Genomic DNA, 57,442 nt, shown 5'->3' on the forward strand with positions numbered 1-57,442 from the left:
GGCCGGTGCGCGAGAGCCGACGGGATTCCTCCACCAACCGTTCGCGCAGGGCCGTCCGGTTGGGCAGCCCCGTTACCCGATCGCGGTAGGAGAGCTCCTCGATACGCGCCTCGGCCTCCTTGAGATCATGGATATCGCGGGCGATGGTGGAATAGTGGCTCGGCTCCCCTCCCGGCTCGGGTGAATGCGCGATGATGACCTGGGAGAACGAATGGACCTCCCGGCCGCCCCGGACCCGGACATCGATCTCGCCCTGCCAGCGACCCTCACGCCTCGCCGTGGGCAGTGCCTCCTCGCGGAGGCGCCGGCGCGAGGGGTCGGGATGGATGGTGTCGATGCCGTGACCCACCGGGTCGAAGCCCAGCCCGGCCCGGGTCGCCGGATTGGCGTAGGTGATCCGGCCTTCGGGCTCCGCGATGGCCACGAAATCGGGGGTGGCCTCCAGGATCTCCAGCAGCCGGTAGTTCGACTGCAGCTGGTCGTAATGGTCCAGGGCGGCGCCGAGATCGGCGGCCAGTTCCTCCAGGAGGTTGACTCGCTCCGGCGTAAAGAAGTCCCGCTCCCGACCGTAGACCAGAAGGACACCGGCCACGGAGCCGCCCCGGCGAATGGGGAAGCCCCCGACGGAGGCCAGGCCATGGGCCCGGGCGGCCTCCTGCCACGGCGCCATGGTCGGCTCGGCCTGGATATCCGGGATGAGGACCGGTTGGTCTTCCCGCAGAACGCGCCCACCGGGACCGCGACCCTCGGACTGTTCGGGATCGGCCGTCACCCGGATGTTCCGGACGTAGTCGGCCGCCTCGCCGAAGGCAGCCACCGGCCGGAAATCGCCGTTCTCGCTGGGCAGCCCGATCCAGGCCAGGCCCAGTCCGCCGAGGCGGACGATGATGCGGCAGATCTCGCTATAGGCGTCATCCGGGACCGGATTGCGGATGAGCAGTCGGTTACTGGCACTGATGGCGTGATAGAGGTCCCGCTGGTGGCGGAGATCGGCCTCGGCCTGCGCCTGAGCCGTGATGTCCCGGAGGAAGGCGAAGAACCAGGGCGATTCCTGATGACGGAGTACGCCCACCGTGGCATCGAGGGTAATGGTGCGGCCGTCACGGTGGCGGGCGTTGATATGCCCCCGCTCCCCCATTCGCATGACCGCGGTCTCCTGCTGCGCCAGGGCATCCAGGTAGGCGCCGTGCTGCCGCGTCTGCTCCGGCAGGAGGAGGTCATCCAGGGGTGCGCCGACCATCTCCGATTCCCGGAAACCGAAGATCTCCTCGGCCGCGCGATTGAAGCGGCGAATACGCTGGTCCGGCCCGAGGATGATGACGGCATCCGGACCCTCTGCCATTAGTGAATGGCCGATCTCGCTGGTGACCTCGGGGGGTACGACCTCCGCTGTCATCGGATCCATTTCCCGGCTCATTGTCTGGACATGATTCGAACATAGCACCCCCGCACCCTGCCGGGCCAATGATTCCTCCCATCAGTGACCCCCACCGGAATGTGATGCGAGTCTCACGCGCCCGGATCCCCGCCTTCCACGCCGGTTTGTTGCTTTACAGTTGTGGCGTGGCGCCTTAAGATCGCGAAGTTATGTCGGCGCAGCTTCCGGGGCCCACGGACCCCGCCCATCTGGCCCGGAGTGGCCAGACCCTCTCCGGCACCCTGAAGGTGTCGGAGCTGGCCCGGCTCGCGGAATCGGTCCGCGAGCCGGGCGGGGAGGTGAGCTACGAGCTGCGCTTCGGGGAGGAAGAGGGCGTGCCGACCCTGCGGGGTCATGTCGCCGCGGACGTCACCCTGACCTGCCAGCGTTGCCTCGGGCCGCTGGCCGTCCATGTGGAGGCCGAGCCGCAGCTGGGTTTTGTCGACTCCGAGGCGGAGGAGGCGAACCTGCCGGAGGGCCTCGAGGGCGTGGTCCTGGAGGGTGGTGAAAACCTTCGGCCCGGCGACCTCATCGAGGATGAGGTCCTGCTGGGCCTGCCGCTCTTCCCCACCCACGACACAGGGACCTGTCCGCCGTGGGAGGATTCGGTGGAGCTCTCCCCGGCGGAAGAGAAGGACAATCCCTTCGCCGTCCTGGCCAGCCTGCGCGGCGGCAGCGGCGACGAAGACTAGCAAGACCGGAATTACAGCGACCCTTTCAGGAGTACGATCATGGCCGTTCAGCAGAACAAGAAGAGCCCCGCCAAGCGCGGAACCCGCCGTTCCCACGACGGTCTGCGCAAGGAGGCGCTCAGCGTCGACAGCACCACCGGCGAGACCCATCGCCGCCATCACGTCTCCCCGCAGGGTTTCTACCGCGGCCGCAAGGTCGTGGAGACCGACGACGAATAACGCCCGCGACCTGCCTCGACGACCGCGCGAATACATGGCGGATAACTGCACCATCGCCGTCGACGCCATGGGCGGCGACGAGGGGCCGGACGTAACCGTTCCCGCCTCGCTGGGACTGCTCGACGCCCACCCCCGGGCCGAACTCATCCTGGTGGGCGACGAGGATCGCCTTCGCGCCGCTGTGGAGAGCCGCGGCGGCGACCGCGGCGGCCGCCTCACCTATCGCCACGCCTCCCAGGTGGTGGAGATGGACGAGAGCGCCTCGCTGGCCATGCGCAACAAGAAGGATTCGTCCATGCGCGTGGCCATCAACCTGGTCAAGGAGGGGCAGGCCCAGGCCTGCGTCAGTGCCGGGAACACCGGCGCCCTCATGGCCACGGCGCGCTTCGTCCTCAAGACCCTGCCCGGCGTGGATCGCCCCGCCATCTGCACCACGCTCCCCACGGCGGAAGGCCATGTCCACGTCCTCGACCTGGGGGCCAACGTCGACAGCCGCAGCACCAATCTCTTCGAATTCGCCGTCATGGGTTCGGTACTGGCCGGCGCCGTGGACAGGCAGGAGCGGCCCAGCGTCGGCCTGCTCAACGTCGGTGAAGAGGACGTGAAGGGCAACGAGGTGGTCAAGGAGGCGGCGCGACTGCTGGGCGACAGCGATCTCGCCTATCACGGCTTCGTCGAGGGCAATGATGTCTTTCAGGGCACCACGGACGTGGTGGTCTGTGACGGCTTCGTCGGCAACGTCATGCTCAAGTCCACCGAGGGCGTAGCGCGACTCATCGCCGGGAATCTGCGGGCGGAATTCCGCCGCAATCCGCTGACCAAGCTGGTCGGGCTGATGGCCAGGCCCGTGCTCAACCGCTTCCGTTCCCGGATCGATCCGCGTCGCTTCAACGGTGCCAGCCTCGTGGGGCTGCAGGGTATCGTCATCAAGAGCCATGGCAACGCCGATACCTACGCCTTCGGGCAGGCCCTCCACGAGGCGATCCTGGAGGTGGACAAGGCGGTGCCGGACCGCATCGGGCAGGAGCTCGAGCGGGTACTTGTCGAGGGACGCACGGTTTGAACAGCGCACGCATTACCGGCACCGGGAGCTACCTGCCCGAGAAGGTCCTTACCAATGCCGACCTGGAACGCATGGTGGATACCACCGACGAGTGGATCACCGAGCGCACCGGTATCAAGGAGCGCCGGGTCGCCGCCGAGGACGAGACCACCTGTGATCTGGGTGAGGCCGCCTCCCGCCGCGCCATGGAGGCCGCCGGTGTCGACGCCGGCGAGATCGACCTCATCATCTTCGCGACCACGACGCCGGACCGGGTCTTCCCCAGCACCGCCTGCCTGCTCCAGGAGCGGCTGGGCATCCACGGCAGCCCCGCCTTCGACATCCAGGCGGTCTGCACCGGTTTCGTCTACGCCCTCAGCGTCGCCGACAAGTTCATCGCCGCCGGTGGCGTGCGCAACGCCCTGGTGGTGGGCGCCGAGACGCTCTCCCGGATCACCGACTGGACCGATCGCTCCACCTGCGTCCTCTTCGCCGACGGTGCCGGGGCGGTGGTGCTCTCGGCGGCGGAGGAGGGCGGAATCCTGTCCACCCATCTCCACGCCGACGGCGCCTTCAAGGACCTGCTCACCGTCCCGGCCGGGGTCTCCAGCGGCTACGACCAGGTCCGGTCCGGCGAGGCCTACATGCACATGAAGGGCAACGAGGTCTTCAAGGTCGCCGTGAACACCCTCGGCTCCATGGTGGACGAGACCCTGGCCTACAACGGACTGGCCAAGTCCGATGTGGACTGGCTCATCCCCCACCAGGCCAACATCCGCATCATCCAGGCCACCGCGCGCAAGCTGCGGCTGGGCATGGAGCGGGTAGTGGTCACCGTGGATCGCCACGGCAACACCTCCGCCGCCTCCATCCCGCTGGCGCTGGACGAGGCCGTGCGCGACGGCCGTATCCAGCGCGGCGAACGGCTGCTGCTGGAGGCCTTCGGTGGGGGCTTCACCTGGGGCGCCGCCCTCATCCAGTACTGACCCGCTCATCCAGGATTCAAGGATTTCCGATGACAACCGCATTCGTCTTTCCCGGTCAGGGCTCGCAGTCGGTGGGCATGCTCGCCGACCTGGCCGAGTCCGCCCCCGAGGTTCGCGCTACCTTCGATGAGGCCTCCGCTGCCCTGGGCGAGGACCTCTGGGCCCTTAGCCAGGAGGGGCCGGAAGAGGCCCTGAACCGAACCGACCGCACGCAGCCCGCCATGCTGGCCGCCGGCGTGGCCGTCTGGCGCGCCTGGCAGGCGCGTGGCGGCGGCCGACCGGTCGCCATGGCCGGCCACAGCCTGGGCGAGTATACGGCCCTGGTCTGCGCCGGCAGCCTCGCCTTCGACGAGGCGGTGCGCCTGGTGGCCGACCGCGGTTGCTTCATGCAGGAGGCGGTGCCGGCGGGCGAGGGCGCCATGGCGGCCATCCTCGGACTGGATGACGAGACCGTGATGGGCCTCTGCGGTGAGGCGGCGCAGGGCGACGTGGTCCAGGCGGTAAACTTCAACGCCCCCGGCCAGGTGGTCATCGCCGGTGATACGGCGGCCGTGGAGCGTGCGGTCGCGGCGGCCAGGGAGGCCGGTGCCAAGCGCGCCGTGACCCTCCCGGTCTCCGTGCCCTCCCACTGCAGCCGGATGCACCCGGCGGCCGAACGGCTCGCCGATCGTCTGGAGGGCGTTGCCCTGAACAGCCCCGAGATCCCGGTGATCCACAACGTGGATGCGGCGCCGGCCAACGACCCGGCGGCCATCCGGGATGCCCTGGTCCGGCAGGTCGAGAACCCGGTGCGCTGGGTCGCCAGCATTCAGCACATGGCCGCCGATGGCGCCACCGATTTCGTCGAGGCCGGCCCGGGCAAGGTCCTGGCCGGGCTCATCAAGCGTATCGACCGCAATGTGCGCCCCTGGGCGGTGGCCGATGCCGCCGGCTTGGAGGCGGCGCTGCAGGCAGAGGAGGGCAAGGCATGAATCTGGACAACGAGATCGCCCTGGTCACCGGGGCCAGCCGCGGCATCGGCCGCGCCATCGCGGAGCGGCTGGGGGCCGGCGGCGCCACCGTCATCGGTACCGCCACCTCGGACAAGGGGGCCGGCGCCATCGGTGATTACCTCAAGGAGGCCGGCATCAACGGCGGCGGCTACGCCCTGGACGTGACCGACCCGGCCTCCATCGACGAGGTCCTCAACCAGGTCACCGGGGCCTTCGGCGCCCCCACGATCCTGGTGAACAACGCCGGGATCACCCGCGACAATCTCCTCATGCGGATGAAGGACGAGGAGTGGGACGAGATCATGCGCACCAATCTCGACTCCGTCTTCCGCATGTCCCGGGGCTGCCTGCGCGCCATGATGAAGGCGCGCCACGGCCGGATCATCTCCATCAGTTCCGTGGTGGGGGCGGCCGGCAATGCCGGCCAGGCCAACTACGCCGCCGCCAAGGCCGGCGTGGTCGGCTTTACCAAGTCCCTGGCCCGCGAGGCGGCGCCCCGCGGTATCACGGTCAATGCGGTGGCACCGGGTTTCATCGACACCGACATGACCCGGGCCCTGGAAGAGGAACAGCGCCAGGCGCTGCTCGAGCAGATCCCGGCCGGCCGGCTGGGTGACCCTGCGGAGATCGCCGAGGCGGTGGCCTTCCTGGCCTCGCCCGGTGCCGGCTACATCACCGGCGAGACCATCCACGTCAACGGCGGGATGTACATGGGCTGAAGCGCCCTTGAAAGCGCGTTTTGTTCAGCAAGTTACAACCGAATTCTTGGATGCATTCCAGGTTTGTGGTTGCTCTGGCATAACCCCGGGCAATCCCCTACAATACGCCGCGGCGCCTGGCGGTGCCGCCCAGAACCAATCCGGAGGCAGAACGGACATGAGCACTGTGGAAGAACGAGTCAAGAAGATTGTGGTCGAGCAGCTGGGCGTGAAGGAGGACGAGGTCACCACCTCCGCCTCCTTTGTCGATGACCTCGGCGCCGACTCCCTGGATACCGTGGAGCTGGTCATGGCCCTCGAGGAGGAGTTCGAGACCGAGATCCCGGACGAGGATGCCGAGAAGATCACCACGGTCCAGCAGGCCGTCGACTACATCAATCAGCACAAGGAATAGCCCCGTTCTTCCGCGTAGCGGCCCGGGACCGTGCTGCCGGGCCTGCCCGAACCTGACAGCCTGGGGGAGACGGCGTTGACTAAACGACGCGTAGTGGTCACCGGTCTGGGTACCGTCTCGCCGGTCGGCCTGGACGTTAAGAGCTCGTGGGAGAATATCCTGGCGGGGCGTAGCGGCATCGGCCCCATCGAGCGTTTCGATGTAAGCAGCTTCCCGACCCGGATCGGCGGCCCGGTCCGCGATTTCGATGTCACCCGGTACATCTCCGCCAAGGATGCCAAGAAGATGGATGTCTTCATCCACTACGGCATCGCGGCGGCGGATGAGGCCCTGACCAATGCCGGTCTGGAGGTCACCGAGGAGAATGCCGAGCGCATCGGCGTCTCCGTGGGCTCGGGCATCGGCGGCATCGGCGGCATCGAGACCGGCTACGAGGGCTTCCTCAAGGGCGGGCCCCGGAAGATCTCGCCCTTCTTCGTCCCGCAGGCCATCATCAACATGGTGGCCGGGCACGTCTCCATCCGGCACGGGCTCAAGGGGCCGAATATCTCCCTGGTGACCGCCTGCGCCACTGGCACGCACAGTGTCGGCGAGGCGGGGCGCATCATCGAGTACGGGGATGCCGACGTGATGATCGCCGGCGGGGCCGAGATGGCCACCACGCCCACCGGGCTGGGCGGTTTCTGTGCCGCCCGGGCGCTCTCCACGCGCAATGACGAGCCCGAGCGGGCCAGTCGGCCGTGGGATGCGGACCGGGACGGCTTCGTCCTCAGTGACGGGGCCGGCGTCATGGTGCTGGAGGAGTACGAACACGCCCGGGCGCGGGGAGCCCCCATCCTCGCCGAGCTCGCGGGCTACGGCATGAGCGGTGATGCCCACCACATGACCGCCCCCTCCGAGGGCGGCGAGGGTGCCAGCCGCTGCATGCAGGCGGCTCTGCGCAATGCCGGGCTCAACGCCGAGGACGTGAACTACGTCAACGCCCATGGCACCTCCACGGATGCCGGCGACCTGGCGGAGACCCTGGCGGCCAAGCGGACCTTTGGGGACCGGGCCTACCAGGTACCCATGAGTTCCACCAAGTCCATGACCGGCCACCTCCTGGGGGCGGCCGGTGGCGTGGAGGCGGTCTACACCGTCCTCGCCGTCCGCGACCAGGTGGCGCCGCCGACCATCAACCTGGAGAACCCGGGCGAGGGCTGCGACTTGGACTATGTCCCGAATACGGCGCGGGAGATGCCCATCGAGGTGGGTCTGACCAACTCCTTCGGCTTCGGCGGCACCAACGCCACGCTCGCCTTCCGCCGCCTGCGCTAGGCCGCGCCCCCGCCACCATGCCGCGACCGCGCCAGCCGCTCATCCAGCGGCTCGACGGGACCCTGGATGGCGGGGGTATGGCCGCCCTCGCGCGGACCCGGCCGGAACGCTATCCCTTCCTGCTCCAGAGCGTCGCCTCGGGCACGGCCCAGGGTCGGTACGACCTGCTGCTCGCCTTCCCGGGGGAACGGCTGACCCTCTCGCGCGACTTCGAACTGCAGGGCCCCCACGCCGAGTCCCGTGATTTCCTGACGGCCCTGGACCGCTGGTTCCTGGAGGAACGGCGTCCCCGGCCGGAGGGGCTCCCCTTCGCCGGCGGCTGGTTCCTCTATCTCGGCTACGAACTGGCCGGCCAGGTGGAGCCGCGCCTGGCGCTGCCGGCGACCGAGGAGCCGCTGCCGGTGGCCACCGCCGTACGCGTCCCGGCGGCACTCATCCGCGACACCGCGACCGGGGCCCTCTGGTGGGCGACGGAGGATCCGGAGGCCGCACCGCTGTCCGCGGTGGAGGCCGATCTGGCGGACACTCCCGTCGCCGAAAGCCCCTTCCGCCTGGAGTCGCTGGAGGAGGATCCCCCCGACCGTTACCTGGAGGCGGTGGCCCGGGCCCGTCGCTACATCCGGGACGGGGACATCTTCCAGGCCAACCTGGCACGGACCTGGCGCGGGCGCCTGGGGGCGGAGACCGGGCCGGACACCCTCTATGCGCGACTCTCCCGGGCCAATCCCGGCCCCTTTGCCGGCCTCGCCCGGCTGGAGGAGGCCACGGTGATCAGCTCCTCGCCGGAGCGACTCCTGGCGATCCGCGACGATCGGGTCAGCATGCGCCCCATCGCCGGTACCCGTCCGCGCGGGGAGGGGGCCAGCGATGCCGCCCTGCGGGCCGAGCTGGAGTCCCACCCCAAGGAGCGGGCCGAACACATCATGCTCGTCGACCTCATCCGCAACGACCTCGGCCGGATCTGCCGGCCGGGGACCGTCTCCGTGGACGAACTCATGACCCTGGAGGAGTACGCCCATGTCCACCACATCGTCTCCGAGGTGGGCGGGGAACTGGGCCCGGGGTTCGGACCGGGGGAGGCCATCCGGGCCACCTTCCCGGGGGGGACCATCACCGGCTGCCCCAAGGTGCGCTGCATGGAGATCATCGCGGAACTGGAAGGCAGTGGCCGGGGCGCCTATACCGGTAGCATGGGGTACCTGGATGCCGGCGGTGACCTCGACCTCAACATCCTGATCCGGACACTGGTCCAGTACGGCGATCGCCTGACCCTGCGGGCGGGTGCCGGGATCGTCGCCGATTCCGAGCCGGAAGCCGAACTCGCGGAGACCCGCGCCAAGGCGCGCGGACTGCTGGCCGCCCTGGAGGGGGGCGAGGCATGAACTGCCTGCTGGATGGCCGGCCGGCCGAGGCGCTCCCCCTGGATGATCGGGGAGTCAGTTACGGGGATGCGCTCTTCGAGACCCTCCGAGTCGTGGGCGGCCGCGCGGAGGCCTGGAGCGACCACATGGCGCGCCTCTCCCGCGGCGCCACCCGCCTGGGGCTGCCGGCCCCGGATGTCGAGGCGCTGGCCGCCGATGCCGCGGCCCTCTTCGCGGATGGCGGCGACGGGATCCTGCGGCTCTGGTGGAGCCGGGGCTCCGGGGGCCGCGGCTACCGCCCGCCGGAGCCCGCGACGCCGCGGCGCATGGCCTGCCGCTTCCCGGCGGCGGAGAGGCCAGCGGCCGTGGCCACCGTGCGCCGGTGCACGACCCGGCTGGCCCGGCAGCCACTGCTGGCCGGGCTCAAGCACGCCAACCGGCTGGAGCAGGTCCTGGCCCGGGCCGAATGGGACGACCCGGCCATCCACGAGGGGCTGGTCTGTGACACCGACGGAGTCCTGGTGGAAGCGGTCCAGTCCAACCTCTTCTGGGTGCGGGAGGGTGTGCTGGAGACCCCGGATTTGTCGGAGTCCGGGGTCGCTGGCATTATCCGCAACCGGCTCCTGACCCTGGCCGAGGCCGGAGGTCTGATCACCCGGGTGGTCCGCCAACCGCCGGCGGCGTTGGCCGGCGCCTCCGAGGCCTTTCTGACCAACAGCGTCTTCCACCTCTGGCCCATCGCCCGCTTCGAGGGGCTGGAATGGCCGGCGCCGGGGCCGGTGGCCCGGGAACTGGCCGACCAACTGTCCAACGACCTGGAGCAGCGACCGTGACCATTAACCGCCTCCTCGGCTTCCTGCTGCTGGCCGCCTCGCTGGGTGGGGGCTGGTTCTGGATGGGGCTGGACGGTCTGGCCAATCAGACGCTGAACCTGGAGGAGGAGACCGTCATGGAGGTCTCCTCCGGCGCCTCGTTGAAGGGGATCGCGGCGGGCCTGGAGCAGCAGGGCGTCATCGATTCGGCCTGGCAGTTCGAATGGCTGGTCCGGCTGCGCGGCGACCCGCGCGCCATCGCCGTGGGGGAATACCCCCTGCAGCCCGACATGACCGTCGGGGAGCTGGCCAACCGGCTGGTCCACGGCGAGGTCAAGCAGTACGCCTGGACCCTGGTGGAGGGCTGGAACATCCGCCAGGTGCTGGCCTCCCTGCACCGCCACCCGGCGGTGAAGCACACCCTCCCGGAGGATGCCGACGGCCTCATGGAGTCCCTGGGGGAGCCGTCGACCCACCCGGAGGGCCGTTTCCTCCCGGACACCTACTTCTTTACCCGCGGAACCAGCGACCGCGCCCTGCTCAAGCGGGCCCGGGCGGCCATGCAGCGGGCCCTCGCCGAGGTCTGGGGGGAGCGCCAGCAGGACGGGCTGCCACTGGAATCCCCGGAGGAGGCGTTGATCCTCGCCTCCATCATTGAAAAGGAGACGGCGGTCCCGGAGGAGCGCCGCCGCATCGCCGGCGTCTTCACCCGGCGCCTGAAGCAGGGCATGCGCCTGCAGACCGATCCCACGGTCATCTACGGCCTGGGCACCGGGTTCGACGGCGACCTGACCCGCCGCCATCTCCGGTCCTCGGCCAACGACTACAATACCTATCGCCACGACGGCCTGCCGCCGACGCCCATCGCCATGCCGGGGCGCGCCTCCCTGGAGGCTGCGGTGGATCCCGCCCGGGGCGATGCGCTCTATTTCGTCAGCAAGGGGGACGGGAGCCATCACTTCTCGGCCACCCTGGAGGAACACAACCGCGCCGTGCGCCGATTCCAGCTGGGGGAGGGGGACTAGCCGACCATGGTCGAACGCGGCCGATTCATTACCGTCGAGGGCATCGAGGGGGCTGGCAAGAGCACCCAGATCGAGGCCATGCGCCACCTCCTGGCCGAGGAGAACGGCCTGGAGGTCATTACCACCCGGGAGCCGGGGGGCACCGAGATCGGTGAATCGGTCCGTTCGTTGCTGCTGGACGGCCCCGGTATGGCGGTGGATACCGAGCTGCTGCTGCTCTTTGCCGCCCGGGCCCAGCACCTGGCCGAGGTGATCCGGCCCGCCCTGGCCGCCGGCCAGTGGGTGATCTGCGACCGCTTCATCGACGCCACCTACGCCTATCAGGGCGGCGGGCGCGGGATCGCCCGCAGCCGGATCGCCGCCCTGGAGGGCTGGGTCCACGGCGACCTGCGCCCGGATCGGACCTTCCTCTTCGACCTCCCGGTGGAGGAGGGGCTGGAGCGCGCCGGCCGGCGCGGCTTTCTGGACCGCTTCGAGCGCGAGGAGGTGGAGTTCTTCGAACGCGTCCGCGCCACCTACCTGGATCGCGCCCGGGCCGAGCCCTACCGCGTCTGCCGCATCGACGCCTCCCGCCCGGAGACCGAGGTGGGTAATGCCACCGCCGGCCGCCTGCGGGAACTCCTGGACGAGGTCGGGCGGTGACGGCGCCCCTGCCGTGGCAGTCAGAGGCGTGGGCACGACTGACCCGCGCCCGACACGCCGGCAGGCTCCCCCATGCGCTGCTCTTCACCGGCCCGGAGGGTGTGGGCAAGGGCCATCTCGCCCGTTCTCTCATCGCGGCGACGCTGTGCGAGGCCGGCGGGGATACCGCCTGCGGCGAGTGCCGTAGCTGCCAGTTGCGCCTGGCGGAGAGCCACCCGGACCTGCTGACCCTCCAGCCGGCGAAGGAGGGCGGCGCCATCGGCGTGGAGGCGGTGCGTGAGGCGACTGCCTTCCTCCAGCTCCACGCCCACTACGGCCAGGGCCGCTGCATCCTGGTGGAGCCGGCGGAGGCGCTGACCACCAGCGCCGCCAACAGCCTCCTCAAGACCCTGGAGGAGCCGACCCCGGGGAGCCTGCTCGCCCTCGTGGCCAGCCGTCCCAACCGGTTGCCGACCACCGTGGTCAGCCGCTGCCAGCAGGTCCACCTGCCGCCGGTGACGGCCGAGGACGAGACCGCCCGGCGCTGGCTCGGCGAGGCGCTGGATGGGGCGCCGGGCGAGGGCCAGGACCCGGCGGAACTCCTCGCCCTGGCCGCCGGCGCGCCCCTGCGCGCCCGCGAACTGGCCGGCGAGGCAGCCACGGTGGATTTTGCCGAATGGCAGGCCCTGGCCACCGGCGAGGCCGACCCGGTGGCCGTCGCGGGGCGCTGGCAACGCGAGCCGGGCACCGCGCTGACCGCCGTGGTCGCCTGGACCGAGGAGCTGATCCGGGTCGCCGCCGGTGCCGAAGAGTCGCTGCGACAACCGGGGCACCGGGGCGCCTTGCGGAGCCTGGCCCAGGGCGTAGACTGGAGGCGACTACTGGAATTCCACGCCACCGCCGTGAGCACCCTGGACGGTCTCACCCGGCGCAACCTCAACGCCGAGCTCGCCCTGGAGGGGGTGCTGGTGGCGTGGACGGAGGCCACACGCAGACCCAGGAGATAGGCATGGATGCCACCCGCGAACGGATCCTCCATCTGGATCTCTCCAACCGCACCGAACTCTACGCCGCCTACCTGCCCTTCATCCGGGGCGGCGGCCTCTTCGTTCCCACCCGCGCGGACCACCCCCTGGGCGAAGAGCTCTTCCTGGTGGTCCAGCTCCCGGACGAGCCCGAGGCCCTGCCGGTCACGGGCCGCGTGATCTGGCGCACGCCACCGGGCGCTGCCGGCCATCGGCCCGCCGGGATCGGCCTCCAGCTCCAGGGCGACGACCACGGCACGATCCGCGCCCGCATCGAGGACCTGCTCGCCGGCGCCCTGGCATCCGACCGTCCCACCCATACCCTGTAGGGGTGGGCCAGGGGGGCGGCCCCTTTGCTATAATTCCCGACCTCTGAAGGCCGAAAAGACCGGAGCCATGACCGAACCGACCCTCGTCGATTCCCACTGCCACCTGGATCGCCTGGAGGGCGCCGATCAGCCCGGCGCCGTGGCACAGTACCTGGCCGATGCCCGGGAGAACGGGATCGGCCACGTCCTCTGCGTCTCCATCGACATGGGCAATGTCCACGACGTCCTGGCCATCGCCCGGGAGCACGAGGGGGTCTCCGCCTCCGCCGGGGTCCACCCCAACGAGGAGCCGGATCCCGCAACCGAGCCGGATGCGGCCACCCTGCGCGACCTGGCCCTGGATCCGGTGGTGGTCGCCGTGGGCGAGACCGGCCTGGACTACTTTCGTAGCGGCGAGGACGAGGACATGGAGTGGCAGCGGGAGCGCTTCCGCCGCCACATCGGCGTCGCCCGGGAGGTGGGCAAACCGCTCATCATCCACACCCGCGCCGCCGCCGAGGACACCCTGACCATCCTGCGGGAGGAGCGGGCGGAGGAGTGCGGGGCGGTGATGCACTGCTTCGCCGAAGACCGCGATGTCGCCCGCCGCGCCCTGGACATGGGCTTCTACATCTCCCTGGCCGGGATCGTCACCTTCAAGAACGCCGTGGAGCTCAAGGAGGTGGCGAAGATGGTCCCGGAGGACCGCCTGCTGGTGGAGACCGATGCCCCCTACCTGGCACCGGTGCCCAACCGCGGCAAGCCCAACCGGCCCGCCTGGGTGCGCCACACCGCCGAGCACGTCGCCGAGCTGCGCGGCACCTCCCTGGAGGCCCTGGCCGCAACCACCACGGCGAACTTCCACCGCCTCTTCCCGCGCGCCGAGGCCGCGGCCTGACGGTTATCGGGTTTAATATTCAGTGAGTTACAAAAAACTCTTGATGTAGATTCAAAGCTCGGCGGCGACCCTGTCCACCGTCTCCAGGGCCCGGCCAATGGTGGCGGAGGCCGTGTGGAAGTGGGGCGAGAAGCGGATCCCGCCGCCGCGGTGGGCGCAGAGGACGCCGCGGTCCATGAGCCCCTGCCAGAGGGCCGCATTGTCCACGCCGGTATGGCGGAAGGTCACGATACCGGCCATGCGCGCCGGGTCGGTAAGGAGCTCCAGGTCGGGGTGGGCGGTGGCGCGCTCGGCCACCTCGCCGGCGCGCTGGCGCACCAGGGCCTCCACCCGCTCCATGCCCACCTCTTCGAACACGGACAGGCTCGCCGAGAGGGCGTGGATCCCGAGCATGTTGGGGCTGCCGGGCTCGAAGCGCCGCGCCGAGGCCGCCGGCTCCCACTCCTTGCGATCGAAGTCGCCGACGTGCTCGACCATGTGCCAGCCCCACTGGTGGAGGGTCAGCTGCTGGCGCAGCTCCGGGCGGCAGTAGAAGAGTCCGATCCCCTCCGGGGAGAGCAGCCACTTGTGGGCATCAGCGGCGATGAAGTCGGCATCGATGGCCTCCACGTCCATGGCCAGCGCCCCCAGGCTCTGGATGGCGTCCACCCCGAAGAAGCTCCCGTGGGCCCGGCAGGCCCTCCCCAGCCGGCCCAGGTCCAGGGCGAGCCCGCTGGCGTACTGGACCGACGAGATGGCCAGCAGTCGCACCCCGCCCTCGGCCAGCACGGCCTCCAGGGCTGCCTCCGGATCGTCCCGGCCGGCCAGCTCCACCTGGACCAGCTCCACGCCCCGATCGGCCAGCGCCTCCCAGACCACCCGGTTGGAGGGGAATTCCTCGGCGGAGGTCACCACCCGGTCGCCGGGCTGCCAGTCCAGGCCGGCGGCCACCAGGGAGAGCCCCTCGGAGGTATTCTTCACCAGGGCAACGTCGTCCGCCGAGGGGGCCCCGATGAAGGCGGCCAGCCGTCGGCGCAGGCCGGCCTCGGTCTCCAGCCACTGCAGGTAGCGGCGGGAGCCCTGCCGGGCGTTCTCGGCGGCGAAATCGGCCACGGCATCCCGGGTCCGGGCCGGCCAGGGGCCGATGGCGGCGTGGTTGAGGTGGACCAGTTCGGGGTCCAGCGGGAACTCGCGATCCGGGTCGATGGCCAGGCGTTCCAGCACGACGTCTCTCCTGTCGGGGGCTTTACGGCCATTCTACCAGTGCGAGCCGGATGACCATGGCCCCGTTGAACGGGTGGGATCGTCGCCTCCATGATAGATTGATGGGCTAGGCTGATGGCAGCAACCAGGAGGGAAGGACCATGAGCGATCAGGAACAGACCACCCCCAGCGACGACCCGGCCCTGGAGGGCGTGCGCGCCGCCGCCGAGGAGGCGGTGAACGCCGGCGAGGGGTCCGAGGGCCTGGAGGAGCGAGTCCGCGACGCGGTCCGCGAGGCCATTGGCAACGGGGCCGTCACCGCCGACCGGGTCCGGGAGCTCGTTGCCGCCGCCATGAGCGGCGTCGATGCCGGCCTGGTCGAGGAAGGCAGCCGCGGCAGCGCCGCCGTGCGCGAGGCCCTGGGCCGCCTGGAATCCACCGCCGCAGGAGCCGGGGAGCGCCTGCGGCTGGCCGCGGAAGAGAGCGGCGGCCGACTGCGCGAGTTCGGCGAGGGGCGGCTGGAGTGGAGCCGCCGGGAGCTGGGCAGTCTCGCCGGGATGTTCACCGACGCCGCCGCCGAAGCGGTCCGCGGGGCCGGAGAGACCTTCGGCGGGATCCTCCGCGACCTCACCGGCCACGCCCGCACCGGCGTAAAGGATACCGCGGCCGAGGTGGGCGAGACCGCCGGGGGGCTCAAGGAGGATCTCGAGACCGTGGCCCGGTCGGCGGCGGAGAAGGGCCGCCTCTCGGCGGCTACTGCCACGGCCCGCGTCCAGGCCGTCGTGGCCGGCACCCTCGGCGGTATCACCGAGGGCCTGGAAGGGAAGGGGCGCTGACCGGTGTTCTGGGAGGCCATGGGAGCGGCCCGGGACCTGGGCCGACTCCACGACATCGCGTCGGTCCTCATCCGCTACGGTATGGGGGACGTCGTCCGACGGCTGGGGCTCTCCCGCATCCTGGAACGGGCGGGACATGCCCTGCACTGGAAGGATCCGGAGGCCATGGCCCACATGGCCCCGCCCCAGCGCCTGCGCCGCGCCCTGGAGGATCTGGGCCCCACCTTCATCAAGCTCGGCCAGGTCCTCTCCACCCGGGTGGACCTGCTGCCGCCGGAGTACCTGGAGGCCCTGGAGGGATTGGTGGACGACGTGCCCGCCGTCCCCTTCGAGGAGATCCGTCCGCAGCTGGAAGCGGATCTGGGGGCGCCGCCGGAAGAGGTCTTCGCCTGGATCGACACCGAACCCTTGGCCAGCGCCTCCATCGCCCAGGTCCACCGCGCCCGCACCCAGGAGGGGGGCGAGGTCATCCTCAAGATCCGCCGCCCCGAGATCGAGGAGACGGTAGAGGCGGATCTGCGACTGCTCTCCCGGCTCGCCGACATGGCCGAGTCGGAGCTCCCCGAGGCGCGCCGCTACCGGCCTCGGGAGGTGATCCGCCAGTTCAGCCGCTCCCTCAAGCGCGAACTGGACTTCGCGCGGGAGGCGCGCAATGCCGACCGGGTGCGGGAGAACTTCCACCGCGAGGAGGAGCTGGTCATCCCCACCGTCCACTGGGAGTGGACCGGGGAGCGCCTCAACGTCCAGGACTTCATCGACGGCATCCCCGGCCGGGACATGGCGGGGGTCGACGAGGCCGGTCTGGATCGGCGGCTACTGGCGCGGCGCGGCGCCCACGCCGTCCTGCACATGACCCTGGTGGACGGCTTTTTCCACGCCGACCCCCACGGCGGCAACGTCTTCTTCCTGAGGGACAATCGCCTGGCCCTCATCGACTTCGGCATGATGGGGAGCCTCTCCCAGGACCGGCGCCAGCAGGTGGGCGATCTGCTCATGGCGCTGGTGAACCGGGACACCGAGGCGACCGTGGATACCCTGCTGGAGTGGACCGCCGGCCCGCCATCGGACCCGGAACGGCTGGCCGTCGAGGTGGACGCCTTCCTGGACACCTACCACGGGCTGCCCCTCAAGGAGCTCCACTTCGCCGAGATGGTCACCGACCTCATGGCCCTCATCCGGGAGCACGAGCTGGTCCTGCCGCCGGACCTCTCCCTGCTCTTCAAGTCCTTCCTGAGCCTGGACGGGCTGGGGCGGCGGCTGGATGACTCCTTCGATATCGTCGGTGAAGCGCGTCCCTTCCTGCGCCGGCTCATGGCCCGACGCTACCGGCCGGAGACGGTCTGGCGCAACGCCCGCAACCGCCTGGGCGCCACCATGGACCTCCTCAACGGCCTGCCCCGGGACCTGCGGCGCCTCATGCGCCTGGCCCGTCGCGGCGCGTTGCAGGTCAACGTCGACCTCACCCGGCTGATCCAGTTCGGCCACCAGATGGACCGGGCCGCCAGCCGCCTGGCCGTGGGGCTGGTGACGGCGGCGCTCATCATCAGCACCGCCATCGTCGTGGCCTTCCTCAAGGACGGCCCCACCCTCCTGGGACTCCCGGTCTTTACCACCCTGGGCTTCGGCGGCGCCGTGGCCGGGATGCTCTGGCTGGCGCTCTCCATCCGCCACGGTAGCCACCGGGACTGAAAGCCGGTTCGGAAGGGGAGGCGGTCAGCGCTCGGCGTCACCCCAGGCGGGGTTGTCGCTGCCGAACAGCGCATCCATGGCGAGGACGTCGTTCTCGTCCAGGTCGCCCACGGCGGCCTGGAGGGCGAGCAGGCTCTCCAGGTAGCCGTACTTCGCATCCGCCAGATCGCGCTGGCTGGCGTAGTAGCGCTGCTCGGCGTCCAGCAGCTCCACCTGGCTGTTGAGGCCGTTGCGGTAGCCCTGGCGGGTGGCGTCCCGCGCGGTGCGGGCCGATTCCACGGCCTGGGCCACCGCCTCCAGGCTGGAGCGGGCGGAGCGGGCGTTGAGATACCCTCGACGCGCCTCCAGGCTGGCACTGCGTCGCGCCTGCTCCAGATTCTGTTCCGCCTCGCGGACGGCGGCGCGGGCCTCGTCTTCCTTCGCCTTTAGGCTCCCTCCGGTAAAAACTGGCATGGATAGCTCCACCCCATAGGCGGTGTCCTGACTGTAGTCACCCGAATCGTAGACACCTCCCTCGATATCGGTGTACGACGCCACAAAATTCACCGTGGGCCAGCGCTCGCCTTGAATGCTCATTACATTCGCCTCCTGCAATTCCACCGCCTCCCGGGCCTGGGCCACCACCGGGGAACGCTCCAGGGCCCGCTGTTCCCAGGCGCCCGGTTCAGCGGGAGTGAGCTCCCGCGCCGGCGGGATCCCGTTCAGCCCGGCCAGGCCATCGGGCATCTCGCCCAGGAGGATGGCCAGCTCCTGACGGGAGACCTCCAGCTCGTTCTCCGCCTGGATGAGGGTGGCCCGGGCCTGGTCCCGGCGGGCCAGGGCCTCGTCCACCTCGGTCCGGGCGCTGATCCCCACCGCCTGCCCCTGGCGGGCGGCGGCCAGACGGCGCTCCATGGCGTCCATCTCCGCCCGGGCGGCCTCCAGGGACTCCTGGGCGGCGAGAACGCCGAAGTACCGGCCGGCCACGCGCAGGATGGCCTCCTGTTCCGCCTGGTTGTAGGCCTCGGTGACGCGCGCCGCTTCCGCCTTGCCCGCCTGGAAGGCGCCGATGGCCGTCAGGCTGAACAGCGGCTGCTGAAGGGTTACCTGGTACTGGGTCTCGCGGTAGTCGCCGTCGCTGATAGAGGAGGTCTCCCGCCCATTGAAGACCGACGTCCTTTCCTGCTCCGAGTCCCGTTGCTTGTAGGAGGCGTTGAGATTCACCGAGGGCATCAACTGCCCCCGTCCCTGGGTGATCCGCTCCTCACCGCCTTCCCGGGCGGCGCGGGCGGCGGCCAGCTGGGGATCGGACTCCAGGGCCTGGCGGTAGGCGTCCATGAGGCCCATGGGGGATTGGGCCGCGGCCGGCGTAGCAAACGCGGTAGCGATGAGCGCGGCCAGGGTCGAGCGGCGCAGGGTCTTGCCAGTCATCATGGGACGGTTCCTTTTCGGGTTCATGCGTTCGAATTCATTCGGATGTCGGGTAATGGGACTGCCAGCGCTGCAATCCGTTCTCCAGGAGCGAGTAGACGGCGGGTACCACCACCAGGGTCAGCAGCGTGGCGGTGATCATCCCGCCGATGACGGCGATGGCCAGCGGCCCGTTGGTATCGGCCCCGGCCCCCAGGCCCAGCGCCGCCGGGAGGAGGGCGAGGATCACCGTCAGCGAGGTCATGAGCACCGGCCGCAGCCGGATGGGGCAGGCCTCGCGCAGCGCTTCGTCGATGCCCTTGCCCTCCGCCCGCGCCTGGTTGGTGAGATCCACCAGGAGGATGGAGTTCTTGGCCACCAGGCCCAGCAACAGCAGCAGGCCGATCATGGAGAAGATGTTCAGGGTGTTGCCGGTGACCCACAGGGCGATGACGCCCCCGATCATGGCCAGCGGCTGGGCCACCATGATGATGAAGGGCTGCAGGAAGCTGTTGAACTGGCTCGACAGCACCATGTAGAGCAGGGCGATGGCCATGAGGAAGGCGAAGCCCATGTAGCCGGCGGTCTTCTCGAACTCCTCCGCCTCGCCCATGAGGGTCACGGAATAACCCGCTGGCAGGGTCTTCGCAGCGGCTTCCTCCACTTGCTGGGCCGCCTCCGCCAGGGGGAGGTCGGGGTCGCCGTAGAACTTGGCGCCGTACTGGAGATCCACGCGGGTGATCACGGCCGGGCCCAGGATCTCGCGGAAGTCGGCCACGGTATCCAGTCGTACCGGCTCGCCGCCGCTGCCGCGGACGTAGATCCGGCGCAGGTCCGCCGGGGTGGCCAGCTCGCCGTCGGCCGCCTTGAGACGGACGTCGTAGCGCTCGCCATCACTGGGGACATCGTTGTAGCGGCCCACGTCCAGGCCGCCGGCCAGGGTGTTCACCGCCATGGCCACATCGGCGGCGCTGATCCCGAGCTGGGCCGCCCGGCCGCGGTCGAGCTCCACGTCCACCTGGGGCAGGTCGAGCTCCAGCTCCCGGTCCAGCCGGCCCATGCCGTCGATGGCCTCCAGCCGCTCCTGGAGCTCCCCGGAGAGGCGGCCCACCTCGTCCAGGTCGTTGCCGCGCACGGCGAACTGCAGGGGATCGCCGCGCTGGCCGCCGATCATAGGCTGCTTGCGGGCAAAGGCGCGGACCCCGGGGATCTCCCTGAGCTCCCGGTTTACCTCGGCGACGATGGCCTGCTGGGAGCGCTCGCGCTCGGCCCGATCCACCAGGCGGACGAAGGCCAGACCCTGGTTCACCTGGCCCTGGTCCCCCAGGCCGATGGCGGCAAAGTAGCCGTAGACGTCGTCCCGCGCCGCGAGGATGGACTCCACCTCGCGCAGCTTCTCGTCGGTGTAGTCGATGTTCGAGCCCAGCGGCGCCCGCAGGATGATCATGAAGGCGCCCTGGTCCTCCTCGGGGGTGAAGGTCTTGCCCACGTCGGCGAAGAACCAGGTGGATCCCCCGACCATGGCCGCCACCAGGGCGATGACCTTCCAGCGATGGCCCAGGGCGGCGCCCAGCAGACCGCGATAGAGGCGCTCCAGGGCCTGGAAGGCGTTCTCGAACAGGTGCCAGAGGCGGTTGTGGCGCGGCTCCACGCTGAGAAAGCGGGAGCAGAGCATGGGGGTGAGGGTCATGGAGACGAACCAGGAGACCAGCACCCCGAAGGTGACCACCACGGCGAAGGACTCGAAGAAGCGGCCGATGATCCCGCCCATGAAGATCACCGGGGCGAAGATGGCCACCAGGGTCAGGGTGGCCGCGAGGACGGCGAAGACCACCTGGTTGGTGCCGGCGATGGCCGCCCGGATGGGGTGCGGCTCCAGCTGCTCGCGGTGGCGGTAGATGTTCTCCAGCACCACGATGGCGTCGTCCACCACCACGCCCACCAGGAGGAGGAGGGCGAGGAGGGTAAGATTGTTGAAGGTGTAGTCGGCGAAGTACATCACCGCAATGGCACCCAGCAGCGATACCGGGATGGCCACCGCGATGATGGCCGTGGAGCGCAGGCTCTTGAGGAACAGCAGCACCACGATGGCGGCCAGCAGGGTGCCGAGGACGACGTGCTCCTCCAGGGCGTGGATCATCTCCATGATGTAGAGGGAGTCGTCCGAGGAGACGGTGAGCTTCATCCCGGCGGGGAGCTGGGGGACGATCTCCTCGTCCAGGCGGCGCTTGACCTCGTCGGTGATGGCCACGGTGTTGGCGCCGGCGATCTTCACCACGCCCAGGCCCACGGTGGACTCGCCGCGGTAGCGGGCCAGCTCCCGGTAGTCCTCCAGGCCGTCCTCCACCTCGGCGAAGTCGGAGAGACGGATATTGCCGCCCTCGCGGCTCGCCACCACCATCTTCGCCAGTTCGTCCGGGTCGTGGTACTCCATGTCGAGCTTGAGCAGGCTCTCCGAGCGCTCCGAGACCAGGAAGCCGCCGGGGAACTGGACGTGCTCGGTATCGAAGGCGTTCACCACCTCCGGGACGGTGACATCCAGCGCCGCCATGCGGTCCAGGTCCAGGTTGACCCGGATGGTGCGGTCGCGCCGGCCGCCCAGGCGGACCCGCCCGACGCCGTTGATGGTCTCCAGCTGCTTCTTGATGACGGTATTGGCGTAGCGATTGAGCTGCTGCTGGGTCCGGTCGCCCTGGAGGGAGAGCCACATCACCGGGGAGGCGCCGGTCTCCACCTTGCCCACCACCGGCGGTTCGGCATCCTCCGGCAGCTGGTCCAGGACCTGGTTGACCTTGGACTGGACCTCGTTGAAGGCGACGTCCACGTCCTTGGAGAGGTCGAACTGTATGGTGACCACGGAGACGCCCGGGGAGGAGCTGGACTCGATGCGGTCGATCCCCGGTACGCTGTTGACCTGGGTCTCGATGACGTTGGTCACCGAGGAGTCCACCACGCCGGGATTGCCGCCGGGGAGGGTGGTGGTCACCGAGACCACCGGGAAGTCGATATCGGGGAACTGATCCACCCCCATGCGCTCGTAGGCCACCAGCCCGAAGAGGACCAGCACCAGGGAGAGCATCAGCGCCAGCACGTGGCGCCGGATGGATAGCTCCGGCAGGGTCATCCGTCGTCACCCCCGCGCAGCCGCACGGCGGCCCCGTCGGAGAGATAGTCGGCCCCGTCCCGGGCGATGGTGGTGCCGGCGGCCAGCCCCTCCCGGATCACCACCTGCCCGTCGAAGCGGAAGCCGGTCTCCACGACCTTCTCGACGGCCTGGCCATCCTCGAGGGCGTAGACCACCTCGCCGGCCGGACGCTGGACCACGCTGGTCTCGTCCACCACCACGGCCGAGGGGAGGTGGTCGCGGACGATATTGCCGACTACGCCGGCCCCGTCCCGCCAGTTGCCGGGATTGTCGAAGTCCACCAGGGCATCGAAGGCGCGGCTGGCGTCACCGACGCGCTCGCGCAGGGCGGTCACCCGGGCCTCCACGACCTCCTCCGGCGCGGAGGGCAGCCAGAGCCGCACGCCCATGCCGGGCTCTACCCGGGCGGCGGCGGTCTCCGGGAGGGGAAGCTCGGCCCGCAGCCCCTCGGGGGCGACCAGTTCGAACAGCGGCTCCCCCACACCGGGATAATCCCCGGGGGAGATGTGGCGCTCCACGACGCGCCCCTCCACCGGCGCCCGGATCCGGGTCAGCCGCAGGTCGCGCTGGGCCTGCTCAAGCCGCGCCTCGGCCCCGGCCAGCCGGGCCCGGATCTCGTCCAGGGCGGTGGTGGCGGCATCCAGTTCGGACTCCGAGACGTACTGCTCCTCGGCCTGGGCGCGCAGCCGCTCTACCTGTCGCTGCTGGTTGCGCTGCTGGGCCCGGAGTCGGTCCACCTCCGAGCGCGCCGCATCCCGCGCCAATCGGAAGGGCTCGGCATCCAGGGTGGCCAGGAGTTCCCCCTGGCGCACCGGCTCCCCCGCATCCACCTCCAGTCCGACGACGCGCCCGGCCACCTCGGCGCGCAGGGTGGGCGCCGTCCGTGCGCGGATCCGGCCGATGGTGTGTTCCGTGATGTCGACGGCCTGTTCGCGAGCCTTGTCGGCCTGGACCAGCATGGCCCGGTCGCTGGCCATCGCCTCGCGGCCCTCCTCGCCCGATTCGCCGCCGCAGCCGCTCAGGGCCAGCAGGAGGGAGAGGGCCAGTCCGGGGATGACCGGTCGGGCGCAGGGGGAGGGTGGGCATCTTCTCATGCGTCTTTGCGCCTCACGCGGGATGGCGGAGGATACCCTGGAGCAGGATATCCACCAGGGCATCGCTGTAACGCTCCGGCTGGCCCTTCACGGTGCCATCCGTGCTCTCCTCCAGGACCTCGCGGTTCATGAAGAAGAAGAGGTCGGCACCGACCAGGGCGGAGACCAGAACCCCCGGATCGAAGTCCTGGCGGAAGACGCCTCCCGCCTGACTATCCTCGATGATGGAGACCACGTACCGGAAGTGGCTTGCCAGGACGTTCTCGGCCAGTTCACGGCCCCGCGGATTGTCCCGATCCTGGATCTCGCGCAGCACCAGCCGGCTGAGGTCCTCGCGCTCGAACAGGTGCTTGAGGTGCTGCCGCGCAAAACGGCGCAGCCGTTCCTCCACGGCATCGCCCTCGGAATCCAGCTCCTGGCGCAGCGCCTCCAGCCCCTCGCGGCAGGCGTTCTCCAGGACCGCCTGGTAGAGAACCTCCTTGCTCCGGAAATGGTAGAGGATATTCGCCTTGCTGGTACCGGCCGCCTCGGCAATGGCGCTCAACGAGACCCCGTCAAAGCCATTGGTGGCAAAAAGGTGCTCAGCGGTCTCCAGGATCGCGACGATGCCCTGACCGCGCCGGACCGTCTCCGACTCCGTACCCATCTTTTACCCCCTGCATCACGCACTGTCAGAAAGCCAGTCAGTCAATAATTTATCAGTTTTTTATAAACCAGATTGTGAAGAGTTTCACCAACCAAGGACTGGCGCCAACTGACCAACTGGTTAAAAGCATTCTGGATCGTCGCCGACGGCGAGGCAAGGCGCCATGGGCTGTCACGACGCGCCAATCCCGGGTCCGGACCGTAGGGGCCGTGCGGGAGCTATTGCCGGCTACCGGGCCCGGAACCGCACAGGGATCCGTACGGGGATCCAGACCGGCAGTCCCGGCGGCCGGTTCCTGGGTCGGAAAGGCGCTGAAACGCCTCCGACAGTCCTCACCGGAAGCCTCACCGGAAGCGGCTTCGAGGCTCCGGCGCCGGCGAGCGCAACCGAGGCCGGGCCGGAGTCGCAAGAGCCGAGGGGCCGGCCATCCAGCAGGGAGGCCCGAACGGGGCTCGGGGACTGCCCCACTCACCCCGCCATACTTCGCATAATGTATATTATGTTAAGTCGTGGATCGAGGTGGTCGGCACGTAACCCGAGCAATCTGTCCCGGTCGCCCCCGCTGTGCCACAATGCGGCCATTCCGATTGATCGAGGTGGCGGTCCCATGGCGGCACGATTGCGGCAGATTTCCGTTCTGGCCCTGGTCGGCGTCGGCATCGTGATGCTGCTGGCCGGCTGTGCCCGGGAGGTCTACGTGGAGCCCGCCGAGACCATCGAGGTCCGCCAGGCCGGGGACGAACGGCTGACCTGCGGCGAGCTGGACCGCCGTATCGGCAACCTCTACGGACGCGCTATGGAGTTCGCTCCCGATGGCTTCCACGAGGATCGGGGAAATGCCGTCGCCGGGAGTGTCGGGACCTTCGCCTTCAGCCCGGCCTATCTGTACGTACTGCGTAACGAGGTCGTCGACAAACCCAGGGAACGGGAGCGTTTCGACGCAGTGACCTCGCGCATCGAGTGGCTCCAGCGGCTCAAGGCGCGCAAGCACTGCTTCGAGTACTGATCGAGCCGGAAGCAGGACCTCGCGAACAACCATCAGAAGCCAACCATCAGAAGCCACGAGGGGGAAACGTGAGCCGCGACGCCATCACGCCGCTTCGCTACCGGGTCGTTCCCTTGCGGCCCTCGGCCCACGAGTTCGCGGTGGAGCTCACCATCCCCGAGCCGGCGGCAGACGGTCAGCGCCTGATCCTGCCGGCCTGGATTCCCGGTAGTTACCTGGTCCGCGACTTCGCCCGCCACATCGTGGAGATCGCGGCGGAGGACGGTGACGGCGTGCCGGTCCGGCTGGACAAGGAGGACAAGCAGACCTGGCGCGCCGCCCCGGCCAAGGGTCCCCTGGTCCTCCGCACGGTGGTTCACGCCCACGACCCCTCGGTGCGCAGCGCCTGGCTGGACCGGCGCCGCGGCTTCTTCAACGGCACCTCCCTCTTCCTGGAGCCGGAGGGTCACGACCATCGCCCCTGCGAACTGGATCTGGAGCCGCCGGCCGAGGGCTCGGTGGACGGCGAATGGACGGTGGCCACCGCCCTCACCCCCGCCGGTGCGGCCGAGGGCGGATTCGGCCGCTATCGCGCCGCCGATTACGCCACCCTCATCGACAGCCCGGTGGCCATGGCCCCCCTGGCCCGCGTCGGCTTCGAGGTGGCGGGCATCCCGCACACCATCGCCATCAGCGGCCACCACCGGGCCGACCTGCCGCGGCTGGCCGAGGATGTGCGCGCGATCTGCGAGGAGCAGGTGGCGGTCTTCGGCGAATTGCCGGTTACCGAGCGCTACGTCTTCTACCTCCACGTGGTCGGCGACGGTTACGGCGGCCTGGAGCACGCCGACAGCACCGCCCTGGTCGCCAGGCGCGACCACCTCCCCCGCCCCGGCGGGGACGTCGATGCCGACGGCTACGCCGAGCTGCTGGGGCTGTTCAGCCACGAATACTTCCACCTCTGGAACGTGAAACGGATCCGGCCGGCCGCCTTCACGCCCTACGACCTGCGCGGCGAGGTCCACACCACCCTCCTCTGGGCCTTCGAGGGGATCACCTCCTATTACGACGACCGCGCGCTGGTGACCGCCGGCCGCATCGATCGGGAGGCCTATCTCGAGCGACTGGGTCGGGTCATTACCCGGGTCATGCGCGGCAGCGGCCGCCACCGGCAGTCGGTGGCGGACTCCAGCTTCGACGCCTGGACCCGCTTCTACCAGCAGGACGCCAACGCGCCCAACGCCATCGTCAGCTACTACGCCAAGGGGGCCCTGGTGGCCCTGGCCCTGGACCTGCTGCTGCGGCGCGATGCGGGCACCCGGCTGGACGATGTCATGCGCCGGCTCTGGAGCGAGTACGGCCGCCCCGGGATCGGCGTCCCTGAGGAGGGGGTCCGGGAGGCAGCCGAGGCCGTCTCGGGGCTCGACCTGGGGGACTTCTTCGCGCGCTACGTCCACGGCACCGAGGACCCGCCCCTGGCGGAGTTGCTGGCCGCCACGGGCGTGGCCCTGCGGACCCGGCCCCGCGGCGGGCGCGATGACCGCGGCGGCACCCCGCCCGGCGACTCCCCGGCACCGGCATGGACCGGCGCGGTGATAGCCGATGAACAGGGGCGCGCCCGGGTCCGGACCGTTCATGCCGGCAGCCCGGCGGAGGTGGCCGGCCTCTCCCCCGGGGACGAACTGGTGGCCGTGGCCGGTCTGCGCGCCACGGCCGCCGGCCTGGACGAGATCCTGCGGCGCTACCCGGCGGGCGAGGCGCTCCCCGTCCACGCCCTGCGCGGTGACGAACTGATCACGACGACCCTGCGACCCGCGGAGCCGCCGGGTGATACCTGTTACCTGGAGTTTCAGCCGGAGGCCGGGGAGGCCGAGAAGCAGCGGCAGGAGGAATGGCTTGGCCACCCCTGATGCCACCAACGAGGTCGCCGGCGTTGTCCTCTGCGGCGGGCGCGGCCAGCGCATGGGCGGACGGGACAAGGGGCTCGTGGCCCTGGATGGCCGCCCCCTGGCCGAGTGGGCCGCCCGCGCCCTGGCCCCGCAGGTGGCTCGGCTCTGCATCAACGCCAACCGGAACCGGGAGGCCTATGGTGAACTGGGCTGGCCCCTCTGTCCCGATACCGTGGCCAATTTCCCCGGGCCGCTGGCCGGTTTCCTGGCCGGCCTGGGTCAGCTCGTGGAACAGCCCGGAACCTGGCTGGCCACCGTCCCCGGCGATACCCCTCGCCCCCCCGCCGACCTGGTGGAGCGCCTCCTGACAGCGGCCCGGGAGGCCGGCGCCCCGGCCGCCCTGGCGCATGCCGGCGGGCGTCGCCAGCCGGTCTTTGCCCTCCTCCACCGCGACCTGCGCCCCTGGCTGGAGGCGGCCCTGGCGGCCGGCAATCCCGCCACCGGCGCCTGGCTGGACGAAGTCGGCGCCGTGGAGGTGCCCTTCCCCTCGGCGGAACCCTTCGCCGGCATCAACACCGAGGCGGAGTGGCGCCGTCGGGAAGCCGAGGGGGTCTGACACCGTGAGCCGGGGCATGCGGATCGGCCATCCCTGCTACCGTCGTGCGCTGTCGCACGCCGGGAAGGGCTAGAACGCCATGGGGATGGAGAGTTTCCACGTCCTGGTGGCCGATGACCTGCGCTCCATGCGCAACGTCATCAAGTCCATCCTGCGCAACATCGGCTTCGCCACCATCTACGACGCCGAGGATGGGCAGCAGTCCCTCCACCTCTTGCGCAACGAGACCATCCACCTGGTGGTCTGCGACTGGAACATGCCCAGGATGACCGGTCTGGAACTGCTGGAGGCCATGCGCGCCGACAGCAACCTCGCCGATATCCCCTTCATCATGGTCACCGCCGAGAACAGCAAGGAGCGCATCACCCAGGCCATCGAGGCCGGCACGGATGAATACGTGGTCAAGCCCTTCAACGAAGAGACCCTGCGCAAGAAGATCGCAAACGCGCTCCGACGCCACAGCCCGTAGCGATGGCCTTGCTTTCGCCGACCATCGGGTCGCGGTAGAGTGACCGCCGCGCGGAAATCCCGACGACCGCATTGAAGGTTATCCATGCAGACAGAAACCGGCGCCATGGCTGCCGAAACCCTGCCGGATACGGACGTCCGGTCGCTGCTCCGGGATGCCACCGCCGAACTGCACGCCGACATCGAGGCGAGCGCCGTCGTCCGCCGGGTGATGGCCGATACGGTCACGGAGGCCGACTATCGCCACCTCCTGGCCCGCCTTCACGGTTTTCATCGCCCCCTGGAAACGGGGCTGAACGACTTCTGCACCCGAACCGGAGAAGAACGGCCCTATCAGCGGCGTGTCGTCCGCCTGGAGCGTGACCTCCGGGCGCGCGGGATCGACCCCGACGACCTCCCCCGCTCGCCCGACGCTCCCCGCCCGCACGACCGGGCACAGCTGCTGGGAATCACCTGGGTACTCGAGGGCTCCGCCCTTGGTGCGCAGGTCATCCGGCGCCACCTGGAGGCGCGCCTGGGGCCGGCCGTGATCGGCCCCTTCCACGCCGCGGAGGGCCCCGCCGCCTGGCGATCCTTCCTGGCCCGGCTGGAGGGCGAGGTTCGCTCCCCCGGGGAGCGCGAGGCCGCGCTCCGAGGGGCGCGCGTCACCTTCGCGGGGCTGCTGCAATGGCTGCAGGAGGCCGGGGCGTGAACCACGTCGATCTGGACAACTGCGCTCAGGAGCCCATCGCCACCCCGGGGAGCATCCAGCCCTTCGGCGCGCTGCTGGTGCTGGAGCCAGCGGACTACACCATCCGGTTCGCCAGCGCCAATGCCGGCGACCACCTCCCGGGCGCGCCGGATGTGGCCTCCCTCCCGGGCCGGCCGCTAACGGACTGGCTACCCTGCGCCGGAACGCTCGCGAGGATGGACCGGGCGCTGGAGCAGCGGCCCCGGGCGACGGCGACTCTATCCGTCGGCGAGGCCAAGAACCCTGCCGCCCTCCACCTCACCGGCCACCGCAGTGCCGAGGGACTGGTGGTGGAACTGGAGCGCCTGCCGGACTGTGGCGCCGAGGCCACCGAGCAGAAGGTGGACCGCCTGGACCGGTTCCTGCAGCAGCTCGCCACCTGGCACGACCCCGATTCACTCCTGGCCTTCGCCGCGGGGGAACTGCGCGAGGCTGCCGGCGTGGCGCGGGCCATGGTCTACCGCTTCGATGCCGACTACAACGGCACCATCTCCAGCGAACTCACCGACGGCCGGCCCCAGCGCTACCAGGGTCAGCGCTTCCCGGCCAGCGACATCCCGGAACAGGCCCGTACGCTCTACCGCCACAACCGGGTGCGCGTGATCCCCGACACCGCCTACACCCCGGTCCCGCTGCTCGCCGAGGAGGGCCGCACCGAGGCCCCCGACCTCGGCCTGGCGCTGCTGCGCAGCGTCTCCCCCATCCACCTGGAATACCTGGGCAATCTCGACGTCCGCGCTACCCTGGCCCTCTCCATCCTCGACGAGCAGGGCGACCTCTGGGGCATGCTAGTCTGCCACCACGATGAGCCGCGGGACTTTCCCCCGGCGGTTCGCGATTACGGCGCCATGCTGGGCGAGCTCCTCTCCGCCCACCTCCCCCTGCTGCGCCTCCGCCGGGAGCAGGAGACCGTGGAACGGGGGCTGGAGCGGGTCAACGAACTTCTGGCGGACCTGCCCCGGGCGGATGACCTCATTCCCTACCTGCACCGGCAGAGCGAGGCGCTCCTGGCGGCCTTCGCCGCCGACGGGATGATGCTCTGCCTCCGGGGCGAGTGCCATACCATGGGCGAGCAACCGCCGGCGGGGATCCGGTCAGCACTGGAGACCGCCGTCGACAGTCGGGGCGACGGGGAGCGGATCTTCGCTACCAGCAAGCTGGGGGAGCTGGCCGGCCACAATGGGACCGGCTGGGCCGCGGGGGCCCTCTACGTCCCCCTGGCCAACCACGGCAATGACTACCTCTGCTTCCTCCGTCGGGAGCAGATCGAGACCATCGACTGGGCCGGCAATCCCAACAAGGCGGTGGAACGCAATCCCGATACCGGCCGGCTCTCCCCGCGCAAGTCCTTCGACCTGTGGCAGGAAGAGGTCCGCGGCCAGAGCCTCGCCTGGCAGGGGCACCATATCAAGATGGCCGAGAAGCTGTCGCAACTGGTGGGGCTGCACCAGGGCTACAAGGTCCGCCAGGCACTGGAGACCGAGGCCCGGCTCCACCACCAGGCCCACCACGACGCCCTCACCGGACTGCCCAACCGGGTCCTGCTACTGGATCGCATCGAGCAGGCCATGGAGCGAGTCGGCCGGCACGGCCACAGCCTGGGGCTGCTGTTCACGGACCTCGACGGCTTCAAGGCGATCAACGACTCCCTGGGCCACGACGCCGGCGATCGCGTGCTGGTAGAGGTGGCCAACCGCCTGTCGGCCGAGCTGCGCGACTGCGATACCCTCGCCCGCCTGGGCGGCGACGAGTTCGTCATCCTCGCGGAGGCGGGCTCGCCCGCCGAGGCACGAGAGGCCCTGGGCGGGATTGCCGAGCGCGTCATTGCGACCGTGGCGCGCCCCCTGGAGAAGGAATCCGGCTCACCCCGCCTGGGGACCAGCATCGGCATCGCCCATTACGCCCTGCCGGAGGCAGGGTCCGCCTCGGTCAGCGCGGAGCAGCTCCTGCGCGAGGCGGATGTCGCCATGTACGAGGCCAAGCGCACCGGCCGCAACCGCTACGCCTTCGCCAGCGACGACTGACGCCTTCAGGGACGGGTCGCGCGCACGGCCACGGGCAGGCGGGCCGGCGGCCCGAGAGACGGCAAATCAGCCAGTTGCCCGACCCGGGCGGCCACCTCCGCCCGCCAGAAGAGGGTGCGGCCGGCAAGACGCGACGCCGTCAGAGGACGTCGATCCAGGAAGGAGCCCAGGGTCACCAGCCAGGCCGGCGCGGGCCGTCGATTGCAGAACCCCCAGGATGCGGCCTCTGCCCCTGCCAGGACCATCTCCCGCAGGGAATCCGGCCACCACCCGCCGGCCGGCAGGCTCACCACGATCCGGCCCCAGGCCAGCCGGCCGGCGGTCGGTCCGGTCTCGGCGACCGCCTGATCCACCAAAGGTGCCCAGATGGCCGCGGGATCGGGCTCCACCCCCAGCAGCAGTACCTCGTCTCCCGACTGCCGCCAGGGGCCCAGTGCCATGAGCTGGGGTAGCGGATTACCGGCCGCCGGGAGGAGCCACGAGATCGCCGCCCGACCGCCGGCCGGCGGCGGTGGCTCCCAGCGGGCCGCGGGGGCATGGGGCTGCCGCGCCACCGGCCTGTTCCGGAGACGCGGCGAAGAGTCCGGGCGCCTATTCCGAACCGCCATCCTCCCCTCGCTCTCCCAGGAAGCCGACCACCGCACCGGCGGCCCCGGCGACCGGATCCGCCGAGAGGGTGTGAAACTCGTCACCCGACTCGCCCGCGGCTCGCTCCAGACGCCCGTAACCCTCGTGTTCCGGATCCACCAGGACGGCGGCGGGGCCCGGCAGGTCGGCGAGGAGCCGGCTGGTATCCAGGTTGGGCTCGTCGGCGTAGTAGCTGAGCATGGCCGCGGCAGTCACATCCACCGACTCGCAATGGAGGAAGCCGATCCCGCGCAGCAGTTCGTCGGCCCGACCCTGATTGCGCAGTTCCCGGGCGCGCTCCAGCAGCGGCTCCAGCGACTGCCCGTGTTCCCGACGGTAACGGGCTGCGGCCCTGTCCGCCCGCCAGACCAGCGGATCCAGCAGCAAGGCCGCCCCCAGCGCCGGGTGGCGGCTACGGGCCAGGAACCAGGCCACCTGGTTGCCGCCGCGCCCCTCGCCCAGGAAGTGGACCCGGGTGATGCCCCGCCGCAGGAGCCAGTCGAACCAGCTACCGACTTCTTCCATCCCGGCACGATGGAGTCGGCGCCACGGACCGTTGCAGCTGGCACCGGCGCCCCGGGGCTGTACCACCAGGACCCCGAACCCGCCCCGGAGGATGGCCTCCTGGAGGGACTGCCAGAGCGCCACCTTCGGATGCGAGGCATCCGGATAGAGCAGCACGACCCCGCGGCCCGGCTGCGCGGGCGCAGTATAGTCGGCCTTCAGGGTCGCGCCGTTGAAGGAGCGCTCCACGGGCTCCGCAGAGGCGGTGGCCAATCCCAGCACCAGTATCAGTAACAACCCGCCGCGTCTCACGCCGTCTCCTGCCAAGCTCCAGGGTCGATCCTACCGCCATGATGGCCCCGGGGCGAGCGCCCCCGTTCTCCCGGCTTGCGTCACCGCAGGGTGACGATTACATTCAACAAAACCGTTGAAAGCGAATGGACGATGTCCGAACACCTGCGACAGGAACTCTCCGACCAGTTTGCCCGCATCGGCAAGGCGCTGGGGAACGGGCGCCGCCTGGAGCTGCTGGAACTCCTCGCCCAGGGCGAACGCAGCGTCGAGGCGCTGGCCCACACCTCCGGCCTCTCGGTGGCCAACACCTCCCAGCACCTGCAGCAGCTGCGCCAGGCCGGGCTGGTGGAGGGCCACAAGACCGGTCAGCACGTCTACTACTCCCTGGCCGACGCCCGCGTGGTCAGCCTCCTGGACCTGGTTCATCAGCTCGCCGAGTCACGCCTCGCCGAGGTCTCGCGACTGGTCCACAACTATCTCGGGATCCATGACGAACTCGAGCCGGTTACCCCGGATGACCTCCTGGCACGGGCCCAGGAGGGGCTGGTTACGGTCCTCGACGTCCGTCCGCCGGAGGAGTTCGAGGCCGGCCACCTGCCGGGCGCCGTGAACATCCCGCTGGAAGAGCTGGAGGAGCGGCTGCCGGAGCTCGCGCAGGACCGGGACGTCATCGCCTACTGCCGGGGTCCCTACTGTCTGATGGCCTACGAGGCGGTGGAACAGCTACGCTCCGCCGGCTTCAATGCCCGGCGCCTGCGCGAGGGCTATCCCCAGTGGCGCGAGGGCGGCTGGCCCGACGAGAAACGCGGGATCGCTGACGATAAACCGGACGATTGAGCCCGCGCCCTCTTCCCCTTTACCCCTGGCACGTTATGATGCCTGTCAGATGCCGCGACACTGCGGCCCCGCAACCCGTGACAGGCCCTAATGAGCTCGACCACCTTTTCCCTGGAAGTCCGCCCCAACATCCCCCAGCGTCTGGAACGCCTTCACGAACTGGCCGATGACCTCCTCTACTCCTGGGACCGCCAGGTCCGCGGACTCTTCTACCGCCTGGATCAGGAACTCTGGGAGGCCTGTGGCCACAACCCCAAGGTCTTCCTGCGCCGGGTCTCCCAGGAGACCCTGGAACAGGCCGAGGGGGACCGGATCTTCATGGAGGACTACAACCGGGTCCTGTCGGTCTACGACACCTACCACCAGGAGGGGATGCGTTCGCACATCGAGCCCTACCTGGATCCGAAGAAGGACCTCGTGGCCTACTTCTGCGCCGAGTTCGGCTTCCACGAGAGCTTTCCCATCTACTCCGGCGGCCTGGGCATCCTCGCCGGCGACCACTGCAAGGCGGCCAGCGATCTGGGGATCCCCTTCGTGGCCATGGGCCTGCTCTACCGGCAGGGCTACTTTACCCAGACCATCGACAACCACGGCCACCAGATCGCCCACTATGCGCCCACGGACTTCGGTACCCTCCCGGTCCACCTCTGCCGCAACGAGTCCGGTGAAGAGCGGCGGGTAACCGTGGGAATGCCGGGGCGGGAGATCCAGCTCCGGCTGTGGCACGCCAAGGCCGGCCACATCACCCTCTACCTGCTGGACAGCGACCTGCCGGAGAACAGCGAGGCCGATCGCGCCATTACCTACCAGCTCTACGGCGGCGACAGCCACACCCGGATCCAGCAGGAGATCGTACTCGGCATCGGCGGCGTCCGCGCCCTGCGCGTGCTGGGCCTGCAGCCCACGATCTGGCACATCAACGAGGGCCACTCCGCCTTCCAGATCCTCGAGCGCTCCCGGGAGCTGGTCGTGGAGGAGGAGCTGACCTTCGAGGCCGCCCTGGAGGCGGTCGCGGCGGGCACCGTCTTTACCACGCATACCCCGGTCCCCGCCGGCCATGACATGTTCGACGCCGGCATGATGGAGGAGTATTTCTCCGGATTTCACGAGGAGTTGGGGAAGGATTTTCAAGAATTTTTTGAACTCGGCACGACCGGCGAGAACGGCGAGGTCTTCAACATGACCACCCTCGCCCTCCACGGCTCCCGTTTCAACAACGGCGTCAGCCGCATCCACGGCGGCGTCGCCGCCGAGATGGAGGCGACCCTCTGGCCGGAGGTCCCGCCGGAGGAGAACCCCATCCGCTACGTCACCAATGGCGTGCACGTCCCCACCTTCCTGGCGCGGGAATGGGGCAACCTGTTCGACATGCGCCTGCGGGAATGGCGCAACGAACTCCTCAACGAGGACTTCTGGGAGGCCATCGACCAGATCCCCGATCACCGCTACTGGAGCCTGCGCCAGAGCCTGAAGACCGAACTCCTGGAGGATGTGGTCGAGCGGGCGGAGAATCAGTACCGGCGCAACGGCTACTCCGAGGCGATGATCAAGCGGATCACCCACTACGCCCGGCAGAGCGAGGCCGACACGCTGGTGATCGGCTTCGCCCGGCGCTTCGCGACCTACAAGCGGGCGACGCTCATCTTCTCCGAGCTGGAGCGGCTCAAGGAGCTGATGAACGATACCGACCGGCCGGTCATGCTCATCTTCGCCGGCAAGGCGCACCCCTCGGACAAGCCGGGCCAGGAGCTCATCCGCCGGATCCATGAATACGCCCTGCAGCCGGAGTTCGTCGGTCGCATCCTGCTGCTGGAGGGTTACGACATGGCCCTGGCGCGGAAGCTGGTGACCGGCGTGGACGTCTGGCTCAACACCCCGGAATACCCCATGGAGGCCTCCGGCACCTCGGGCCAGAAGGCGGGTGTGAACGGCGTCCTGAACCTCTCCGTGCTGGACGGCTGGTGGGGCGAGGGTTACGACGGCAACAACGGCTGGGCCATCGTCCCCCACGATCCGGGCTTCGATCCCCACTATCGCGACAGCGAGGAGGCGCGCGACCTGGTGGACATCCTGGCCCGCGAGGTCGTCCCGCTCTACTACCAGCGCAACAACCACGGTTACTCGGCGGCCTGGGTGCAGCGATCCAAGGCGGCCATGAAGAGTACCATCCCGCGCTTCAACGCCCAGCGCATGGTCATGGACTATGTCCGGGACTTCTACAGCCCCGCGCGGGACCAGGATGCCCGCTTCCGGGCGCGGAAGCACGCGGCGGCCACCGAGCTGGCCGAGTGGAAGGGCCGGATCCGGGAATCCTGGGACGGCGTGGAGCTGGAGATGGTGGAGGAACCGCCCCGGGCCCTGCCCCACGGCGACAGCCTCCAGCTCCGCGTCCGTGCCCGACTCAACGGCCTGACGCCGGACGATGTGACCATGGAGTGCCTGGTGGCGCCGGCGCGCCGCGAGGACAGCCCCTTCAAGCCCGAAGACCGGTTCCAGCTGACCCCCGAGGAGGAGGACGAGGACGACTCGGGAAGCTGGATCTTCACCCTGGACCTCTGCCCGCGGCTGGCCGGTCTGCAGCACTACCGGGTGCGGATGTATCCCAGCCACCCGCGCACCAGTCATCCCTTCGAGACCGGCCGGATGGTCTGGCTCTGAGGTAGCTGCAGGCCCTCAGCCGCTGCGGCCGTAGAGGGTATTGAGCCGGGCGAGCTCCGTCGCCCGGCCTTCGGGAATCCAGTCCCGCTCCAGGCGCCACCCCCAGTTCCCCTCCACCGTCCCCGGGACATTCATGCGGTGCTCGCTCCCGAGCCCCAGCAGATCCTGCATGGGGATCACGGCCAGGCGCGCCACCGAAGCCAGGGCGGTCCGCACCAGCGCCTCCGGCAGGGCCTCCCCCGGATGGCCCAGGTACTCGCGCACGCGGTCGACTACGGCCGGCTCCAGCTCCCGGAGCCAGCCGGCGGTGGTGTCGTTATCGTGGGTGCCGGTGTAGACCACCGACGCGATGCGGTGATTGTGGGGGAGATAGGGGTTGGCCGCCCCGCCCTCGAAGGCGAACTGCAGGATCTTCATCCCCGGAAGGCCGAAGTCGTCCCGCAGCGCCTCCACATCGGCGGTGATGACGCCGAGATCCTCGGCGACCAGGGGCACGTCGCCGAAGCGCTCCGCCACGGCCCGCAGGAAGGCGTGGCCACTGGCCGGCTCCCAGTGGCCCTCCAGGGCGGTCTCCGCCTCGGCGGGGATGGCCCAGTAGGCGGCCAGCCCGCGGAAGTGGTCGATGCGCAGGAAATCGAAGAGCTCGAGCTGGGTCGAGAGGCGGTCCAGCCACCAGGCGAAGCCCTCCTCCTCCAGCCGCTGCCAGTCGTAGAGCGGATTGCCCCACCACTGGCCGGTCTCCGAGAAGTAGTCCGGCGGTACCCCGGCCACGCGGCGCGGACAGCCGGCCTCGTCCAGGTCGAAGAGGTCCCGGCGGGCCCAGACATCGGCGGAGTCCAGGGCGACGAAGATGGGCATGTCGCCGAACAGGGCAACGCCGCGCTCGGCGGCATAGTGGCGCAGGGCCCCCCACTGCCGGAAGAAGCAGAACTGCTCGAAGACCACCCGCTCCACCGCCGTCTGCAACCGCTCGCCGGCCGCCGCCATGGCTCCGGCCTCGCGGTCGCGCTCGGCGGCGGGCCACTCCCACCACGGAGCGCCGCCCTGCTCCTCGCGCAGGGCGCTGTAGAGGGCGAAGTCCTCCAGCCAGCCCCGGTGTTTCTGCCGGAACTCGGCCAGTTCGCGCCGCAGCCCGTCGTCCACCTGCTGCTGGAACCCCTGGAAGGCCGCCTGGCGGCACTCCTCGCGCCACGATTCGGCCTCGTCGACGGTGGCCGGAGGCGGCCTCCGCTCCAGCCAGCCCGCCTCCACCAGGGCCTCCACATCCACCAGCCGCGGATCGCCGGCGTGGACGGAGAGCGTCTGGTAGGGGGAGCCGTCGGCGTGGGTGGGGCCCAGGGGCAGCATCTGCCAGACGGAGAAGCCCGCCTCGGCCAGCCAGTCCACGAACCACCGGGCCGCCGCCCCCAGGTCCCCATTGCCGGGGCTGTCCGGGAGCGAGGTGAGATGGAGCAGGACCCCGGCGCGGCGATGCTGGGTAGGGTCCGCCGTCATTGTGAGCGCCCCGGCTGCATCGCCCCGCCCCGCGCATCCGCACCGCCCCCGTGGGCGAAGGCGTGGCTCAGGTGCTCGGGGGGATGCAGCCCCAGGCGCTCGTAGAGGGCAATGAGCTGCAGTCGGTAGAGGTGATCGAACTCGGCGACGATCCCGGCGGGATTGTAGTCACCGAACCACCAGAACCAGTCGGAGCTCTCGCAGATGGCCAGCTGTACCTCGGCGCGGTCCCGCGCCTCGGCATCGAGCCCGTCCACGACGCCGTCGAAGGCCCGCTTGGCCTCTACCAGCAGCTCCCAGCCGCGATTCTTCTCCCGCTCGCCGATCCAGGTGGAGAAGCTCCCCCAGACCCAGCTTCCGGCAATCACCCGGGGGAGCTGGCGTGCCGGAAGCTCCGCCGCCTCGGCAAAGGTCGTCAGTTCCAGTTCGGGATGGTCGGCCAGGCGACGATAGAGGGCGGAGAGGAAGTACCAACCGTTGGCCGGGTAGTGCTCCCAGGCGTTCTCGCCATCCAGGATGATGGGGATCACCGCCTGCTTCCGGTCGGCGCAGTGGGCGACGATGGTCTCCAGATGGCTCACCAGATTGGCCACGGCATCGTCACCGTGCCAGTCGGCGTAGTTGAAGCCGATGAGGTCGGAGAGGCCGTCATCGCGGAAGAAACAGCGCATGGCCCCCTCGCCCACGGTGTAGGCGCGATGCCATTCCGGGTCGGGGTCGGTCCGCATCTCCGCGTCGGCGAGGCTGTTATCCAGCACACTACCGCCGCTGGCCGCCCAGGCGAAGCCGGCCGCCTCCAGCTCCGCCAGGGTGGCATCACTCACCGAGCCCTCCGCCGGCCAGCAGCCCGCCGGCCGGAAGCCGAAGGCCGCCTCGAAGACCTCCAGGCCGCGCTGGATGTGCCAGCGGGCGCGCTCGGCCCCGCCCGGGTAGTGGGTCGCGGTGGGCATGGGCGCATCGGGCCACGCCTCCTGGACGCTGGTCAGGTCCTGGAGCAGCGGCAGGATGGGGTGGGCGTACGGGGTCACCGAGAGCTCCACCCGGCCCTCCTCTGCCAGGGCGCGGTAGCGCGGGATGACCCCCTGCAGGAGCTCGCCGATGACCACCAGCAGCTCCCGCCGATCGTGGACGGAAAAGCCGCGCTCCTTGTCCATGAGCCGCTTCACCCGCGCATCCCCGCGCCGGACGCTCTCCCCCAGCCACGCCAGGTGGTACCAGGTGATGAGGTCCGCCAGGAAGCGGTCGCTGATATCCAGGCCGCTGCCCGGATGCTTCTCCACCCAGCGCCCCAGCTCCGCCAGCATGGCGAAGGGGGCCCAGCGCTCGATGAGATGGGCCTCGTTGGCGCGCAGGCACCACTGGACCAGGCGCTCGCGGTCGCAGGCGTCCTCCGGCAGCGTGGGGTCGGCCAGCGCCCGCAGCAGCGGGTCGTGCAGCGGCCGACCGTCGCGCAGATGGCCGGCCACCTGCTCGGTGTAGTCCTGGATCTGCTCGATGAGGGTGGGCGAGAAGTTCACCACCGCCCGCGCCTCCGGGATGGCCTCCAGGTGGGCGACCATGTCCACGTAGTCCTTGGTGGCGTGGAGATAGGTCCAGGGGAGGCGGTACTCCCCGCTGCAGGGATCGAGATAGCTGGGCTGGTGCATGTGCCAGCCCAGGACCACCTTCACCGGCGTCTTTCCCTTCCCCTTAGCGGACATGGTGGACCCCCTGGCCGAGCATTTCCGGTGTCACGAGTGTCACGCCGCCGGGGCTGACGTGGAAGCGTTCGGCGTCGGCCTGGGGGTCCTCCCCGATGACCGTGCCCGACGGGATGCGGCAGTGCTTCTCGATGACGGCGTTGGTGATGCGGCAGCCGGGCTCCACCCGGACCTCCGGGAGGATCACCGAGGACTCCACCTGGCTACCCGCCTCCACCATCACCGAGGAGAAGAGCAGCGACCGGCGGACGTAGCCGCCGGAGATGATGCAGCCCCCGGAGACCATGGAGTCCACCGCCATGCCGCGGCGGTCCTCGTCGTCGAAGATGAACTTCGCCGGCGGCAGCTGCTCCTGGTAGGTCCAGATGGGCCATTCGTCGTCGTAGATATTGAGCTCCGGGGTGATGTCCACCAGCTCCAGGTTGGCGCGCCAGAAGGAGTCCACCGTCCCCACGTCGCGCCAGTAGGCCTGCCGGCCGGTGCTCGCCTCGCGGAAGGGGTAGGCCATCACCCGGGCCGACTCCAGGATCCGCGGGATGATGTCCTTGCCGAAGTCGTGGTCGGAGTCGGCATCCGCATCCCGGATGAGCTGGTCGAAGAGGAACTGGCGGTTGAAGATGTAGATCCCCATGGAGACCAGCGCCATGCCCGGGTTGCCCGGCGTCGGCGTCGGATTCGCCGGCTTCTCCTCGAAGCGGACCACCCGGCCCGCCTCGTCGGTGGCCATGACGCCGAAGGCGCTGGCCTCCTCCACCGGCACCTCCAGGCAGCCCACGGTGACGTCGGCCTCGTTCTCGGCGTGGTGGGCCAGCATGGGGCCGTAGTCCATCTTGTAGACGTGGTCGCCGGCGAGGATCAGGACGTACTCCGGCGAGTGCATCTGGATGATGTCCAGGTTCTGGTAGATGGCATCGGCGGTGCCCTTGTACCAGGAGGTCTCGATGCGCTGCTGGGCCGGCAGCAGCTCCACGAACTCGCCGAACTCCCCGCGCAGGGAGCCCCAGCCCTGGCGCAGATGGCGGATGAGGGAGTGGGCCTTGTACTGAGTAATGACCCCGATGCGCCGGATCCCGGAGTTGATGCAGTTGGACAGCGGGAAGTCGACGATCCGGAACTTGCCCCCGAAGGGGACGGCCGGTTTGGCCCGCCACATGGTCAGGTGGCGCAGTCGCGAGCCCCGCCCCCCGGCCAGCACCAGGGCCAGGGTGTCACGGGTGAGACGGCTGACGAAGCGGGGAGAACGGTTGGACAGCATGCACGGTTTCCCTTGGTGCGATTGGCTCGCGATGGCTCTCAAATCCCCCGCCGCCGTTCGACGGTGGCGGGGTTCCTGTTTATCCTCTTGTTAACACACGCGGGTTTCCGCCGCCAGCACCACCCCTCGTAAGGAGCCGAACGTGAGCGAAAAGACCCCGCCGCAGAGCACGGAAGAGCAACGTCGGCGCATCGCCGAGGCTCGCCACCCCGACCCCTTCGCCTTCCTCGGTGGCCCCCACGGCGAGAAGCGGCGGGTTCGGGTCTATCTCCCCGGCGCCACCGCCGTATCCGTCGAGGCGGGCCCGGAACTCGAACACGTCCCCGGGACCGACTTCTTCGAGGGGACCCTCCCCGCCGATATTCCCCGCCCCTGGCAGCTGCGCTGGGTCGATGGTGACGGCGGCGAACACGCCGGGTACGACCCCTATGCCTTCGGCCCCCAGCTCGCCGACTTCGACCTCCACCTCTTCGGCGAGGGTCGCCACTGGCACCCGCAGAACTTCCTCGGGGCCCACCCGACCACCGTGGACGGCGTGGCCGGCACGCAGTTCGGCGTCTGGGCCCCCAATGCCGACCGCGTCAGCGTGGTCGGTGACTTCAACGGCTGGGACGGTCGCCGCCACCCCATGCGCGTGCGCGGCGGCAGCGGCGTCTGGGAGATCTTCCTGCCCGGTGTGACCGTGGGCACCCTCTACAAGTTCGAGATCCGGGCCCGGGACGGCTCCGTGGTGACCAAGACCGACCCCTACGGCCGCTGCTATGAACTCCGCCCGGATACCGCCGCCGTGGTGGCCGCCCCCGACGAGTATGTCTGGGGCGACGATGCGTGGATGGCGCGCCGCGCCGAGGCCGACTGGCAGGCCGAGCCCATGAGCATCTACGAGGTCCATCTGGGCTCCTGGCAGCTCGGGGATGACGGCGAGATGCTCGACTACCGCGAACTCGCCCACCGGCTGGTGGACTACGTCACCGCCCGCGGCTACACCCATATCGAACTCATGCCGGTAACCGAGCACCCCCTGGACGCCTCCTGGGGCTACCAGACCACCGGCTATTTCGCCCCCACCCGGCGCCACGGCAATCCCGACGACTTCCGCTACTTCGTCGACCACTGCCACCGCAACGGCGTCGGTGTCCTCCTGGACTGGGTCCCGGCCCACTTCCCGCGCGACGCCTGGGCCCTGGCGGAGTTCGACGGCACCGCCCTGTACGAACACGAGGACCCGCGCCGCGGCGAGCACCGCGACTGGGGGACCCTCATCTTCAACTACGGCCGCAACGAGGTGCGCTGCTTCCTCCTGGGCTCCGCCCTCTACTGGCTGGAGCACTTCCACGTGGACGGCCTGCGCGTGGACGCCGTCGCCTCCATGCTCTATCTGAACTACTCCCGCGAGGAGGGCGACTGGCTGCCCAACATCCACGGTGGTCACGAGAACCTGGAGGCCATCGACTTCCTGCGCGAACTCAACACCGTGACCCACGGCGAACAGCCCGGGACCATGGTCATCGCCGAGGAGTCCACCTCCTGGCCCCAGGTCACCCGCCCCACCTGGCTGGGCGGGCTCGGCTTCTCCATGAAGTGGAACATGGGCTGGATGCACGACACCCTCACCTACATGGGCGAGGACCCCATCCACCGCAAGTACTACCACGATCATCTCACCTTCGGCCTGCTCTACGCCTTCACCGAGAACTTCGTGCTGCCCTTCAGCCACGACGAGGTGGTCCACGGCAAGCGCAGCCTCCTCTACCGCATGCCCGGGGACGAGTGGCAGCGCTTCGCCAACCTGCGGCTGCTCTACGCCCTGCAGTTCACCTACCCGGGCAAGAAGCTCCAGTTCATGGGCTGCGAGTTCGGCCAGGGCGAGGAGTGGGACGATACCCGCGCCCTGGACTGGTACACCCTGGACTACCCGCTCCATCAGGGGGTGCTGCGCATCACCGACGACCTCAACCGGCTCTACCGCAAACTGCCGGCCCTCCACCGGCGCGACTTCACCGAGGACGGCTTCGAGTGGATCGACTGCCACGACGCCGAGCAGTCGGTGCTGAGCTACCTGCGCAAGGATGACCAGGGGCGCATGGCCGTGGTCATCTTCAACCTGACTCCGGTGACCCGGGAGGGGTACCGCATCGGCCTGCCCGACGGCGGCGTCTGGCGGGAGCACCTCAACAGCGACGCCGCCTGCTACGGCGGCTCCGACGTCGGCAACGGCGGCGCCGTGGTGGCCGAGGCCCTGCCCTGGATGGGCCGGACCCACTCCGCCGCCCTGACCCTGCCACCCCTGGGCGCCCTGGTGCTGACCCCGGAGGGAGACGAATCGTCATGAGGGTCCTCTTCGCCACCTCCGAGGCGTGGCCGCTACTCAAGACCGGCGGCCTGGCCGACGTCGCCTACGGTCTGCCCCGGGCCCTGCATGACGAGGGGGTCGATATCCGCCTGGTCCTGCCGGCCCACCCCGACGCCGTGGCGCGGCTGGAGGGGCCGGTGGAGCGCCGGGAGACGAGCCTGGACGGCCGCCCCCTGACGCTGGTCGGCGGCCTGCTGCCGGGGACCGGCGTCCCGGTCTGGCTGGTGGACGACCCGCCGCTCTTCGCCCGCGCCGGCAACCCCTACACCACCGAGGAGGGGGTGCCGTGGCCGGACAACGCCCGCCGCTACCACCGCTTCAGCCGTGTGGCGGCGGCCCTGGCGGCCGGGGAACTGGCCGACTGGCGCGCCGATCTCCTCCACGCCAATGACTGGCAGACGGCGCTGGCGCCGCTGTTCCTGCGTGATTACCCGGAGCGGCCGAGCAGTCTCTTCACCATCCACAATCTCGCCTACCGCGGTCTCTTCCCCGCCTCTACCCTGGGTCAGCTCGGCCTCGATCCGGGGCTGTGGCAGCCGGACGGGCTGGAATTCTACGGCGAACTGGCCTTCATCAAGGGCGGCCTCCACTTCGCCGACGCCATCACCACCGTCAGCCCCACCTACGCCCGGGAGATCCAGACCGCCCACTTCGGCTGCGGGCTGGACGGGGTGCTCCGGGCCCGGGCGGCGAATCTCCACGGCATCGTCAACGGCATCGACACCGCCACCTGGGACCCGGCCAACGATCCCCACCTCGCCGCCCGCTACAGCGAGCCCGACGAGAACACCCGCACGGCGAATCGCACCGAACTCGCCCGCCGCCTGGGGCTGACCGACGGCCGCGGGCCGGTCATCGGCTTCATCGGCCGGCTGGTGGAGCAGAAGGGCATCGACCTCCTCCTCCCGGCCCTCTCCCGGCTGGTGGAACAGGGCGCCCGCTTCGCCCTCCTGGGCGCCGGCGAGCCCCACCTGGAGGCCGGCCTGCGGGCCGCGGCCGAGCGCCACCCCGGCGCCGTGGGCGTCCATATCGGCTACGACGAGGGCCTGGCCCATCTGGTGGAGGCCGGCAGCGACCTCTTCCTCATGCCGTCGCGCTTCGAGCCCTGCGGGCTCAACCAGCTCTACAGCCTGCGCTACGGCACTCCGCCCATCGTCACCCCCACCGGCGGCCTGGCCGATACCGTCATCGACGTCGGCGTCGACCCGAAGGCCGGCAACGGCTTCCACATCCCCCACCCGGACGCCGTCGCGCTCGCCTCCACCGTCGAGCGTGCACTGCTACACTGGGAGGAAGACCGCGATTGGCGGGGCCTGCAGGCCCGTGGCATGGCCGGCGATTATTCATGGAATAAATCGGCCGCCCAGTACGTCTCTCTCTATCAGAGTCTGGTAAACCCCTGACTCGCAGACGCTCCCGTCGGCTCCCCCCTGGGGGCCGACGGGTCGGGGGTCTACTACCGGCTCTCCAGCGAACCATTCAGGAGCCGAACCATGCACTTTCCCCATCGCCTGAAGACCCTCTCGGGTCTCCTGCTGACAGCGCTGGTCCCGGCCACGGCCGCGGCCAGCGACCTCGGCGAGAAGCTGGCCCAGCAGGGCAACGACAGCGGCGCGGTGGCCTGCGTCACCTGCCACGGCGCCGACGGCAGCGGCCAGGGCCCGGCGGGCTGGCCGCGGCTGGCCGGCATGAACGCCGACTACCTGGTCAAGCAGCTCGACGACATCGCCAACGGCGAGCGCGACAACGCCACCATGAACCCCATCGCCAGTGGCCTCTCCGCCGAGGAGCGCCGCGCCGTGGCCGAGTACTACGCGGCCATGGAAGTCCCCGAGGAGGCCCCGGGGACCGACGCCGGCGACGACACCCTGGCGAAGGGCGAGGCCATCGCCGAGCAGGGCCTGTGGCGCAAGGGCGTCCCCTCCTGCGTCGCCTGCCACGGCCCCGGCGGTGACGGCGTGGGGGCGGATTTCCCTGCCCTCTCCGGCCAGCACGCCAGCTACATCGAGAACCAGATCAAGGCGTGGCAGGACGGCAGCCGCCACAACGACCCCAATGAACTCATGGCCTCGGTGGCGGATCGCCTGACCGAGAACGAGATCAAGGCCGTGGCCGCGTGGTTCGCCGCGCAGCCCGCTCGTCCGTCCGCCGAATAGTGATCCTGGAGGCCATCGTGAAGACGACGAATCAGCAGACCCCCCGGTACGGCCGCCGCACCGCCCTGGTGCTGGCCGCTACCCTCCTCGTTCCGGCCGCCGGCATGGCGCAGCAGGACGAAACCCTCACCGAGCAGGTGGAGCTGGAAGAGGCCCCCGAGGCCGGCAGTGAGGGCTACCACGACTACCCCGGCATGGATGAACTCCCCGACGGCGAGTTCGGCGAGGCCGTGCGCAGCGGGATGGAGGCCTTCGTGAACACCCGGCAGCATCCGGAGGCCCGGCGCCACGTGGGCAACGGCCAGAACTGCGCCAACTGCCACCTGGGCAGCGGCATGGCCGCCAACTCCGCCCCTGTCTGGGGCGCCTGGGGCATCTATCCCAAGTACCGCGGCAAGAACGACCACGTGAACACCATGGATGAGCGCATCCGCGGCTGCTTCACCTACTCCATGAACGCCAAGGGTTCCGAGGCCGGCGCCCCGCCGGAGCCGGACAGCCAGCTCCTCAAGGACATGCAGTCGTTCATGTTCTGGGCCGCCCAGGGGGCCCCCATCGGCGAGAACCTCCCCGGCCGCGGCTACCGTAGCGTGGAGGAGCCGGAGGATGGCTACTCCATCTCCCGCGGGGAGTCCATCTACGAGGCCCAGTGCGCCATCTGTCACGCCGAGGATGGCAGCGGCAAGTTCACCGCCGACGGCGAGCAGATCTTCCCCCCGCTCTGGGGCGAGAAGGCCTACAACTGGGGCGCCGGCATGCACCGCATCAACACCGCGGCCGGCTTCATCAAGTACAACATGCCCCTGGGCAAGGCCAACCCGGTGGAGAAGCACGCCGCCCTCTCCGACCAGGAGGCGTGGGACGTCTCGGCCTACATCAACAGCCACGAGCGGCCCCAGGACCCTCGCTGGGAGGGCGACAAGGCCACCACCGAGGAGAACTGGCACACGCACAAGTGCCTCTACAACCACGAGGCCCACGGCCACACCCTGGGTGAGGGTACCGAGTAACCCCCCGCCCCTGTGACCACGATCGGGGCGCCTGCGGGCGCCCCATCCGATCCCGGCCCCCGAAACGGGCGCCCGAACATCCACGAGGAATCCATGATGAACCGTATCCACGCGCGCGCCGCGCTGGCCGCGGGGCTGCCGCTGGCCGTGGCCGCCGGCCCTGCAACGGCGGCCAACTGGCTGGTGCTTAACAGCGCCGAGGCGCCGGAGGGCGCCCCGAACATGTCGGTGTTCGGCTTCATCCAGCCGACCTACCGGAACATCGACGACAGCGACAAGGCGCCCAATGGCCGCCGCCCGATCTTCAACACCCTCTCCCCCGACCGCTCCAGCAGCCAGGGCTTCAACCTGGCCCGGGCACGGCTGGGGGTCCGCGGGGCTCTGAACAACACCGACGAGGACATCCACTACTTCCTGCTCACCGAGTGGGGCAACAACGGCATCACCCGCCTGGCCGACCCCGATGGCGGAAGCCACGGGCCCCAGCTCACCGACGCCTCATTGACCTTCCGCCACCTCGCCGGCGGCGGCAGCGACGACATCTGGGAGCCCGGCGTGAGCCTGCGCATCGGCCAGTTCCAGTGGCCGCTGGTGGACGAGGGGCTGCGCGCCATCCCCACCTACGACTACATCTCCTTCTCCGAGGTGAGCCGGCAGCAGGTGCTGGAGCGGTACGTTCGAGCAAACGGCGATCCGACAAATGAGACTCCGAACCAGTTATCCGGCTTCGACGGCGCCATCAGCTCCTACCGCGACATCGGCGCCATGGCCTTCGACGAGTTCCGGATCACCGAGCACTGGGAGGGGACCTGGGCCGCCGGCCTGGGCAACGGCAACGGCATCAACCGCGGCGACAACGACGACAACCAGGATGTCTACCTGCGCGCCCAGGCCGCCTACGTCTTCGACGGCGTCCACCGCGGCAACCCGCGCCGGGAGGACTTCAAGGTCTACGCCTGGAGTCAGCAGGGGGACCGGGTCTTCGATGCGAACGGGGACGGCACCCTCGACGGTGGCGAGGAGTTCGAGCGCAACCGCCACGGCCTGGGCTTCCACTTCTACCGCCAGCCCTGGCGCCTCTCCGGGGAGTACATCTTCGGCAACGGCATGGTCTACAACGGCACCAATCCGCCCTTCACCGACCCCGGCGAGGACATCGGTGATGTGCTGCCGAAGATGGCCTGGGGCGAGGACAACGAGTTCGACGGCTGGTACCTCGACGCCGCCTGGTTCGTCCAGCCCAACAAGCTGGCGCTACAGGCGCGCTACGACGTCCTCAATCGCCTCAACGAGTTCGACGGCGATGGCCAGTTCGCTAGTGGGGGGCACCCCGAACGGGTCTTCGAGACCTGGACCCTGGGCCTGCAGTACTGGGTCCACCCCATCAAGAGCCAGTGGACCCTCTCCTACCGCATCCGCGATCTGGAAGCGCCCCACAACGACGGCGCCGACAAGGTAGGCAGCACCATGGGCAACGAGATCGCCCTCCAGTACTTCCACCTCTTTAACGCCGGCGGCTAGTCGGCGGTGGGCCCCGCCGGGTGGCGGGGCCCCTCCCTCATTGCTGTTTCCCGCCCGCGTCGCGCCGCGCCGTGGGCGGGCAGTCCTCCCGCCAGAGACAGTCGGTGCGGTCGCAGAGGCCGGCCGGGTCGGTGGCGAAGCAGTCGAAGCTCCCCTCCTGCCGCTGAATGGCGCGAACCAGCTCCCGCTTGCTGCGATGGGAACCGGTAACGCCCTTTTCCGCCGCGATGGCGCGGATCTGCTGCATATTCATGTCCATCTCCCTGTTCGATTGCCGACGGGTAGCCCTGCCCGCCCACTCGGGAGTATCGTCGAAGCCCATCGAATTGAACAGGAGGCAGCAGATGCGTCTGGCGATGCTGGGACTCGGCCGCATGGGCGGCAACATGGCCCGCCGGCTGGCCGCCGGCGGCATCGAGGTGGTCGGCTGGAACCGCAGCCGCGAGACCGCGGACGCCCTGGCCGCGGAGTGGGACCGCATCTCCGCGGCGGGCACCATGGCCGAGGCGGTAGAGGCCCTGACCCCGCCGCGGGTGGTCTGGTCGATGCTCCCGGCCGGCGAGGCCACCGAGGCGGCCCTGATGGAGCTCACCCGCCACCTGGAGCCCGGCGACATCGTTGTCGACGGCGGCAATGCCGACTATCGCGAGAGCCTGGATCACGGCCGCCTCCTGGGCGACAGCGGCATCGAGTTCATCGACGCCGGGGTCTCCGGCGGTGTCTGGGGCCGCGAGGAGGGCTACTGCCTCATGGTCGGCGGGACCGAGGCCGCGGTAGGCCGGCTGGAGCCCGCCCTGCGGGTGCTGGCGCCGGCCCCGGACCGCGGCTGGGCGCGCGTGGGCCCGGTGGGCGCCGGCCACTTCACCAAGATGGTCCACAACGGCGTCGAGTACGGCATGATGCAGGCCTTCGCCGAGGGCTTCGATCTGCTGGAGCGCAAGGAGGCCTTCGCCATCGACCCCGGCCAGGTGGCCGAACTCTGGCGCCACGGCTCGGTGGTCCGCTCCTGGCTGCTGGACCTGATGGCCGACTTCCTGGGCGAGGATGCCCGCCTGGACGACATCGCCCCCTGGGTGGCGGACTCCGGCGAGGGCCGCTGGACCGTGCGCGAGGCGGTGGACAGCGGCGTCCCCGCCCCGGTGCTCACCGCCGCCCTCTACGCCCGGTTTCAGAGTCAGGACGAGCGCGGCTACCAGGCACGCCTGCTCGCCCGGCTGCGGCAGGCCTTTGGCGGCCACGCAGTCCGCCAGGGAGGCGAGGCGGAATGAGCCTCGAGCCCTGCACCCTGGTGGTCTTCGGCGCCACGGGCAACCTCGCCCGGAACAAACTGCTGCCCTCCCTCTACCACCTGGAGGAGGCGGGCCGCCTGCCCGACGGCCTGGCCATCATCGGCTACGGCCGGCGGGAGTGGGACGACGACGCCTGGCGCGCCGACGTCCGCGAGACCCTGGCACCGCGGGTGCGCGGCGGCCTCGACGAGGCGGTCTGGGAGCGGCTGTCCGCCCGCCTGCGCTTCGTCGGCGGCGACCTCGGCGAGCCGGCCGGCTATACCGAGCTGGCCCGGCGCCTGGACCGGGAGACCGACCTCTCCCCCAACCTCCTCTTCTACATGGCCATCAACCCGGACCAGTACGCCCGGGTCTGCCAGGCCCTGGCCACCGCCGGCCTCAACACCGAGAACCGGGGGTGGCGGCGGATCATCCTGGAGAAGCCCTTCGGGTACGACTCCGAGTCGGCGGAGATCCTGGAGAACCGGCTCCATCGCGACTTCCGCGAGGAGCAGATCTTCCGCATCGACCACTACCTGGGCAAGGCGATGGTCCAGAACGTCCTGGTCTTCCGCTTCGCCAACAGCCTCTTCGAGCCGCTGTGGAACCGCTACTACATCGACCACGTCCAGATCACCCACTCGGAGCAGCAGGGGATCGCCGACCGCGCCGCCTTCTACGACGGCGTGGGCGCCCTGCGCGACATGCTCCAGAGCCACCTGCTCCAGCTGCTCACCCTGGTGGCCATGGAGCCGCCGCCGAACCTGGAGGCCGAGTCCCTGCGGGACGAGAAGGTGAAGGTCCTCAAGTCCATCCGCTCCATCCCGCGCTCGGCGGTCCACGCCCACGCCTTTCGCGCCCAGTACGCCGGCGGGAAGGTGGCCGGCGAGCCGGTGGCCGGCTACACCGAGGAGGCCGGCGTCCCCGGTGACAGCACCACGGAGACCTACGCCTCCCTGAAGCTCTACGTGGACAACTGGCGCTGGCGGGATGTCCCCTTCTACCTGCGCACCGGCAAGCGCATGGCGCGGAACACCTCCCAGGTCGCCATCCGTTTCCGCCATCCGCCCCAGCACCTCTTCCGCCAGACGCCCATCGACCGGCTGGAGCCCAACTGGCTCCTGCTCACCATCCAGCCCCAGGAGTGTCTGAGCATGGAGGTCCAGGTAAAGGAGCCGGGGCTGGAGATGCGGGCGGCCAATACCCGGCTGGATGCCAGCTACTGCCAGACCGCCGACTACCAGATCGACGCCTACGAATCCCTGCTGCTGGATGCCATCGAGGGGGACCGCTCCCTCTTCCTGCGCTACGACGAGATCCGCTGGGCCTGGCAGGTGGTGGACCCGGTACTCAAGGTCTGGTCCAGCGAGCGCGACTTCATCCACACCTACCCTGCCGGAAGCTGGGGCCCCGAGGAGGATTCCCGGCTCTTCGACCAGGATGACCAGAATTGGCGCAATAGCGTGGAATAATAGCCCAATCTTCAACGTCTCTGCGTTATGATTGAACAAAGGTCACGGGAACGACCGGAGAAGGCATGCAGGATTTCTTTATCGCGCGCCAGGCCATCTACGACCCCCACCAGGAGGTCCGCGGCTACGAGCTTCTGGCGCGGAGCAACGCCCAGGAGAACGCCAACACCCTCCCCGGCGAGCGGGCTACCGCCTCGGTCCTGGTCAATGCCTTCACCGAGATCGGCCTGGACGGCCTGGTGGGCGAGCAGCCCGCCTGGATCAACCTGACCCGGGATTTCATCGGTAACGACCTCCTGGCCGGACTGCCGCGACGGCGCATCGTCCTGGAGCTGCTGGAGAACATCGAGGTCGACCGACCACTGCTCAACCAGGTGCGCCGTCTCAAGGCCGCCGGCTCGCGCATCGCCCTGGACGATTTCTTCTATCGCCCGGAGCTGGAACCGCTCATCGAGCTGGCCGACGTGGTAAAGGTGGATATCCGCCCGCTGGAATGGGAAACGGTCCGCGATCACGCCGAACGGCTTCAGGACGCCGGAGTCACCCTCCTGGCGGAGAAGGTGGAGACGCCCGAGGAGTTCTCGGCGTGCAAGGAGATGGGCTTCCACCTCTACCAGGGCTTCTTCTTCTGCCGTCCCAAGCTCATCCAGGGACGGCGGATGCCGGCGAATCGCTCCGTGGTCCTCCAGCTCCTCGCCCAGCTCGAGGAGCCGGAGACCAGCGTCAACGACCTGGAGCGGACCATCCGCAACGACGTCGCCCTCTCCTACCGGCTGCTGCGCTACCTCAATTCCGCCGCCTTCATGCTGCGCCAGCGGATCGAGACGGTGCGCCGGGCCATCGTCATGCTGGGGCTGGATCGGATCCGGCACTGGGCGCGCATCCTGGCGCTCTCCCACGTGGACGACAAACCCAGCGAACTCCTGCGAATCGCCCTGATCCGGGCGCGAATGTGCGAGCTAAAGGCCCAGCACGAAGGGCTGGGCGAGGAGGCCGACACCTACTTCACCATCGGCCTGTTCTCCACCCTGGATGCCCTGCTGGACATGACCCTGGAGGACATCGTCGCCAGCCTCCCCCTGAGCGAACGGGTGGGCAACGCCCTGCTCCACCACCAGGGCGATCTCGGCCGCACCCTGGCCTGTGTCATCCACTACGAACGGGCGGAATGGGAATGCGTCACCGAGGGCTGCCAGTGGCAGCCGCGGATCAAGGACGACTATCTGGACGCCATTACCTGGGCCGACCAGCTCAGCGCCCAGCTTCTGGACTGACCTCCGCCCCCACCAGGTCGGCCACGGTCCGTTCGCCCAGCGCCGCCTCCACCGATCGATCCAGCTCGCCGGCCAGGTCGGCCACGGCCCCGGGCAGCGCCGCCGCATCGTAGCTCCGTAGCGCTCCCACCACCGAGTCCAGGCGGGTGCGGTGGATGTCCCGGGCCGGCATCAGCCCCTCCGGCTGGCCGCCGTGGACGACGATCTCCGCCGCCTCCAGCCGTTCCAGGATCGGCTCCAGGCGATCCCCGGCCACCCCGAGTTCCCGGGCGATCTCGTCCACCAGCGGTGGCGGCGCCCCGTCCCGGTGGCGCAGCCCGACCCGGTAGACCAGCGCCAGGGCCAGTGCCTCCGCCTCCGCGCCCATGGGCGCCGGCGCCTCGTCCTGCGCGCGGATGAAATGGGGGTTCTGGACGTAGAAGGCGATCTGGGAGCCGGTGAGCAGGATCAACCAGCTCAGGTAGAGCCAGATCAGGAAGAGGATGAGGATGGCGAAGCCGGAATAGATGGCGGCGTAGCGGGTGGAGCCGGCCACGAAGGTGGCGAAGCCCCAGCCGGTGATCTGCCACGCCAGCGCCGCCAGGGCGGCGCCGAGGAGTGCCGGCCCCAGCCGCACCCGGGTATTGGGGACGAAGAGATAGACGAAGGTAAAGGCCGCCACCAGCAGCACGAAGGGCGCCAGCCGGCCCGCCAGGGTCACCAGCTCCGACGGCAGGAAGGCGGTGAGCGTCTGCACCAGGCTGGAACTGGTCAGCGAGGCGATGATGCCCAGAGCGATGAAGACCAGCAGCGGCCCCACCAGCAGCACGGAGAGGTAATCCGAGAAGCGGCGCAACAGGGTCCGCGCCCGGCGCACCTGCCAGATGGCATTGAAGGCCTGCTCCACCTTCTGGATCAGCGCGACGACGGTGTAGAGCAACAGGAGCAGACCCAGCGCCCCGAGCACCCCGACCCGGATGTTGTCCACGAACTCGACCATCTGCGCGGCGATCTCCGCCCCGCGCGGGCCCAGCGGTGCCAGGAAGCCGGCCAGGGCCGGCTCCACCTGGTTGTGAACGCCGAAGGCCTTGAGGACCGAGAAGCTCACCGCCAGCAGCGGCGCCAGGGAGAGAAGCGTGGTATAGACCAGGCTCATGGCCCGCAGGGGCAGCACGCCGGAGGCCATGCGCCGGACCACGGCATCGGCCACCTGCAGCGCTCCCAGCAGGAAGGCCAGTCCCCGGCCGAGTTCGCTGGCGGAGACCCGCCAGCGGCGCAGCTCCTCCAGCCGCTCACCGGCGCGTTCCAGCCGCGCCCGCCAGGTAGGACTCGTGGAAGTCATCGGGTCAGTGCCGCCGCCGGCGCCGGTTCCGCGCCTCCAGGCCGAAGACCAAGGCGCCGACGATCATGACGGCAACGGCAATGCCTGCGAGTACGATATAGCCGGTCATTCCGCGTTGTCCTCCGTTGTCAGGATCCCGAATCCCCACAGGACTGCGCCCAGAACCAGCCCCGAATAGGCCACCCCGGCAACCACTTCGTCCTGAAAGAACCCACCTACCGTAGCCGCGATGAACAGGGCCAGCCCCAGCCGGCGCATGTCCTCTGCAAAGGCGCCACGTCGGCTCATGGCTTCCTTCCCATGACTTTTACCTCCCTTCTTCCCTGAAAGGTCCTGCCCCGAGTATATCAGCCCCGCGCGGGGAGCCGCGGCCTCACCCCCCGGAGGAATGGTAGGATCCCGGAAAACCAAGCGGAATGCCCCATGCCCCACGGACCCCTGGACGACATCCTCATCCTCCTCGCCGCCGCCGTCGTGGCGGTGGCGATCTTCCGGCGGCTCGCCCTGCCGCCCATCCTCGGCTACCTCCTGGTGGGGCTGCTGGTGGGGCCGCACGCCCTGGGGCTGGTCGCGGATACCGAGGGCACCCGTTTCATCGCCGAGTTCGGCGTGGTCTTCCTCCTCTTCATGCTGGGACTGGAGTTCTCCCTGCCCCAGCTCGTCTCCATGCGCGGGGCGGTCCTGGGCGTGGGCGGCTTCCAGGTCCTCGTAACGACGTTACTGGTGGCCGGCGGCGCCTGGGTCCTGGGGCTGGACCCCGCCGCCGCGCTGGTGGTCGGCGGGATACTCGCGCTCTCCTCCACCGCCATCGTGACCAAGCAGCTCACCGAGCAGATGGAGATCAACTCCCGCCATGGCCGGATGTCGGTGGGGATCCTGCTGTTCCAGGACCTGGCAGTGGTCCCCTTCCTGGTCCTCATCCCCATTCTCGGGGGCAATGCGGAGGACATGGCCACAGCCCTGGGCTGGGCCGGCCTCAAGGCGGTGGTGGTCTTCGCCGCCATGCTGGCCATCGGCCACTGGCTGCTGCGCCCGCTCTTCCAGGAGGTGGCCCGGGCGCGTTCGCCGGAGCTGTTCACCATGGCGGTGCTGCTGGTAGCGCTCACCGCTGCCTGGGCCACCCACAGCGCCGGCCTCTCCCTGGCCCTGGGGGCCTTCCTGGCCGGGATGATGCTCAGCGAGACCGAGTACCGCCACCAGGTGGAGACCGATATCCGGCCCTTCCGGGACCTCCTGCTGGGACTCTTCTTCATCACCGTAGGGATGCTCCTCAACCCCACCAATGTCCTGGAACTGGGTCACTGGATGGCCCTGCTGGCCCTGAGCCTGCTGGTGGGCAAGAGCCTGGTCATCCTGGGCATCGGGGCACTGGCGCGGGTACCGGGAGGGGTCGCCCTTCGAACCGGTCTCACCGTGGCCCAGGGGGGCGAGTTCGGCTTCGCCCTCCTGGCCCTGGCGCTCCAGCAGGAGCCCGCCCTGCTGGGCGAGACCACCGGTCAGGTGGTCCTGGGCGGGATCTTCCTGAGCATGGCGCTCTCGCCACTGGTCATCCGCTACAACGGCAGCCTGGCCAAGTGGCTCTTCTCGGCCAGCTACGGCGACAACCGCGCCAGGATGACCGAGGCCGTGGCCGCCACCGGCCGGGAACTCGAGGACCACGTGGTCATCTGCGGCTACGGCCGAGTGGGCCAGAACATCGCCCGCCTGCTAGAGCAGGAGGGATTCAGCTACATGGCCCTGGACCTGGACCCCCTCAAGGTCCGGGAGGCGCACAGCGGCGGCGAGGAGGTCCACTACGGCGATGCCACCCGCCGGGAGATCCTGGACGCCGCCGGCCTGGAGCGCGCCCGCCTGGTGGTCATCAGCTACAACGATGCCGCCTCCGCCCTGCGGATCCTGGAACACGTCCGCCAGGCCGACCCGGATAAGCCGGTACTGGTCCGCACCACTGACGACAGCCGCCTGGAGGATCTCCTGACCGCCGGCGCCACCGAGGTCATCCCCGAGACCCTGGAGGCGAGCCTGGTCATCGGCACCCACCTCCTCTTCCTCCTGGGCGTCCCGGCCCAGCGGGTGGCGGAACTGGAACAGCGGATCCGCGGCGACCGCTACAGCCTGCTGCGCGGCTTCTTCCGCGGCCAGGAGCCGACCGAGCCCGGCTCCTCGGCGGCCCAGGAGCGGCTCCACTCGGTGCCCCTGCAGGCCGGTGCACGCGCCGTGGGCCGGACCCTGGGCGAACTCGACCTGGAGGGTCTGGGGGTCCATGTCACCGCCGTCCGTCGCGGCGGGATCCGCGGCCCCCAGCCGGGCCCCGAGACCACCCTGCGCGACAGCGACGTCCTGGTCCTCTACGGCACCCCCGAGACCCTGGAGCGGGCCGAGTCCCGCCTGCTGGGCGGCCGCTAGCCGGACCATCCCCGCTCACCGGGGGAGGCAGAAGCGACCCACCTGTGGCAGGATGATCACCATGGAAGGCTCCGACCTCACGGCCCGGCAGCAGGCGCTGCTCGACCACATCCGCGACCACCAGGCGACTCACGGCCGCCCGCCCACCCGCCACGAGATCGCGGCGGCCTTCGGCTACGCCTCGGTGAATGCCGTGACCGGCCACCTCAAGGCCCTGGCCGCCAAGGGCGCCATCGAGCTAACGCCCGGGGCGGCGCGCGGGATCCGGCTGGTGGAAGAGGCCACCGGCGCCCACGAGGCCGGCCTGCCCCTGGTGGGCCGGGTGGCGGCGGGCGCCCCCATCCTCGCCCGGGAGCACATCGAGGCGCGCTACCGCGTGGACTCCGGCCTCTTCCACCCCCGCCCCGACTACCTCCTGCGGGTCCGCGGGGAGAGCATGATCGAGGCCGGGATCCGGGATGGCGACCTCCTCGCCGTCCACCGCGCCCCCGAGGCGACCGTGGGCCAGCTGGTGGTGGCCCGGCTGGGGGAGGAGGTCACCGTCAAGCGGCTGGACCGGGATGACACCGGCCAGCCCGTCCTGCGCGCCGCCAATCCCGACTACCCCGATATCCCGCTCACCGCCGCCGACGAGGCCGCCATCGAGGGCATCGGCGTGGGCGTCCTGCGCACCGAGCCCTGATCCTGATCGGATCCCGCACCCCCTTCCCGTTATCACCCCAATACTGTAAAAATGATCACTATTCGATGGTGATCGGAAGGGGTGGAGACGGGATGTCCCTGGAGGCCCTGCTGGAGCGCGGCGATCTCTGGCGTGGCGGCGGCCACGCCGAGGCCCCGGTGCGCGCCACCGGCCACCCCCGGCTGGACCACGCCCTGGGCGGAGGCTGGCCCATCGGGGGACTGGTGGAGATCGCCGGCACCCCCGGCCACGGCGAATTCACCCTGCTCCGCCCCATGCTGGCCGCCGCGGTCGGCTGGCAGGCGTGGGTGGCGCCGCCCCATGTTCCCCACGCCCCGGCCCTGGTAGCGGCGGGGCTCGACCCGGCCCGCTTGCTCCATATCCGCGCCGAGGGTGACGAGGCCCTCTGGGCCGTGGAGCAGGCCCTGCGCTCCGGGGTCTGCGAGGCCGTGCTGGGCTGGCCGGCCACCGCCGATGACCGCGCCCTGCGCCGCCTCCAGCTCGCCGCCGAGACCGGTGGGGCCACCGGCTTCCTCTTCCGCCCGCCCCGGGCCCTGGAGCAGCCCTCCCCGGCGGCGGTCCGCCTGGCGCTGCGGGCCGGGGCGGTGGCGATCCACAAGTGCCGGGGCAACCGCCCCGAGCAGCCCATCCCCCTGGGCGAGGCGCTGGACGAAACCCGGGCCGCGCCCGAACCGCCCCGCCGGATCCATGCAGTGGCTTAGCCTCCACCTGCCGGAGCTCCCGCTGGCCGCCTTCGCCCGGCCACCGGGCGCCCCGCCCCTGGCGCTCACCGCCGGCCGGCCGCCGCGGGTCCACAGCACGGATCCTGCCGCCCGGGCCGCCGGCGTGCGCCCGGGCCAGCCGCCGGCCACCGCCCTCGCCCTCTGCCCCGCCCTGCGGCTGCGGCCGCGCCGCCCCGATCGGGAGGCGGCCACCCTGGAGGCCCTAGCCGCCTGGGCCGGGCAGTACAGCGACCACGTGGAGGTCCTCCCCGGCGCGGGGCTGCGCCTGGAGGTGGGGGGCAGCATCCGCCTCTTTGGCGGCCTGGAGGCTCTCTACCGCCACGCCCGCCGGGGCCTGGCCCAGCTGGGCCACGACGCCGGGACCGGCCTCGCCCCCACCCCGCTGGCCAGCTGGTGGCGGGCCCTGCACGGGATCGCGGAGCCGGTGGAGGCGAATCGGGAAGGGGCGATGCAGGCGGCGATGGAGTCGGCCCTGGCCCCCCTCCCCATCGCCGGGCTGGGTCTCGGGCCCGAGGTGGAGACCGCCTGCCGACGCCTGGGGCTGCAACGGCTGGGCGACCTGTTCGCCCTCCCCGGGGCCGATCTCGGTCGGCGCCTGGGGCCGGAGCTGCCGGCCCTGCTGGAGCGCGCCCTGGGGAAGCAGGCCGACCCGCGCCCGCGCTGGCAGCCACCGGCGACCTTCGCCAGCCGCCTACCGCTGCCCGAACCGGTGAGCGCCGCCGAGGCGCTGCTCTTCGCCGCCCGCCGGCTGCTGGGCGAGCTGGCCGGCTGGCTGCGCGGGCGGGATGCGGCTACCGCCGAACTCACCTTCCACCTCCACCACGAGCGGGGCGAGCCCACGCCGCTGACCCTGGGGACGCTGCAGCCGGTGCGCGACCCCGATCACCTCCTGGGGCTACTACGGGAGCGGCTGGAGGGCTTCGAGCCCCCGGCGGCGGTAACGGAGCTGGCCCTGGCGGCGGGGCGCACCGCCCCGGCCCCGCCGGAGCAGGCCGACCTCTTCGCCGCCCCGGCGGAACGGCCGGCCTGGGAGCCCCTGGTGGAGCGGCTGCGCGCCCGGCTGGGACGGGCCGCGGTGACGGGGCTGGAGCCGGTGCCCGACCCCCGCCCGGAGCGCGCCTGGCGGGCCACCGAACCGGGGGCGGCGACTGGCGATAGCCCGGCCACCGGCCCGCGCCCCCTCTGGCTGCTGGAGGCGCCCCGGCCCCTGGAGCAGCCGCCGGCGGTAGCCGGGGAGCCGGAGCGCATCGAGGCGGGCTGGTGGGACGGCGCCGATTGCGCCCGGGACTACTACACCGCCCGGGAGGCCGACGGCCGCCGGATCTGGGTCTACCGCGACCGCCGTG

At 70.1% G+C, this 57,442-nt stretch carries 51 protein-coding genes (2 of these 51 cut by a window edge); 37 read left to right on the top strand and 14 right to left on the bottom strand.

From position 1 onward, the window contains the following. Positions 1-1,405, bottom strand: the 5' portion of a protein-coding gene (locus BM272_RS02135) for a sensor domain-containing protein (RefSeq protein WP_159432996.1). Its footprint begins 1,205 nt before the window's first position; 1,405 of the gene's 2,610 nt are visible here — the first part of the coding sequence; the start codon lies at positions 1,403-1,405; its stop codon lies off the left edge, out of view. A gap of 182 nt (positions 1,406-1,587) precedes the next feature. Between BM272_RS02135 and BM272_RS02140 the strand changes: the two genes are divergently transcribed. The 15 genes from BM272_RS02140 to BM272_RS02210 all read left to right on the top strand — a co-directional run bounded on the left by BM272_RS02140 (position 1,588) and on the right by BM272_RS02210 (position 13,828). Continuing rightward, positions 1,588-2,109, top strand: a complete 522-nt coding sequence (locus tag BM272_RS02140; RefSeq protein WP_093427096.1) for a YceD family protein — start codon at positions 1,588-1,590, stop codon at positions 2,107-2,109. A gap of 39 nt (positions 2,110-2,148) precedes the next feature. Next, the gene (rpmF, locus tag BM272_RS02145; RefSeq protein WP_093427097.1) at positions 2,149-2,328 is read left to right on the top strand and encodes a 50S ribosomal protein L32; all 180 of its coding nucleotides are present in this window, start codon (positions 2,149-2,151) and stop codon (positions 2,326-2,328) included. 34 nt (positions 2,329-2,362) lie between these two features. Next, complete coding sequence (gene plsX / locus BM272_RS02150; protein ID WP_093427098.1) at positions 2,363-3,391, top strand: phosphate acyltransferase PlsX; 1,029 nt, start codon at positions 2,363-2,365, stop codon at positions 3,389-3,391. Next, the gene (locus tag BM272_RS02155; RefSeq protein WP_093427099.1) at positions 3,388-4,356 is read left to right on the top strand and encodes a beta-ketoacyl-ACP synthase III; all 969 of its coding nucleotides are present in this window, start codon (positions 3,388-3,390) and stop codon (positions 4,354-4,356) included. The genes plsX and BM272_RS02155 overlap by 4 nt, the downstream gene beginning before the upstream one ends. A gap of 29 nt (positions 4,357-4,385) precedes the next feature. Next, on the top strand, positions 4,386-5,327 hold the full coding sequence (gene fabD, locus BM272_RS02160; protein WP_093427100.1) for an ACP S-malonyltransferase: 942 nt from the start codon (positions 4,386-4,388) through the stop codon (positions 5,325-5,327). Next, positions 5,324-6,067 (top strand): 3-oxoacyl-ACP reductase FabG, encoded by a 744-nt coding sequence (fabG, locus tag BM272_RS02165; RefSeq protein WP_093427101.1) that lies wholly within the window; start codon positions 5,324-5,326, stop codon positions 6,065-6,067. Before fabD ends, fabG begins: the two co-directional genes overlap by 4 nt. 157 nt (positions 6,068-6,224) lie before the next feature. Beyond that, on the top strand, positions 6,225-6,461 hold the full coding sequence (gene acpP / locus BM272_RS02170; RefSeq protein WP_093427102.1) for an acyl carrier protein: 237 nt from the start codon (positions 6,225-6,227) through the stop codon (positions 6,459-6,461). Positions 6,462-6,536: 75 nt separating this feature from the next. Continuing rightward, positions 6,537-7,778 carry a beta-ketoacyl-ACP synthase II gene (fabF, locus tag BM272_RS02175; RefSeq protein ID WP_093427103.1) on the top strand — a complete coding sequence of 414 codons (1,242 nt, stop codon included), beginning with the start codon at positions 6,537-6,539 and terminating at the stop codon, positions 7,776-7,778. Between the two features lie 17 nt (positions 7,779-7,795). Continuing rightward, positions 7,796-9,160: an aminodeoxychorismate synthase component I gene (locus BM272_RS02180; RefSeq protein WP_317622782.1), complete on the top strand. Its 1,365-nt coding sequence runs from the start codon at positions 7,796-7,798 to the stop codon at positions 9,158-9,160. Further along, positions 9,157-9,972: an aminodeoxychorismate lyase gene (gene pabC, locus BM272_RS02185; protein WP_093427105.1), complete on the top strand. Its 816-nt coding sequence runs from the start codon at positions 9,157-9,159 to the stop codon at positions 9,970-9,972. The genes BM272_RS02180 and pabC overlap by 4 nt, the downstream gene beginning before the upstream one ends. Then, positions 9,969-10,976, top strand: coding sequence for an endolytic transglycosylase MltG (mltG, locus tag BM272_RS02190; RefSeq protein ID WP_240307977.1), 1,008 nt, complete (start codon positions 9,969-9,971; stop codon positions 10,974-10,976). Before pabC ends, mltG begins: the two co-directional genes overlap by 4 nt. A 6-nt stretch (positions 10,977-10,982) precedes the next feature. Beyond that, complete coding sequence (tmk, locus tag BM272_RS02195) at positions 10,983-11,618, top strand: dTMP kinase (RefSeq protein ID WP_093427107.1); 636 nt, start codon at positions 10,983-10,985, stop codon at positions 11,616-11,618. Next, positions 11,615-12,604: a DNA polymerase III subunit delta' gene (gene holB / locus BM272_RS02200; RefSeq protein WP_093427108.1), complete on the top strand. Its 990-nt coding sequence runs from the start codon at positions 11,615-11,617 to the stop codon at positions 12,602-12,604. The genes tmk and holB overlap by 4 nt, the downstream gene beginning before the upstream one ends. A 2-nt stretch (positions 12,605-12,606) precedes the next feature. Beyond that, positions 12,607-12,951 (top strand): PilZ domain-containing protein, encoded by a 345-nt coding sequence (locus BM272_RS02205; RefSeq protein WP_093427109.1) that lies wholly within the window; start codon positions 12,607-12,609, stop codon positions 12,949-12,951. Positions 12,952-13,018: 67 nt separating this feature from the next. Then, positions 13,019-13,828: a TatD family hydrolase gene (locus tag BM272_RS02210; protein WP_093427110.1), complete on the top strand. Its 810-nt coding sequence runs from the start codon at positions 13,019-13,021 to the stop codon at positions 13,826-13,828. A gap of 51 nt (positions 13,829-13,879) precedes the next feature. On the opposite strand, the gene BM272_RS02215 is transcribed toward BM272_RS02210, so the two are convergent. Continuing rightward, positions 13,880-15,031, bottom strand: coding sequence for an aminotransferase class V-fold PLP-dependent enzyme (locus tag BM272_RS02215; protein ID WP_240307978.1), 1,152 nt, complete (start codon positions 15,029-15,031; stop codon positions 13,880-13,882). A gap of 140 nt (positions 15,032-15,171) precedes the next feature. Between BM272_RS02215 and BM272_RS02220 the strand changes: the two genes are divergently transcribed. Together BM272_RS02220 and BM272_RS02225 are read left to right on the top strand one after the other, a co-directional pair. Next, positions 15,172-15,846: a DUF6781 family protein gene (locus BM272_RS02220; protein WP_093427111.1), complete on the top strand. Its 675-nt coding sequence runs from the start codon at positions 15,172-15,174 to the stop codon at positions 15,844-15,846. A 3-nt stretch (positions 15,847-15,849) separates the two neighbouring features. Beyond that, complete coding sequence (locus BM272_RS02225) at positions 15,850-17,535, top strand: ABC1 kinase family protein (protein ID WP_093427112.1); 1,686 nt, start codon at positions 15,850-15,852, stop codon at positions 17,533-17,535. Positions 17,536-17,559: 24 nt separating this feature from the next. Here the strand turns inward: BM272_RS02225 and BM272_RS02230 are convergent, their stop codons facing one another. The 4 genes from BM272_RS02230 to BM272_RS02245 are packed head-to-tail and all read right to left on the bottom strand — an operon-like array spanning position 17,560 to position 23,809. After that, entirely contained in the window at positions 17,560-18,948 is a 1,389-nt protein-coding gene (locus BM272_RS02230; RefSeq protein WP_159432997.1) for a TolC family outer membrane protein, read from the bottom strand. A gap of 34 nt (positions 18,949-18,982) precedes the next feature. Beyond that, positions 18,983-22,048, bottom strand: coding sequence for an efflux RND transporter permease subunit (locus BM272_RS02235; RefSeq protein ID WP_093427114.1), 3,066 nt, complete (start codon positions 22,046-22,048; stop codon positions 18,983-18,985). Further along, positions 22,045-23,163: an efflux RND transporter periplasmic adaptor subunit gene (locus tag BM272_RS02240; RefSeq protein ID WP_143613112.1), complete on the bottom strand. Its 1,119-nt coding sequence runs from the start codon at positions 23,161-23,163 to the stop codon at positions 22,045-22,047. Before BM272_RS02240 ends, BM272_RS02235 begins: the two co-directional genes overlap by 4 nt. A gap of 13 nt (positions 23,164-23,176) precedes the next feature. Further along, a complete protein-coding gene (locus tag BM272_RS02245; protein WP_093427116.1) occupies positions 23,177-23,809 on the bottom strand; it encodes a TetR/AcrR family transcriptional regulator in 633 nt (210 codons plus the stop codon). A 607-nt stretch (positions 23,810-24,416) separates the two neighbouring features. Between BM272_RS02245 and BM272_RS02250 the strand changes: the two genes are divergently transcribed. The 6 genes from BM272_RS02250 to BM272_RS02275 all read left to right on the top strand — a co-directional run bounded on the left by BM272_RS02250 (position 24,417) and on the right by BM272_RS02275 (position 30,521). After that, complete coding sequence (locus tag BM272_RS02250; protein ID WP_143613114.1) at positions 24,417-24,815, top strand: hypothetical protein; 399 nt, start codon at positions 24,417-24,419, stop codon at positions 24,813-24,815. A 68-nt stretch (positions 24,816-24,883) separates the two neighbouring features. Further along, positions 24,884-26,704, top strand: a complete 1,821-nt coding sequence (locus BM272_RS02255) for a M61 family metallopeptidase (RefSeq protein WP_240307979.1) — start codon at positions 24,884-24,886, stop codon at positions 26,702-26,704. Beyond that, complete coding sequence (gene mobA / locus BM272_RS02260; RefSeq protein ID WP_240307980.1) at positions 26,691-27,299, top strand: molybdenum cofactor guanylyltransferase MobA; 609 nt, start codon at positions 26,691-26,693, stop codon at positions 27,297-27,299. The genes BM272_RS02255 and mobA overlap by 14 nt, the downstream gene beginning before the upstream one ends. Positions 27,300-27,378: 79 nt before the next feature. After that, positions 27,379-27,768: a response regulator gene (locus BM272_RS02265; RefSeq protein ID WP_093427118.1), complete on the top strand. Its 390-nt coding sequence runs from the start codon at positions 27,379-27,381 to the stop codon at positions 27,766-27,768. Between the two features lie 84 nt (positions 27,769-27,852). Continuing rightward, a complete protein-coding gene (locus BM272_RS02270; RefSeq protein WP_093427119.1) occupies positions 27,853-28,458 on the top strand; it encodes a biliverdin-producing heme oxygenase in 606 nt (201 codons plus the stop codon). Further along, the gene (locus BM272_RS02275) at positions 28,455-30,521 is read left to right on the top strand and encodes a bifunctional diguanylate cyclase/phosphodiesterase (RefSeq protein WP_159432998.1); all 2,067 of its coding nucleotides are present in this window, start codon (positions 28,455-28,457) and stop codon (positions 30,519-30,521) included. Before BM272_RS02270 ends, BM272_RS02275 begins: the two co-directional genes overlap by 4 nt. A 5-nt stretch (positions 30,522-30,526) precedes the next feature. On the opposite strand, the gene BM272_RS02280 is transcribed toward BM272_RS02275, so the two are convergent. Beyond that, positions 30,527-31,075, bottom strand: coding sequence for a hypothetical protein (locus BM272_RS02280; RefSeq protein WP_093427121.1), 549 nt, complete (start codon positions 31,073-31,075; stop codon positions 30,527-30,529). Positions 31,076-31,112: 37 nt separating this feature from the next. Next, positions 31,113-31,964 carry an alpha/beta hydrolase gene (locus BM272_RS02285; protein WP_143613117.1) on the bottom strand — a complete coding sequence of 284 codons (852 nt, stop codon included), beginning with the start codon at positions 31,962-31,964 and terminating at the stop codon, positions 31,113-31,115. Positions 31,965-32,096: 132 nt separating this feature from the next. Between BM272_RS02285 and BM272_RS02290 the strand changes: the two genes are divergently transcribed. Both BM272_RS02290 and glgP read left to right on the top strand, forming a co-directional pair. Beyond that, a complete protein-coding gene (locus BM272_RS02290) occupies positions 32,097-32,783 on the top strand; it encodes an ArsR/SmtB family transcription factor (protein WP_093427123.1) in 687 nt (228 codons plus the stop codon). Between the two features lie 90 nt (positions 32,784-32,873). Further along, positions 32,874-35,441, top strand: coding sequence for an alpha-glucan family phosphorylase (gene glgP, locus BM272_RS02295; RefSeq protein WP_093427124.1), 2,568 nt, complete (start codon positions 32,874-32,876; stop codon positions 35,439-35,441). Positions 35,442-35,456: 15 nt separating this feature from the next. Here the strand turns inward: glgP and malQ are convergent, their stop codons facing one another. The 3 genes from malQ to glgC are packed head-to-tail and all read right to left on the bottom strand — an operon-like array spanning position 35,457 to position 39,890. Continuing rightward, entirely contained in the window at positions 35,457-36,935 is a 1,479-nt protein-coding gene (gene malQ, locus BM272_RS02300) for a 4-alpha-glucanotransferase (RefSeq protein ID WP_093427125.1), read from the bottom strand. Beyond that, positions 36,932-38,635, bottom strand: a complete 1,704-nt coding sequence (locus tag BM272_RS02305) for a glycoside hydrolase family 57 protein (RefSeq protein ID WP_093427126.1) — start codon at positions 38,633-38,635, stop codon at positions 36,932-36,934. Before BM272_RS02305 ends, malQ begins: the two co-directional genes overlap by 4 nt. Next, complete coding sequence (gene glgC, locus BM272_RS02310; protein ID WP_399348480.1) at positions 38,625-39,890, bottom strand: glucose-1-phosphate adenylyltransferase; 1,266 nt, start codon at positions 39,888-39,890, stop codon at positions 38,625-38,627. The genes BM272_RS02305 and glgC overlap by 11 nt, the downstream gene beginning before the upstream one ends. Before the next feature lie 142 nt (positions 39,891-40,032). Here glgC and glgB point away from each other — a divergent pair, with 142 nt between their 5' ends. The 5 genes from glgB (at position 40,033) to BM272_RS02335 (ending at position 46,930) form a co-directional block, all read left to right on the top strand. Then, positions 40,033-42,222 carry a 1,4-alpha-glucan branching protein GlgB gene (glgB, locus tag BM272_RS02315; RefSeq protein WP_093427127.1) on the top strand — a complete coding sequence of 730 codons (2,190 nt, stop codon included), beginning with the start codon at positions 40,033-40,035 and terminating at the stop codon, positions 42,220-42,222. Continuing rightward, the gene (glgA, locus tag BM272_RS02320; RefSeq protein WP_093427128.1) at positions 42,219-43,646 is read left to right on the top strand and encodes a glycogen synthase GlgA; all 1,428 of its coding nucleotides are present in this window, start codon (positions 42,219-42,221) and stop codon (positions 43,644-43,646) included. Before glgB ends, glgA begins: the two co-directional genes overlap by 4 nt. Before the next feature lie 90 nt (positions 43,647-43,736). Further along, positions 43,737-44,399, top strand: coding sequence for a c-type cytochrome (locus BM272_RS02325; RefSeq protein ID WP_093427129.1), 663 nt, complete (start codon positions 43,737-43,739; stop codon positions 44,397-44,399). Positions 44,400-44,416: 17 nt separating this feature from the next. After that, the gene (locus BM272_RS02330; protein WP_240307981.1) at positions 44,417-45,409 is read left to right on the top strand and encodes a c-type cytochrome; all 993 of its coding nucleotides are present in this window, start codon (positions 44,417-44,419) and stop codon (positions 45,407-45,409) included. Between the two features lie 93 nt (positions 45,410-45,502). Further along, positions 45,503-46,930, top strand: a complete 1,428-nt coding sequence (locus BM272_RS02335; RefSeq protein ID WP_143613119.1) for a hypothetical protein — start codon at positions 45,503-45,505, stop codon at positions 46,928-46,930. A gap of 37 nt (positions 46,931-46,967) precedes the next feature. On the opposite strand, the gene BM272_RS02340 is transcribed toward BM272_RS02335, so the two are convergent. Then, the gene (locus BM272_RS02340; protein ID WP_093427131.1) at positions 46,968-47,183 is read right to left on the bottom strand and encodes a hypothetical protein; all 216 of its coding nucleotides are present in this window, start codon (positions 47,181-47,183) and stop codon (positions 46,968-46,970) included. Between BM272_RS02340 and gnd the strand changes: the two genes are divergently transcribed. The 3 genes from gnd to BM272_RS02355 all read left to right on the top strand — a co-directional run bounded on the left by gnd (position 47,182) and on the right by BM272_RS02355 (position 50,944). Further along, positions 47,182-48,198: a phosphogluconate dehydrogenase (NAD(+)-dependent, decarboxylating) gene (gene gnd, locus BM272_RS02345; RefSeq protein WP_143613121.1), complete on the top strand. Its 1,017-nt coding sequence runs from the start codon at positions 47,182-47,184 to the stop codon at positions 48,196-48,198. The genes BM272_RS02340 and gnd overlap by 2 nt on opposite strands. Next, on the top strand, positions 48,195-49,670 hold the full coding sequence (zwf, locus tag BM272_RS02350) for a glucose-6-phosphate dehydrogenase (protein ID WP_093427133.1): 1,476 nt from the start codon (positions 48,195-48,197) through the stop codon (positions 49,668-49,670). Before gnd ends, zwf begins: the two co-directional genes overlap by 4 nt. 65 nt (positions 49,671-49,735) lie before the next feature. Continuing rightward, positions 49,736-50,944 (top strand): EAL and HDOD domain-containing protein, encoded by a 1,209-nt coding sequence (locus BM272_RS02355; RefSeq protein WP_093427134.1) that lies wholly within the window; start codon positions 49,736-49,738, stop codon positions 50,942-50,944. Here BM272_RS02355 and BM272_RS02360 read toward each other — a convergent pair. Beyond that, a complete protein-coding gene (locus BM272_RS02360) occupies positions 50,922-52,265 on the bottom strand; it encodes a YihY/virulence factor BrkB family protein (RefSeq protein ID WP_093427135.1) in 1,344 nt (447 codons plus the stop codon). The genes BM272_RS02355 and BM272_RS02360 overlap by 23 nt on opposite strands. 105 nt (positions 52,266-52,370) lie before the next feature. After that, positions 52,371-52,553, bottom strand: coding sequence for a hypothetical protein (locus BM272_RS02365; protein ID WP_093427136.1), 183 nt, complete (start codon positions 52,551-52,553; stop codon positions 52,371-52,373). 135 nt (positions 52,554-52,688) lie between these two features. Between BM272_RS02365 and BM272_RS02370 the strand changes: the two genes are divergently transcribed. From BM272_RS02370 to BM272_RS02385, 4 genes are all read left to right on the top strand, one after another. Beyond that, on the top strand, positions 52,689-54,671 hold the full coding sequence (locus BM272_RS02370; RefSeq protein ID WP_093427137.1) for a monovalent cation:proton antiporter family protein: 1,983 nt from the start codon (positions 52,689-52,691) through the stop codon (positions 54,669-54,671). Positions 54,672-54,732: 61 nt separating this feature from the next. Next, the gene (gene lexA / locus BM272_RS02375; protein ID WP_093427442.1) at positions 54,733-55,353 is read left to right on the top strand and encodes a transcriptional repressor LexA; all 621 of its coding nucleotides are present in this window, start codon (positions 54,733-54,735) and stop codon (positions 55,351-55,353) included. A 92-nt stretch (positions 55,354-55,445) separates the two neighbouring features. After that, on the top strand, positions 55,446-56,075 hold the full coding sequence (imuA, locus tag BM272_RS02380; protein WP_093427138.1) for a translesion DNA synthesis-associated protein ImuA: 630 nt from the start codon (positions 55,446-55,448) through the stop codon (positions 56,073-56,075). Further along, positions 56,062-57,442, top strand: the 5' portion of a protein-coding gene (locus BM272_RS02385; protein WP_093427139.1) for a Y-family DNA polymerase. 35 nt of this gene lie beyond the right edge of the window; only the first 1,381 of its 1,416 coding nucleotides appear in the window; its start codon is at positions 56,062-56,064; the stop codon falls past the right edge of the window. The genes imuA and BM272_RS02385 overlap by 14 nt, the downstream gene beginning before the upstream one ends.

Source organism: Thiohalospira halophila DSM 15071, assembly GCF_900112605.1.
In the GTDB taxonomy this organism is placed as follows: Bacteria; Pseudomonadota; Gammaproteobacteria; order Thiohalospirales; family Thiohalospiraceae; genus Thiohalospira; species Thiohalospira halophila.

Bases quoted from the DNA above. Each gene is read 5' to 3' on its own strand.
- BM272_RS02140 (WP_093427096.1), top strand. From the start codon at position 1,588: ATGTCGGCGCAGCTTCCGGGGCCCACGGACCCCGCCCATCTGGCCCGG.
- rpmF (WP_093427097.1), top strand. From the start codon at position 2,149: ATGGCCGTTCAGCAGAACAAGAAGAGCCCCGCCAAGCGCGGAACCCGC.
- plsX (WP_093427098.1), top strand. From the start codon at position 2,363: ATGGCGGATAACTGCACCATCGCCGTCGACGCCATGGGCGGCGACGAG.
- fabD (WP_093427100.1), top strand. From the start codon at position 4,386: ATGACAACCGCATTCGTCTTTCCCGGTCAGGGCTCGCAGTCGGTGGGC.
- fabG (WP_093427101.1), top strand. From the start codon at position 5,324: ATGAATCTGGACAACGAGATCGCCCTGGTCACCGGGGCCAGCCGCGGC.
- acpP (WP_093427102.1), top strand. From the start codon at position 6,225: ATGAGCACTGTGGAAGAACGAGTCAAGAAGATTGTGGTCGAGCAGCTG.
- BM272_RS02180 (WP_317622782.1), top strand. From the start codon at position 7,796: ATGCCGCGACCGCGCCAGCCGCTCATCCAGCGGCTCGACGGGACCCTG.
- pabC (WP_093427105.1), top strand. From the start codon at position 9,157: ATGAACTGCCTGCTGGATGGCCGGCCGGCCGAGGCGCTCCCCCTGGAT.
- tmk (WP_093427107.1), top strand. From the start codon at position 10,983: ATGGTCGAACGCGGCCGATTCATTACCGTCGAGGGCATCGAGGGGGCT.
- BM272_RS02205 (WP_093427109.1), top strand. From the start codon at position 12,607: ATGGATGCCACCCGCGAACGGATCCTCCATCTGGATCTCTCCAACCGC.
- BM272_RS02210 (WP_093427110.1), top strand. From the start codon at position 13,019: ATGACCGAACCGACCCTCGTCGATTCCCACTGCCACCTGGATCGCCTG.
- BM272_RS02220 (WP_093427111.1), top strand. From the start codon at position 15,172: ATGAGCGATCAGGAACAGACCACCCCCAGCGACGACCCGGCCCTGGAG.
- BM272_RS02230 (WP_159432997.1), bottom strand. From the start codon at position 18,948: ATGATGACTGGCAAGACCCTGCGCCGCTCGACCCTGGCCGCGCTCATC.
- BM272_RS02235 (WP_093427114.1), bottom strand. From the start codon at position 22,048: ATGACCCTGCCGGAGCTATCCATCCGGCGCCACGTGCTGGCGCTGATG.
- BM272_RS02240 (WP_143613112.1), bottom strand. From the start codon at position 23,163: ATGAGAAGATGCCCACCCTCCCCCTGCGCCCGACCGGTCATCCCCGGA.
- BM272_RS02245 (WP_093427116.1), bottom strand. From the start codon at position 23,809: ATGGGTACGGAGTCGGAGACGGTCCGGCGCGGTCAGGGCATCGTCGCG.
- BM272_RS02250 (WP_143613114.1), top strand. From the start codon at position 24,417: ATGGCGGCACGATTGCGGCAGATTTCCGTTCTGGCCCTGGTCGGCGTC.
- BM272_RS02265 (WP_093427118.1), top strand. From the start codon at position 27,379: ATGGGGATGGAGAGTTTCCACGTCCTGGTGGCCGATGACCTGCGCTCC.
- BM272_RS02270 (WP_093427119.1), top strand. From the start codon at position 27,853: ATGCAGACAGAAACCGGCGCCATGGCTGCCGAAACCCTGCCGGATACG.
- BM272_RS02290 (WP_093427123.1), top strand. From the start codon at position 32,097: ATGTCCGAACACCTGCGACAGGAACTCTCCGACCAGTTTGCCCGCATC.
- glgP (WP_093427124.1), top strand. From the start codon at position 32,874: ATGAGCTCGACCACCTTTTCCCTGGAAGTCCGCCCCAACATCCCCCAG.
- malQ (WP_093427125.1), bottom strand. From the start codon at position 36,935: ATGACGGCGGACCCTACCCAGCATCGCCGCGCCGGGGTCCTGCTCCAT.
- BM272_RS02305 (WP_093427126.1), bottom strand. From the start codon at position 38,635: ATGTCCGCTAAGGGGAAGGGAAAGACGCCGGTGAAGGTGGTCCTGGGC.
- glgC (WP_399348480.1), bottom strand. From the start codon at position 39,890: ATGCTGTCCAACCGTTCTCCCCGCTTCGTCAGCCGTCTCACCCGTGAC.
- glgA (WP_093427128.1), top strand. From the start codon at position 42,219: ATGAGGGTCCTCTTCGCCACCTCCGAGGCGTGGCCGCTACTCAAGACC.
- BM272_RS02325 (WP_093427129.1), top strand. From the start codon at position 43,737: ATGCACTTTCCCCATCGCCTGAAGACCCTCTCGGGTCTCCTGCTGACA.
- BM272_RS02335 (WP_143613119.1), top strand. From the start codon at position 45,503: ATGATGAACCGTATCCACGCGCGCGCCGCGCTGGCCGCGGGGCTGCCG.
- gnd (WP_143613121.1), top strand. From the start codon at position 47,182: ATGTCCATCTCCCTGTTCGATTGCCGACGGGTAGCCCTGCCCGCCCAC.
- BM272_RS02340 (WP_093427131.1), bottom strand. From the start codon at position 47,183: ATGAATATGCAGCAGATCCGCGCCATCGCGGCGGAAAAGGGCGTTACC.
- zwf (WP_093427133.1), top strand. From the start codon at position 48,195: ATGAGCCTCGAGCCCTGCACCCTGGTGGTCTTCGGCGCCACGGGCAAC.
- BM272_RS02355 (WP_093427134.1), top strand. From the start codon at position 49,736: ATGCAGGATTTCTTTATCGCGCGCCAGGCCATCTACGACCCCCACCAG.
- BM272_RS02360 (WP_093427135.1), bottom strand. From the start codon at position 52,265: ATGACTTCCACGAGTCCTACCTGGCGGGCGCGGCTGGAACGCGCCGGT.
- BM272_RS02365 (WP_093427136.1), bottom strand. From the start codon at position 52,553: ATGAGCCGACGTGGCGCCTTTGCAGAGGACATGCGCCGGCTGGGGCTG.
- BM272_RS02370 (WP_093427137.1), top strand. From the start codon at position 52,689: ATGCCCCACGGACCCCTGGACGACATCCTCATCCTCCTCGCCGCCGCC.
- lexA (WP_093427442.1), top strand. From the start codon at position 54,733: ATGGAAGGCTCCGACCTCACGGCCCGGCAGCAGGCGCTGCTCGACCAC.
- imuA (WP_093427138.1), top strand. From the start codon at position 55,446: ATGTCCCTGGAGGCCCTGCTGGAGCGCGGCGATCTCTGGCGTGGCGGC.